52 protein-coding genes and 2 pseudogenes (1 of these 54 only partly in view) are annotated in these 56,577 nt (G+C 57.9%); 24 read left to right on the top strand and 30 right to left on the bottom strand.

Translation table 11 applies throughout. From position 1 onward, the window contains the following. Both C9383_RS02700 and mfd read right to left on the bottom strand, forming a co-directional pair. A protein-coding gene (locus C9383_RS02700) for a CsiV family protein (protein ID WP_090366155.1) crosses the window boundary here: on the bottom strand, positions 1-470 show its 5' portion. 100 nt of this gene lie to the left of the window's left edge; only the first 470 of its 570 coding nucleotides appear in the window; its start codon is at positions 468-470; its stop codon lies beyond the left edge, outside the window. A gap of 11 nt (positions 471-481) precedes the next feature. Beyond that, entirely contained in the window at positions 482-3,931 is a 3,450-nt protein-coding gene (gene mfd, locus C9383_RS02695; RefSeq protein ID WP_060753151.1) for a transcription-repair coupling factor, read from the bottom strand. A gap of 340 nt (positions 3,932-4,271) precedes the next feature. Here mfd and C9383_RS02690 point away from each other — a divergent pair, with 340 nt between their 5' ends. Then, positions 4,272-5,735, top strand: a complete 1,464-nt coding sequence (locus C9383_RS02690) for a glyceraldehyde-3-phosphate dehydrogenase (RefSeq protein WP_060753152.1) — start codon at positions 4,272-4,274, stop codon at positions 5,733-5,735. Positions 5,736-5,797: 62 nt separating this feature from the next. Here C9383_RS02690 and tcuC read toward each other — a convergent pair whose 3' ends face one another. Beyond that, entirely contained in the window at positions 5,798-7,090 is a 1,293-nt protein-coding gene (gene tcuC, locus C9383_RS02685) for an MFS transporter (RefSeq protein ID WP_090366154.1), read from the bottom strand. Positions 7,091-7,449: 359 nt separating this feature from the next. Here tcuC and sthA point away from each other — a divergent pair, with 359 nt between their 5' ends. Next, a complete protein-coding gene (gene sthA / locus C9383_RS02680) occupies positions 7,450-8,844 on the top strand; it encodes a Si-specific NAD(P)(+) transhydrogenase (protein ID WP_060753154.1) in 1,395 nt (464 codons plus the stop codon). A gap of 42 nt (positions 8,845-8,886) precedes the next feature. Here sthA and C9383_RS02675 read toward each other — a convergent pair whose 3' ends face one another. Continuing rightward, complete coding sequence (locus C9383_RS02675; RefSeq protein ID WP_060753155.1) at positions 8,887-9,609, bottom strand: glycerophosphodiester phosphodiesterase; 723 nt, start codon at positions 9,607-9,609, stop codon at positions 8,887-8,889. A gap of 43 nt (positions 9,610-9,652) precedes the next feature. Beyond that, positions 9,653-10,237 (bottom strand): PilZ domain-containing protein, encoded by a 585-nt coding sequence (locus tag C9383_RS02670; RefSeq protein ID WP_090366152.1) that lies wholly within the window; start codon positions 10,235-10,237, stop codon positions 9,653-9,655. Between the two features lie 94 nt (positions 10,238-10,331). On the opposite strand from C9383_RS02670, the gene C9383_RS02665 reads away from it, so the two are divergent. Genes C9383_RS02665 through C9383_RS02655 form a run of 3 tightly spaced genes read left to right on the top strand, consistent with a single transcriptional unit; the run spans position 10,332 to position 13,576 of the window. Then, positions 10,332-11,582, top strand: a complete 1,251-nt coding sequence (locus C9383_RS02665; protein WP_060753157.1) for a lipoprotein-releasing ABC transporter permease subunit — start codon at positions 10,332-10,334, stop codon at positions 11,580-11,582. A 7-nt stretch (positions 11,583-11,589) separates the two neighbouring features. Further along, positions 11,590-12,273, top strand: a complete 684-nt coding sequence (gene lolD / locus C9383_RS02660) for a lipoprotein-releasing ABC transporter ATP-binding protein LolD (protein ID WP_162843511.1) — start codon at positions 11,590-11,592, stop codon at positions 12,271-12,273. 58 nt (positions 12,274-12,331) lie between these two features. After that, the gene (locus C9383_RS02655) at positions 12,332-13,576 is read left to right on the top strand and encodes a lipoprotein-releasing ABC transporter permease subunit (RefSeq protein WP_090366151.1); all 1,245 of its coding nucleotides are present in this window, start codon (positions 12,332-12,334) and stop codon (positions 13,574-13,576) included. 105 nt (positions 13,577-13,681) lie between these two features. On the opposite strand, the gene C9383_RS02650 is transcribed toward C9383_RS02655, so the two are convergent. After that, positions 13,682-15,028 (bottom strand): heavy metal sensor histidine kinase, encoded by a 1,347-nt coding sequence (locus C9383_RS02650; RefSeq protein WP_090366149.1) that lies wholly within the window; start codon positions 15,026-15,028, stop codon positions 13,682-13,684. After that, positions 15,025-15,705 carry a heavy metal response regulator transcription factor gene (locus C9383_RS02645; RefSeq protein ID WP_090366148.1) on the bottom strand — a complete coding sequence of 227 codons (681 nt, stop codon included), beginning with the start codon at positions 15,703-15,705 and terminating at the stop codon, positions 15,025-15,027. Before C9383_RS02645 ends, C9383_RS02650 begins: the two co-directional genes overlap by 4 nt. A gap of 156 nt (positions 15,706-15,861) precedes the next feature. Here C9383_RS02645 and copI point away from each other — a divergent pair, with 156 nt between their 5' ends. Then, the gene (gene copI, locus C9383_RS02640) at positions 15,862-16,383 is read left to right on the top strand and encodes a copper-resistant cuproprotein CopI (protein WP_090366146.1); all 522 of its coding nucleotides are present in this window, start codon (positions 15,862-15,864) and stop codon (positions 16,381-16,383) included. Positions 16,384-16,452: 69 nt separating this feature from the next. Further along, the gene (gene queF / locus C9383_RS02635; RefSeq protein WP_090366145.1) at positions 16,453-17,283 is read left to right on the top strand and encodes an NADPH-dependent 7-cyano-7-deazaguanine reductase QueF; all 831 of its coding nucleotides are present in this window, start codon (positions 16,453-16,455) and stop codon (positions 17,281-17,283) included. Between the two features lie 74 nt (positions 17,284-17,357). Here the strand turns inward: queF and C9383_RS02630 are convergent, their stop codons facing one another. Together C9383_RS02630 and pcrP are read right to left on the bottom strand one after the other, a co-directional pair. After that, the gene (locus tag C9383_RS02630; protein ID WP_060753164.1) at positions 17,358-17,624 is read right to left on the bottom strand and encodes a DUF4404 family protein; all 267 of its coding nucleotides are present in this window, start codon (positions 17,622-17,624) and stop codon (positions 17,358-17,360) included. A gap of 110 nt (positions 17,625-17,734) precedes the next feature. Next, the gene (gene pcrP / locus C9383_RS02625) at positions 17,735-18,343 is read right to left on the bottom strand and encodes an HAD superfamily inactivated hydrolase PcrP (RefSeq protein ID WP_090366143.1); all 609 of its coding nucleotides are present in this window, start codon (positions 18,341-18,343) and stop codon (positions 17,735-17,737) included. Positions 18,344-18,590: 247 nt separating this feature from the next. Here pcrP and C9383_RS02620 point away from each other — a divergent pair, with 247 nt between their 5' ends. Beyond that, a complete protein-coding gene (locus tag C9383_RS02620; protein WP_372241670.1) occupies positions 18,591-19,229 on the top strand; it encodes an MlaA family lipoprotein in 639 nt (212 codons plus the stop codon). Between the two features lie 62 nt (positions 19,230-19,291). On the opposite strand, the gene C9383_RS02615 is transcribed toward C9383_RS02620, so the two are convergent. Then, positions 19,292-19,588: a PilZ domain-containing protein gene (locus C9383_RS02615; RefSeq protein ID WP_060753167.1), complete on the bottom strand. Its 297-nt coding sequence runs from the start codon at positions 19,586-19,588 to the stop codon at positions 19,292-19,294. A gap of 276 nt (positions 19,589-19,864) precedes the next feature. Between C9383_RS02615 and rssB the strand changes: the two genes are divergently transcribed. Beyond that, entirely contained in the window at positions 19,865-21,046 is a 1,182-nt protein-coding gene (rssB, locus tag C9383_RS02605) for a two-component system response regulator RssB (protein ID WP_060753168.1), read from the top strand. Then, positions 21,046-21,528, top strand: a complete 483-nt coding sequence (gene rssC / locus C9383_RS02600) for an anti-sigma factor antagonist RssC (protein WP_010212025.1) — start codon at positions 21,046-21,048, stop codon at positions 21,526-21,528. The genes rssB and rssC overlap by 1 nt, the downstream gene beginning before the upstream one ends. Before the next feature lie 196 nt (positions 21,529-21,724). Here rssC and tal read toward each other — a convergent pair whose 3' ends face one another. Then, on the bottom strand, positions 21,725-22,651 hold the full coding sequence (gene tal / locus C9383_RS02595; RefSeq protein ID WP_090366141.1) for a transaldolase: 927 nt from the start codon (positions 22,649-22,651) through the stop codon (positions 21,725-21,727). 410 nt (positions 22,652-23,061) lie between these two features. On the opposite strand from tal, the gene C9383_RS02590 reads away from it, so the two are divergent. After that, the gene (locus C9383_RS02590) at positions 23,062-23,802 is read left to right on the top strand and encodes a hypothetical protein (protein ID WP_090366139.1); all 741 of its coding nucleotides are present in this window, start codon (positions 23,062-23,064) and stop codon (positions 23,800-23,802) included. Positions 23,803-23,911: 109 nt separating this feature from the next. Here the strand turns inward: C9383_RS02590 and dusA are convergent, their stop codons facing one another. The 3 genes from dusA to C9383_RS02575 all read right to left on the bottom strand — a co-directional run bounded on the left by dusA (position 23,912) and on the right by C9383_RS02575 (position 25,498). Further along, complete coding sequence (gene dusA, locus C9383_RS02585) at positions 23,912-24,898, bottom strand: tRNA dihydrouridine(20/20a) synthase DusA (RefSeq protein WP_090366138.1); 987 nt, start codon at positions 24,896-24,898, stop codon at positions 23,912-23,914. Positions 24,899-24,981: 83 nt separating this feature from the next. Next, positions 24,982-25,266 carry a type II toxin-antitoxin system RelE/ParE family toxin gene (locus C9383_RS02580; protein ID WP_090366136.1) on the bottom strand — a complete coding sequence of 95 codons (285 nt, stop codon included), beginning with the start codon at positions 25,264-25,266 and terminating at the stop codon, positions 24,982-24,984. Continuing rightward, positions 25,256-25,498 (bottom strand): CopG family ribbon-helix-helix protein, encoded by a 243-nt coding sequence (locus tag C9383_RS02575; RefSeq protein WP_090372231.1) that lies wholly within the window; start codon positions 25,496-25,498, stop codon positions 25,256-25,258. Before C9383_RS02575 ends, C9383_RS02580 begins: the two co-directional genes overlap by 11 nt. Positions 25,499-25,724: 226 nt before the next feature. On the opposite strand from C9383_RS02575, the pseudogene C9383_RS02570 reads away from it, so the two are divergent. Beyond that, a pseudogene (locus C9383_RS02570) lies at positions 25,725-26,174 on the top strand (phage terminase large subunit family protein); the annotation flags it as partial. Beyond that, positions 26,174-27,214 (top strand): annotated as a pseudogene (locus C9383_RS02565) (phage portal protein). The pseudogenes C9383_RS02570 and C9383_RS02565, both read left to right, overlap by 1 nt. A gap of 57 nt (positions 27,215-27,271) precedes the next feature. Here C9383_RS02565 and C9383_RS27970 read toward each other — a convergent pair. From C9383_RS27970 to C9383_RS02550, 5 genes are all read right to left on the bottom strand, one after another. After that, positions 27,272-31,201 carry an NACHT domain-containing protein gene (locus C9383_RS27970; RefSeq protein WP_143038182.1) on the bottom strand — a complete coding sequence of 1,310 codons (3,930 nt, stop codon included), beginning with the start codon at positions 31,199-31,201 and terminating at the stop codon, positions 27,272-27,274. A 1,014-nt stretch (positions 31,202-32,215) separates the two neighbouring features. Then, positions 32,216-33,124 carry a HEPN domain-containing protein gene (locus tag C9383_RS02560; RefSeq protein WP_090366134.1) on the bottom strand — a complete coding sequence of 303 codons (909 nt, stop codon included), beginning with the start codon at positions 33,122-33,124 and terminating at the stop codon, positions 32,216-32,218. A gap of 128 nt (positions 33,125-33,252) precedes the next feature. Further along, positions 33,253-34,095, bottom strand: coding sequence for a hypothetical protein (locus tag C9383_RS02555; RefSeq protein WP_090366133.1), 843 nt, complete (start codon positions 34,093-34,095; stop codon positions 33,253-33,255). Positions 34,096-34,205: 110 nt separating this feature from the next. Beyond that, on the bottom strand, positions 34,206-34,403 hold the full coding sequence (locus C9383_RS27965) for a hypothetical protein (protein ID WP_143038181.1): 198 nt from the start codon (positions 34,401-34,403) through the stop codon (positions 34,206-34,208). Position 34,404: 1 nt separating this feature from the next. Further along, positions 34,405-34,941, bottom strand: a complete 537-nt coding sequence (locus C9383_RS02550) for an N-acetyltransferase (RefSeq protein ID WP_090366132.1) — start codon at positions 34,939-34,941, stop codon at positions 34,405-34,407. Between the two features lie 597 nt (positions 34,942-35,538). On the opposite strand from C9383_RS02550, the gene C9383_RS02545 reads away from it, so the two are divergent. After that, positions 35,539-35,904 carry a DUF6124 family protein gene (locus C9383_RS02545; protein WP_090366130.1) on the top strand — a complete coding sequence of 122 codons (366 nt, stop codon included), beginning with the start codon at positions 35,539-35,541 and terminating at the stop codon, positions 35,902-35,904. Between the two features lie 147 nt (positions 35,905-36,051). On the opposite strand, the gene C9383_RS02540 is transcribed toward C9383_RS02545, so the two are convergent. Continuing rightward, positions 36,052-37,131 (bottom strand): SDR family oxidoreductase, encoded by a 1,080-nt coding sequence (locus C9383_RS02540; RefSeq protein WP_090366129.1) that lies wholly within the window; start codon positions 37,129-37,131, stop codon positions 36,052-36,054. A gap of 74 nt (positions 37,132-37,205) precedes the next feature. On the opposite strand from C9383_RS02540, the gene C9383_RS02535 reads away from it, so the two are divergent. Further along, positions 37,206-37,610 (top strand): MerR family transcriptional regulator, encoded by a 405-nt coding sequence (locus tag C9383_RS02535; protein ID WP_090366127.1) that lies wholly within the window; start codon positions 37,206-37,208, stop codon positions 37,608-37,610. Positions 37,611-37,738: 128 nt separating this feature from the next. Next, complete coding sequence (locus tag C9383_RS02530) at positions 37,739-37,960, top strand: hypothetical protein (protein ID WP_090366126.1); 222 nt, start codon at positions 37,739-37,741, stop codon at positions 37,958-37,960. A gap of 76 nt (positions 37,961-38,036) precedes the next feature. On the opposite strand, the gene C9383_RS02525 is transcribed toward C9383_RS02530, so the two are convergent. Further along, positions 38,037-39,224 (bottom strand): MFS transporter, encoded by a 1,188-nt coding sequence (locus C9383_RS02525; protein WP_090366124.1) that lies wholly within the window; start codon positions 39,222-39,224, stop codon positions 38,037-38,039. Between the two features lie 484 nt (positions 39,225-39,708). Between C9383_RS02525 and mqo the strand changes: the two genes are divergently transcribed. Then, a complete protein-coding gene (mqo, locus tag C9383_RS02520) occupies positions 39,709-41,355 on the top strand; it encodes a malate dehydrogenase (quinone) (protein ID WP_090366123.1) in 1,647 nt (548 codons plus the stop codon). 66 nt (positions 41,356-41,421) lie between these two features. Here mqo and C9383_RS02515 read toward each other — a convergent pair whose 3' ends face one another. After that, positions 41,422-42,135, bottom strand: a complete 714-nt coding sequence (locus C9383_RS02515) for an NADPH-dependent F420 reductase (RefSeq protein WP_268876214.1) — start codon at positions 42,133-42,135, stop codon at positions 41,422-41,424. Positions 42,136-42,185: 50 nt separating this feature from the next. On the opposite strand from C9383_RS02515, the gene C9383_RS02510 reads away from it, so the two are divergent. Beyond that, positions 42,186-43,082, top strand: a complete 897-nt coding sequence (locus C9383_RS02510; RefSeq protein ID WP_090366120.1) for a LysR family transcriptional regulator — start codon at positions 42,186-42,188, stop codon at positions 43,080-43,082. 128 nt (positions 43,083-43,210) lie between these two features. Beyond that, the gene (locus tag C9383_RS02505; RefSeq protein ID WP_090366119.1) at positions 43,211-43,540 is read left to right on the top strand and encodes a YXWGXW repeat-containing protein; all 330 of its coding nucleotides are present in this window, start codon (positions 43,211-43,213) and stop codon (positions 43,538-43,540) included. Between the two features lie 7 nt (positions 43,541-43,547). On the opposite strand, the gene C9383_RS02500 is transcribed toward C9383_RS02505, so the two are convergent. The 5 genes from C9383_RS02500 to C9383_RS02480 all read right to left on the bottom strand — a co-directional run bounded on the left by C9383_RS02500 (position 43,548) and on the right by C9383_RS02480 (position 47,279). Beyond that, a complete protein-coding gene (locus tag C9383_RS02500; protein ID WP_090372229.1) occupies positions 43,548-43,892 on the bottom strand; it encodes a hypothetical protein in 345 nt (114 codons plus the stop codon). A gap of 100 nt (positions 43,893-43,992) precedes the next feature. Next, the gene (locus C9383_RS02495; protein ID WP_060753182.1) at positions 43,993-44,388 is read right to left on the bottom strand and encodes a type II toxin-antitoxin system VapC family toxin; all 396 of its coding nucleotides are present in this window, start codon (positions 44,386-44,388) and stop codon (positions 43,993-43,995) included. After that, positions 44,385-44,642 (bottom strand): AbrB/MazE/SpoVT family DNA-binding domain-containing protein, encoded by a 258-nt coding sequence (locus tag C9383_RS02490; protein WP_060753183.1) that lies wholly within the window; start codon positions 44,640-44,642, stop codon positions 44,385-44,387. Before C9383_RS02490 ends, C9383_RS02495 begins: the two co-directional genes overlap by 4 nt. A 287-nt stretch (positions 44,643-44,929) precedes the next feature. Then, entirely contained in the window at positions 44,930-46,303 is a 1,374-nt protein-coding gene (ppnN, locus tag C9383_RS02485) for a nucleotide 5'-monophosphate nucleosidase PpnN (protein WP_060753184.1), read from the bottom strand. 151 nt (positions 46,304-46,454) lie between these two features. Next, the gene (locus C9383_RS02480) at positions 46,455-47,279 is read right to left on the bottom strand and encodes an aspartyl/asparaginyl beta-hydroxylase domain-containing protein (RefSeq protein WP_060753185.1); all 825 of its coding nucleotides are present in this window, start codon (positions 47,277-47,279) and stop codon (positions 46,455-46,457) included. A gap of 263 nt (positions 47,280-47,542) precedes the next feature. Here C9383_RS02480 and fabV point away from each other — a divergent pair, with 263 nt between their 5' ends. Then, positions 47,543-48,736 (top strand): enoyl-ACP reductase FabV, encoded by a 1,194-nt coding sequence (gene fabV, locus C9383_RS02475; protein WP_090366117.1) that lies wholly within the window; start codon positions 47,543-47,545, stop codon positions 48,734-48,736. Positions 48,737-48,882: 146 nt separating this feature from the next. Next, positions 48,883-49,506 (top strand): HAD family hydrolase, encoded by a 624-nt coding sequence (locus C9383_RS02470; protein WP_060753187.1) that lies wholly within the window; start codon positions 48,883-48,885, stop codon positions 49,504-49,506. On the opposite strand, the gene C9383_RS02465 is transcribed toward C9383_RS02470, so the two are convergent. Beyond that, positions 49,503-50,408, bottom strand: coding sequence for a LysR family transcriptional regulator (locus tag C9383_RS02465; protein WP_090366116.1), 906 nt, complete (start codon positions 50,406-50,408; stop codon positions 49,503-49,505). The genes C9383_RS02470 and C9383_RS02465 overlap by 4 nt on opposite strands. Before the next feature lie 103 nt (positions 50,409-50,511). On the opposite strand from C9383_RS02465, the gene C9383_RS02460 reads away from it, so the two are divergent. Beyond that, positions 50,512-51,681 (top strand): aspartate aminotransferase family protein, encoded by a 1,170-nt coding sequence (locus C9383_RS02460; protein WP_090366114.1) that lies wholly within the window; start codon positions 50,512-50,514, stop codon positions 51,679-51,681. A 120-nt stretch (positions 51,682-51,801) separates the two neighbouring features. On the opposite strand, the gene punR is transcribed toward C9383_RS02460, so the two are convergent. Next, positions 51,802-52,716, bottom strand: a complete 915-nt coding sequence (gene punR, locus C9383_RS02455) for a DNA-binding transcriptional activator PunR (RefSeq protein ID WP_060753190.1) — start codon at positions 52,714-52,716, stop codon at positions 51,802-51,804. Positions 52,717-52,838: 122 nt separating this feature from the next. On the opposite strand from punR, the gene punC reads away from it, so the two are divergent. Next, positions 52,839-54,023: a purine nucleoside transporter PunC gene (punC, locus tag C9383_RS02450; RefSeq protein WP_090366113.1), complete on the top strand. Its 1,185-nt coding sequence runs from the start codon at positions 52,839-52,841 to the stop codon at positions 54,021-54,023. A gap of 15 nt (positions 54,024-54,038) precedes the next feature. Here punC and C9383_RS02445 read toward each other — a convergent pair whose 3' ends face one another. Then, positions 54,039-54,872 (bottom strand): nucleoside-binding protein, encoded by an 834-nt coding sequence (locus C9383_RS02445; protein WP_090366111.1) that lies wholly within the window; start codon positions 54,870-54,872, stop codon positions 54,039-54,041. Between the two features lie 158 nt (positions 54,873-55,030). Between C9383_RS02445 and C9383_RS02440 the strand changes: the two genes are divergently transcribed. Further along, complete coding sequence (locus C9383_RS02440; protein WP_090366109.1) at positions 55,031-56,533, top strand: nucleobase:cation symporter-2 family protein; 1,503 nt, start codon at positions 55,031-55,033, stop codon at positions 56,531-56,533. Positions 56,534-56,577 lie beyond the last annotated feature (44 nt).

Raw genomic sequence — 56,577 nt, 5'->3', positions numbered from 1 at the left:
TGGTTGTTCTTGGTGCGCACGTCTTTCTGGGCCAGGTGCTCGCTGGCGATCACGCTGCCATTGCTGTCGAACTGGTTGATCCAGAAGTCGGCGTCGATATCGGTGAAACGGCCCAATTGCAGGTTCAGCACGCCTTCGATAGGGAACTGGCCGAATTGTTCCTGGCCGTCGGTGATCGCGACTTTCACCGGTTGATCGCCAAGGTTCTGCTCCCAGGCTTTGTGCGCCAGCACGGTGTAGCTGTTGTCCGCATTGAGTTTGTCGACGATGTTGTTCAGGCGCGGCGGGCTGATTTTATCGTTGCCCAGGTGAACGGCACCGGCATCCCAGTTTTCCGGCGCGGCGCGGCTGTTGATCACCGGCTCCGCGTTCTGGCGTACCAGGATCATTTCCACCTGATACGGGCTGTCGGCAAAGGCCGCCGGTGCGAGTACCACCAACAGCAGGCTTAGGGTGCGGAGCAGGCGCATGGGGGCGTCCTTCAAGCGGATTTCGGAATGAGGCGCTCAAACAGCGCCTCCAGGGTATTAAAGCGTTCTTCGGCGCGTTCCATCGGGACCATGAATTTGAACAGCGTAGCCCCTTCGAACTTGTAACGGTTGGGCTGCCCCTGGATCAGCTTGATCAGCACCAAGGGGTCAACCGGCGTTTGCGCGGCAAATTCGATGCGCCCACCTTGAGGCCCGGCGTCGACCTTCTTGATCCCCAACTGCTCGGCCTGCAATTTGAGCAAGGTCAGGCGCACCAGGTTCTTGGTCGGTTCAGGCAACAGGCCGAAGCGGTCGATCATTTCCACCTGCAGGTCCTTGAGACCTTCTTCATCGGTGGCCGAGGCAATGCGCTTGTACAGGATCAATCGTGCATGCACATCCGGCAGATAATCCTCGGGGATCAGCGCCGGCAAGCGCAGGTTGATTTCCGGACCGCCACCCAAGGGTTGGTCGAGGTTCGGTTGCTCGCCCTTGCGAATGGCCTTCACGGCGCGTTCCAGCATTTCCATATACAGGGTGAAGCCCACCGCCTGGATCTGTCCGCTCTGGCCGTCGCCCAGCAATTCGCCGGCACCGCGGATTTCCAGGTCGTTGGTGGCCAGTACAAAACCGGCCCCCAGGTCCTGGGTGTTGGCGATCGCTTCCAGGCGCTTTTCGGCATCCCCGGTAATCTGCTGGCGTGGAGGCGTCAGCAGATAGGCGTAGGCCTGGTGGTGGCTGCGCCCGACGCGGCCACGCAACTGGTGCAATTGGGCCAGGCCGAACTTGTCGGCGCGCTCGATGATGATGGTGTTGGCGCTCGGCACGTCGATGCCGGTCTCGATAATGGTCGAGGCGATCAGCACGTTGAAGCGCTTGTGATAGAAGTCGCTCATCACCTGTTCGAGTTCACGTTCGCGCATCTGGCCGTGGCCGATGGCAATACGGGCTTCCGGCACCAGCTCGGCGAGGTCGGCAGCGCATTTCTCAATGGTTTTCACATCGTTGTGCAGGTAATAAACCTGCCCGCCGCGCAGCAATTCGCGCAGCAGCGCTTCCTTGACCGTGCTTTTGTTCTGCTCCATGACGAAGGTGCGCACCGACAAGCGGCGCGCCGGCGGCGTGGCGATGATCGACAGGTCGCGCATGCCCGACACCGCCATGTTCAGCGTGCGCGGGATCGGCGTGGCGGTAAGGGTCAGGATGTCGACTTCGCTGCGCAGGGCCTTGAGCTGTTCCTTCTGGCGCACCCCAAAGCGGTGTTCTTCGTCGATGATCACCAGGCCCAGGTTCTTGATCTTCACATCGTCCGACAGCAGCTTGTGGGTGCCGATCACGATGTCGATCTTGCCTTCGGCGAGATCGGCGACGGCGGCACTCACTTCCTTGGCCGACTTGAAGCGGCTCATCACTTCCACGGTCACCGGCCAGTCGGCAAAACGGTCGCGAAAGCTGTTGTAGTGCTGTTGGGCGAGCAGGGTGGTCGGCACCAGAATCGCCACTTGCTTGCCCGCGTGTACGGCAATGAACGCTGCACGCATGGCCACTTCGGTCTTGCCGAAGCCCACGTCGCCGCACACCAGGCGGTCCATCGGCTTGGGTGCGAGCATGTCGGCGCGCACGGCTTCGATGGTGGTTTGCTGGTCCGGGGTTTCTTCGAAGGCGAAGCCGGCGCTGAAGGTGGCGTAGTCGGCCTTCGGATCGGCGAACGCATAACCTTCGCGGGCGGCGCGGCGGGCGTAGATGTCGAGCAGCTCGGCGGCCACATCGCGCACCTGTTCGGCGGCTTTGCGCTTGGCTTTCTGCCAGGTCTCGGAACCCAGGCGGTGCAGCGGCGCCAAGGCGTCGTCGCTGCCGGTGTAGCGGGCGATCAGGTGCAGGTTGGCCACGGGCACGTAGAGCTTGGCGCCCTCGGCGTATTCCATGGTGAGGAATTCGGCGGCCTGGTTATCAATCTCCAGCGTCTGCAGGCCCAGATAGCGACCTACGCCATGGTCGATATGCACCACCGGTGCGCCTTCGCGCAGCTCGGTGAGGTTCTTTATGACCGCATCGTTGTTGGCGTCGGCACGTTTTTCTCGGCGGCGGCGCTGCATCACGCGTTGGCCGAACAGCGGGCTCTCGGCGATCAGCGCCAGGGCCGGGTCGTTCAACAACAAGCCCTCGTCCAACGGCGCAATGGTAATCGCCAGGCGATCTTTGCCCGCAACGAAGTCCGGCCAGTTGTCGACGGTTTTCGGGCGCAGCTTCAAGCGTTCCAGCAGCTCCAGCAGCACTTCGCGGCGGCCGGCGGATTCAGCGGTAAACAACACGCGGCCAGGGAAATCGCCGAGGAAATTCGACAGCGCTTCCAACGGCTGATTGGCCTTGGCTTCAATTGCCAGGTCCGGCAGCGTTTGCGCGGGGAAGCGCTCGCGGCCGCTGCCGGCTTCCACGTCTTGCTGGCTGGCAACCACGCGCGGCCAGCTTTTCAGGCGCGCGAAGCAGTCTTCCACCGGCAGGAACAATTCGGCGGGCGGTAATAAAGGACGGGACGGATCGACGCGACGCTCTTCATAGCGGTTACGCACATCGTTCCAGAAGTTCTCCGCCGCTTGTTCGATACCCGGTAGCGAGAACACCTGGGTGTCCTGGGGCAGGTAATCGAACAGGGTGGAGGTTTCGTCGAAGAACAGTGGCAGGTAGTACTCGATCCCGGCCGGCGTAATCCCACTGCTCAAATCCTGAAAGATCGGGCAGCGGCGGAAGTCCACGTCGAAGCGCTCGCGAAAGCGCGCCTTGAAGCGGGTCACCGCATCCTTTTGCAGGGGGAATTCCCGCGCCGGCAGCAGCTTGACCGAATCGACCTTGTCGATGGAGCGTTGGTTTTCCGGGTCGAAGGTGCGCAGGGTCTCGATTTCGTCATCGAACAGGTCGATGCGATACGGCAGTTTGCTGCCCATGGGGAACAGGTCGATCAGTGCCCCGCGCACGGCGAACTCGCCGTGTTCGTACACCGTGTCGACGCAGCGGTAGCCGCTGGCTTCCAGGCGCGTGCGCATCTGGTCCACGTCGAGTTTCTGGCCGACATCCAGCACCAGGCTGCTACCGAGCAGGAACTTGGTCGGCGCCAGGCGGTGCAGCGCCGTGGTGATCGGCACCACCAGTACACCGTGGGCCAACTCCGGCAAGCGATACAGGCTGGCGATGCGTTGGGAGATGATGTCCTGGTGCGGCGAGAACAGGTCGTAGGGCAGGGTTTCCCAGTCGGGGAAATGCAGCACCGGCAAATCGGGGGCGAAGAAGCTCAGCTCCTGCTCCAGCCGTTCGGCACTTTGGCTGTCGGCGGTGAGCAGCAGGGTAAAGCGCTTGGCTGCGCTGGCAGCCTCGGCAATGGCCAGGCTCAGGGCGGCACCGGGCAGGTTGCCCCAGTGCTGTTTACCTGCCGCGGCAGGGAGAAGCGGTAGACGCAGAACGGGCACGGAAGGTTGAGCTCCAAGCGTTGCGACAAAGTCGGTAATTGTAACGGCCCAAGGTGCCGCCTGTCAGTTGCTGACTGTGCCTAATGCGGTTTGTAGGAAATGTAGTGGCTAAGACAAACAAAGCTGCGTTTTGACTCAATATGTAGTGCCAAACGGTGCATGGTTTTCGGAGGGTTACGGACAAGTCGCCTGGGTCGCCTATCCGGCGGCCTTCTGGAAGCCGCGTATTTACTGGGCTGCAGCGGGGTGTCTGTTTTTGGCAAGCACTTTTTGTTGGCTTTGGCGCATTGCTCCGAGGGCGGTCGGGCGTCATAATGTAGCCCCTTTTTTCTGCCCCTACATGTGGAAGGTTCCCGTGACTCAGAAGCCCGACCAGTGTCTTGGTGAATGGATCGACCGTGAAGCACTCGCAGAAGCGATGATTCCGCTTATCGGTCAGCTGTACCGCAATAACAATGTGGTGAGCTCGATCTATGGCCGCAGCCTGATCAACCAGTCTGTCATTGCGATTCTCAAAGCCCACCGCTTTGCACGCCATCGCTCCGCCGACGACAGCGAACTCTCCGTCCACGAAACATTCCCGCTGCTCAAGGCCATGAGCGAGCTCAAGCTCGGCGCGGCCTCGGTAGACCTGGGCAAGTTGGCCTATAAATTCCGCAACGAAGGCAATGGCCGCAGCGCCGAGCAGTTCGTGCGTGAAGAAATGGCCGAGGTGATTGGCCAGCAAAACGCCGCTGCCCGTAAAGGCACCGACGTTGTCCTGTACGGTTTCGGTCGTATCGGCCGCCTGCTGGCGCGCATCCTGATCGAGAAAACCGGTGGTGGCGATGGCCTGCGCCTGCGTGCCATCGTTGTGCGCAAAGGCGCAGAGAACGACCTGACCAAGCGCGCAAGCCTGCTGCGTCGCGACTCGGTACACGGCCCGTTCAATGGCACCATCGTCATCGACGAAGAAAACAACACCATCACCGCCAACGGTAACCTGATCCAGGTGATCTACGCGAAGAACCCGTCCGAGGTGGATTACACCCAGTACGGTATCAAGGACGCCCTGCTGGTGGACAACACCGGCGTATGGCGTGATGCCGACGGCCTGGGCCAGCACCTGGCCTGCCCGGGTATCGATCGCGTTGTGTTGACCGCGCCTGGCAAGGGCAAGCTGAAGAACATCGTTCACGGCATCAACCACGGCGAAATCACCGCTGACGACAAGATCGTGTCCGCCGCTTCCTGCACCACCAACGCCATCGTGCCGGTGCTGAAGGCTGTGAATGACAAGTTCGGCATCGTCAATGGCCACGTCGAAACCGTTCACTCGTACACCAACGACCAGAACCTGATCGACAACTTCCACAAAGGCGATCGCCGTGGTCGTAGCGCCGCGTTGAACATGGTAATCACCGAGACCGGTGCCGCCACCGCTGCTGCCAAGGCATTGCCTGAGCTGGCCGGCAAGCTGACCGGTAACGCGATCCGCGTTCCAACGCCAAACGTGTCGATGGCCATTCTCAACCTGAACCTCGAGAAAGCCGCCACCCGTGAAGAAATGAACGAGTACCTGCGCTATATGGCGCTGCACTCCGATCTGCATAAGCAGATCGACTTCGTCAATTCGCAGGAAGTGGTATCCACCGACTTCGTTGGCTCGCGCCACGCCGGTGTGGTGGATGCCGAGGCGACCATCACCCAGGACAACCGCGTTGTCCTGTACGTGTGGTACGACAACGAGTTCGGCTACAGCTGCCAGGTGGTTCGCGTGATGGAAGACATGGCTGGGGTCAACCCGCCTGCGTTCCCGCGCTAAGCATCAGCCGTAATGAAAACGCCCCGACATGTCGGGGCGTTTTTTTGTCTGCGGTTCAGTGTTCAGCGAACGACGGCGGCCTCGGCAGTGCGCAGCGCATGCCGGTTGCCCTTGAACAGGACCAGGGTCGCAATCAACCCCAGCACGGCCGCGCCACTGAGCCAGATCCCAGGTGCCGCCTTGTTGTCCAGTACGTGGATCAGGTAGGTACAGGCCGCAGGGGTAAACCCGCCGAACGTTGCGGTCGCCAGGCTGTAGGCCAGGGAGAAACCGGTGGTACGCACGTCGACCGGCATGATCTCGGTGAGCGCCACTACCATCGCACCGTTGTACGAACCGTACAGGAACGACAGCCACAACAGCACGATCAGCAGATGGCTGAAGCTTGGATTGGCCACCAGCCAAGACAGGGCCGGATACGCCGTGAGGATCGCCAGAATCGTCGCCCCCATCAGCAGGGGTTTACGCCCGATCTTGTCGGACACAGCACCCATTACCGGCAGCCAGATAAAGTTGGAAATCCCCACGCACACGGTCACCAGCAGGGCATCGAAGTCCGACAAGTGCAACTCCGCCTTGCCGAAGGTCGGCGTGTAGGCCGTGATCAGGTAGAACGATACAGTGGTCATCACCACCAATGCCATGCCGGCGATGACGATGCCGAAGTTCTGGCCGATCGAGCGGACGATTTCCTGCAGGGTAGGGCGGTGTTTACGTGCCTGGAATTCAGGGGTTTCCTCCAGGGAGCGGCGAATCACAAAGATCACCGGCACGATCAGGCAGCCGATCAGGAACGGCACGCGCCAGCCCCAGTCACCCATTTCTTCGGGGCTGAGCCAGTGGTTCAGGCCCACGCCGAGCAGGCCGGCGAATACCACAGCGGCCTGTTGGCTGGCGGACTGCCAACTGACGAAAAAGCCCTTGCGGCCGGGTGTGGCGATTTCCGCCAGGTACACCGAAACGCCGCCCAGCTCCACGCCGGCGGAGAAGCCTTGCAGCAGGCGGCCTAGCAGTACGATCAGTGGCGCCGCGACACCCAGGGTGGCATACCCCGGCACGCAGGCAATCAGGATGGTGCCGGCGGCCATCAGCGCCAGGGTGATCACCAGGCCTTTTTTACGGCCGTGACGGTCAATGTAGGCGCCGAGGAAGATCGCACCCAGCGGGCGCATGAGGAAGCCGGCACCGAACGTCGCCAGGGACAGCATCAGGGACGCGAAGGCGCTGTCGGTGGGGAAGAAGGTCTTGGCAATGGCCGTGGCGTAGAAGCCGTAGACCATGAAGTCGAACATTTCGAGGAAGTTACCGCTGACAACGCGAAAGATCGCTTTGCCTTTGCCCGTTGACGTGGACATGTCATGCACTCATTTTGGCTATCTTATTGGTGATCCCTGGTCGCTGGTCATCCTTGCTGCAAAGTCGCTACGCGAGGCTTCACTGAACAGTTTTGTAACCATATGTGTATTAGCCATGCCAGGCAATAAAAACCGATAGTCAAGTGACTGGTTGTCGCAGTTATTGCAATTTCCTGGATCTGTCGTTAAGTCAATACTGGCCTATGACGCGACCAAGGGTTAATGTGCGCGGCGTTGAGCCTTATATAGACTGTGCCCCGGTTCACACACTTGAGCCGAATTGTCCTTCATGACCGCTGGCCGCGGCATGATTTAGCCAGGCGTCCAACCGTGCGCCTGGCCTGTTCTGAGGAGTACGCATGGCTGTCTACAACTACGACGTGGTGGTACTGGGTTCCGGCCCGGCTGGAGAAGGTGCGGCGATGAACGCTGCGAAGGCAGGGCGCAAGGTGGCGATGGTCGATAGCCGTCGCCAGGTCGGCGGTAACTGCACCCACCTGGGCACCATCCCGTCCAAGGCTTTGCGTCACTCGGTGCGCCAGATCATGCAGTTCAACACCAACCCGATGTTCCGGGCCATTGGTGAGCCGCGCTGGTTCTCGTTCCCGGACGTGTTGAAAAGTGCCGAGAAAGTCATCGCCAAGCAGGTGGCGTCGCGCACCGGTTACTACGCCCGTAACCGTGTCGACCTGTTCTTCGGCACCGGCAGTTTTGCCGACGAGCAAACCGTTGAAGTGGTGTGCTCCAATGGTGTGGTCGAGAAGTTGGTGGCCAAGCACATCATCATCGCCACCGGTTCGCGCCCGTATCGCCCGGCCGATATCGATTTCAACCACGCGCGTATCTACGATAGCGACACCATCCTCAGCCTGGGCCACACCCCGCGCAAACTGATCATCTACGGCGCCGGCGTGATCGGCTGTGAATACGCCTCGATCTTCAGCGGCCTGGGCGTGTTGGTGGAATTGGTGGACAACCGCGACCAGTTGCTGAGCTTCCTCGACTCGGAAATTTCCCAGGCGTTGAGCTACCACTTCAGCAACAACAACATCACCGTGCGCCATAACGAAGAATATGAGCGGGTCGAAGGTCTGGACAATGGTGTGATCCTGCACCTCAAGTCCGGCAAGAAGATCAAGGCCGACGCCTTGTTGTGGTGCAACGGCCGTACCGGCAACACCGACAAGCTGGGCATGGAAAACATCGGGGTCAAGGTCAACAGCCGTGGCCAGATCGAGGTGGACGAGAATTACCGCACCTGCGTGCCGAACATCTACGGCGCGGGTGACGTGATCGGCTGGCCAAGCCTGGCCAGTGCGGCGCACGACCAAGGCCGTTCGGCGGCGGGCAGCATCGTCGACAATGGCAGCTGGCGCTATGTGAACGACGTGCCGACCGGGATCTACACCATTCCGGAGATCAGCTCGATCGGCAAGAACGAGCACGAACTGACCAAGGCCAAGGTGCCTTATGAAGTGGGCAAGGCGTTCTTCAAGAGCATGGCGCGTGCGCAGATCGCCGGCGAGCCGCAAGGCATGCTGAAGATCCTGTTCCATCGCGAAACCCTGGAAGTCCTCGGCGTGCATTGCTTCGGCTACCAAGCTTCGGAGATCGTGCATATCGGCCAGGCCATCATGAACCAGCCGGGTGAGCAAAATACCCTCAAGTATTTCGTCAACACCACCTTCAACTACCCGACCATGGCCGAAGCCTATCGGGTAGCGGCCTACGACGGCCTCAACCGGCTTTTTTGAGCGGCTCCGGCCGGTGGCCTGAGCCGGCCGGGGAGACCGATTTCAGTAATTCTCGAGGGTGGCAGTGGCCAAACCGGGAAAGTCTGTAATCAGGCTATCTACGCCGAAGTCGGCGAGCCTGCGCATCAGCGCAGGTTCGTTGACTGTCCACACGGACACGTGCAGGCCCTGACGCTGGGCTTTTTCCAGGCGCTCAGGGGTGCACAACGTCCAGTTCAACGCCAGGATCTCACAGCCATAGTTCTGCGCGATTTTCAGCGGGTCGAGCCAGGCATACTCGGCAACCAGGCCGCGTGACAGGTCCGGGGTCAGTTCCAGCGCCGCCTTCAACACTTCCCGCGAGCTTGAGGTCACGGTGACCTTGTCCATCAGGCCAAAGCGTACGGCCATTTCCCGAATCGCCAGCACGGTGGTGGCGGCGCGGGTGCGTGAAGCGCTTTTGACTTCCAGTTGCCAGTGATCGAAGTCGCACTGTTCGAACAGTTCTTCCAGGCGGGGAATCGGGCACGGCTTGACCCAGCCCGGGCCGCCTTTGCGTGCGTCCATCTTCACAAGGTCGGCCGCCGAATACTCGACGACTTTGCCGCGCCGGTCGGTGGTGCGCTTGAGGGTCGGGTCGTGGATGACCATCAACTCGCCGTCCATGGACAGGTGCAGATCCAGTTCGCAACGGCGTACACCGTGCTTGAGGCACTCCTGAAAGCTGGTCAGGGTGTTTTCCGGTGCTTCGCCTTTGGCACCGCGATGGCCGTAGATCAGGGTCACAATTGCTCCTTAATGCCAGGTCTGCTGGCCGGGTAAAGATGAATCAAGTGTCTGGGGCGTTGCTCTTTTCCCGCGCCAAGCGGCGTTCCTGTGCTTGTTTCTGCAGGATGTAGCGCGCCAGCAATTGGCGTTGGGCATCGGTCATGGCTTCGAATTCGGTGCCCACGTCAAAACCACTGCCCTTGGGGTCGCAATGGGTTACCCGCGCACGCAGCAGCAGGCCAAGGGCCTGGGGCATGAGCACCAGCTTGACGGCGAGGTGAGCGCCGGTGGCCAGCGGGGTGGGGTGTTGGAAATCGATGCCCCCTTCGGAAATGATCACCGGCTGCGGTGCGCCGACCTCATCGAGCAGGCCGCGGGCCATGATCTGGCTGAGCAGGTCCAGGCGTTTGTTCTGCACGCGCAGGAACGCGGCGAGGGTGCGATCCTTCTCACTGAGCTGGCGTAACAGGTGTTGGGCTTCGAATTCACTGAGGTGCAGCTCGCTGAGCAGATTGAACAGCGGCGAATCATCCTGCAACACTTCCTTGCTCGCGGCTTCGGGGGCGGACAGGCATTTGATTTGGAGTGCGATCATGTCGTCGATACGGTAGTATTCGCGGCGCTCTTCTTCATCTAATGTCGACATGGCGAACCCCAGGTAACGGTAATGGTCAGAGTGTAAAGCTGCTTACCAGACCCCGCCACCGGGACGTCTTCTTTTCCTCCGAACAAGCCCCGACATGTTCAGACCTCTCTTCGTATTCATTGGCACGCGTTATACCCGTGCAAAGCGCCGCAATCATTTTGTGTCGTTCATTTCCTTGACCTCGATGATCGGGCTCGCCTTGGGCGTGGTCGTGATGATCGTGGTGCTGTCGGTCATGAACGGCTTCGACCATGAGATGCGCACCCGCGTGCTGGGCATGGTGCCCCACGCGACCATCGAGGCCGATTCGCCCATCAGCGACTGGCAAAGCCTGGCCGACAAGGTCAAGCAGAACCCCAAGGTAGTGGCCGTGGCGCCCTTTACCCAGATGCAGGGGTTGCTGACCAACGACGGCAAGGTGCAGAAGATCCTGCTCAATGCCATCGACCCGGCCGAGGAACGCAAGGTCTCGATCATCGATAAGTTTATGCTGCAAGGCAAACTCGATGACCTGGCGCCCGGCAGCTTCGGCATCGTGATCGGCGACAAGGCCGCGGCCAAGCTCGGTGTGGGGGTGGGCGACAAGCTGACCTTCGTCGCGCCGGAAGTCACCGTGACCCCGGCGGGCATGTTCCCGCGCATGAAGCGCTTCACCGTAGTCGGCACCTTCCACGTGGGCGCCGGCGAAATCGACGGCTACCTCGGCCTGACCAACCTCACCGACCTGGCCCGCCTGCACCGTTGGCAGCCGGATCAGGTGCAGGGGCTGCGGCTGAAGTTCAACGACCTGTTCGATGCACCGCGCGCGTCGTGGGAAATCGCCCAGCACTTGGGCGACAGTCAGTACTACGCACGCGACTGGACCCGCACCCACGGCAACCTCTACCAGGCCATTCGCATGGAAAAAGCCATGATCGGCCTGCTGTTGCTGCTGATCGTCGCCGTGGCGGCCTTCAACATCATTTCCACGCTGGTGATGGTGGTGAATGACAAGAAGGGTGACATCGCGATCCTGCGTACCCTCGGCGCCACGCCGGGGCAGATCATGGCGATCTTCATGGTGCAGGGCACCGTGATCGGCGTGGTCGGCACGTTGATCGGCACCGCTGTCGGCATTCTCGCCGCGCTGAATGTCAGCGCCGCCATCGCTGCACTGGAAAAAGTTATCGGCCACAAGTTCCTCAACGCCGACGTCTACTTCATCGACTACCTGCCGTCCCAGGTTCAGGCCCAGGACGTGTTGATGGTCGGCGGTGCCGCGTTGGTCTTGAGTTTCCTTGCCACCCTGTATCCAGCCTGGCGCGCGGCACGTACCCAGCCAGCACAGGCCTTACGTTATGAGTGAATCGGGCATGAGTGAAAAAGCAATCCTGAGCTGCCGCAACCTGGGCAAATCCTACGAGGAAGGCCCGGAGTCGGTGGTGGTGCTGTCCAACCTGCAACTGGAACTTCATCCTGGCGAGCGCGTGGCGATCGTCGGCAGTTCCGGTTCCGGCAAGAGTACCTTGCTCAACCTGTTGGGCGGCCTGGATACGCCGTCGGCGGGCAGCGTCTGGCTGGCCGGTGAAGAATTGTCGGCCCTGGGCGAGAAGGCCCGTGGCCAACTGCGCAACCGTTCACTCGGTTTTGTGTACCAGTTCCACCACCTGTTGCCGGAATTCACCGCCCTGGAAAACGTATGCATGCCGCTGCTGATCGGCAAGACCGCCATCCCGGAAGCGCGCCAGCGCGCAAAAGCGCTGTTGGAACGTGTCGGCCTGGGGCATCGCCTGGAGCACAAACCGGCCGAGCTGTCCGGCGGTGAACGCCAGCGCGTGGCGATTGCCCGTGCCCTGGTCAACAACCCCGGGCTGGTGATGCTGGATGAGCCCACCGGCAACCTCGATACCCACACGGCCCAGGGCATCAAGGACTTGATGCTGGAACTGAGCACCCAGATGCGCACCGCGTTCCTGGTGGTTACCCATGACATGAGCATGGCCCGCCAGATGGATCGCGTGTTGCACTTGCAGGAAGGTCATCTGGTCGCCATCTGACCCGTTTCAAGCCCGGCGCCGGACGTCGGGTTTTCCATTTTTTCAACGGTGCCCGCGAATGTTCAGACCGTTATCGATTTTCATCGGCACGCGCTATACCCGCGCCAAGCGCCGCAACCGTTTTGTTTCGTTTATCTCGATGACCTCGATGATCGGTCTCGCCCTGGGCGTATTGGCGATGATCGTGGTGCTGTCGGTGATGAACGGCTTCCAGCGCGAAATGAGTTCGCGCATCCTCGGCATGGTGCCCCACGCCACCATCGTAGGCGTGAACCCGATCAATGACTGGCAGCCGGTGGCTGCGGCCGCCATGAAGAACCCTGAAGTCACGGCGGCCGTGCCGTTCACGCAGATGGATGGCATGTTTTCCTACAAAGGTGCGATGCAGCCGATCGAGATCAGCGGCGTCGACCCGGCCCAGGAAGGCAAGGTATCCATCGTGGCCCAGCACATCGTGCGCGGCAAACTGGATGACCTCAAGCCAGGCGAGTTCGGTGTGGTGGTGGGCGAAATCACCGCACGGCGTTTTCGCCTGAACGTGGGTGACAAGCTCACCCTGATCGTGCCGGAAGTCAGCACTGCACCGGGGGGCATCACGCCGCGCATGCAGCGTTTGAACGTGGTCGGTATCTTCAAGGTCGGCGCCGAGCTGGATGGCTCCATGGCCTTGATCCACATGGCTGACGCGGCAGAGATACAGCATTGGCAGCCGAACCAGGTGCAAAGCGTGCGCCTGGCGGTGAAAGACCTGTACGCAGCGCCCAAGGTCTCGGCGGATATCGCCGCCAGCCTGGGCGCCGCTTACAAGGCCGATGACTGGACCCACACCCAGGGCAGCCTGTTCAGCGCGATGAAGATGGAAAAGACCATGATCGGCCTGCTGTTGCTGATGATCGTCGCCGTCGCTGCGTTCAACATCATCGCCACCCTGATCATGGTCGTGAACGACAAGGGCGCGGATATCGCGATCCTGCGCACCATCGGTGCCACGCCACGCCAGATCATGGCGATCTTCATGGTGCAGGGCACGGTCATCGGCATCGTCGGCACCTTGATCGGTGGCGTGCTCGGTGTGATCGCGGCATTGAACGTGAGTGAACTGGTGGGCTGGCTGGAGCGGGTGACCGGGCAGCATATCTTCAGCTCGGATGTGTATTTTGTCAGCAACCTGCCCTCGGAACTGCAGGGCGGCGATGTGTTGCTGATTTGCACGGCCGGGTTTGTGCTGAGCTTTTTGGCGACGTTGTACCCGGCTTATCGGGCGGCGAAGATCGAACCGGCGCATGCGCTGAGATATTCGTAGGGTTCGAGACCGCTATCGGGAGCAAGCCCCCTCCCACATTTGGATGTATTCACAATTCAAAATGTGGGAGGGGGCTTGCTCCCGATAGCGCCGGCCCATCTTGCATCAAATCCCGGCGGGCAACTCAATCACAAACCGCGTCCATCCCGCCTCGGACTCACAGAAAATCCTCCCCCCATGCGCCCGCACAATCGACTGGGTAATCGCCAGTCCCAGCCCTGCATGCTCGCTACTGCCTTCACGGCGCGCCGGGTCGGCCCGATAGAACCGGTCAAACAACCTCGGCAGCACTGCCGCTGGAATACCTTTACCGGTGTTTTCCACGCAAAGCCTCACCCCGTTCTGCAGGCGCACACGCACTTCGCCCCCCGCAGGCGTAAAGCGCAGCGCGTTATCCAGCAGGTTCGACAGTGCCCGGCGCAGCATCCCGCGATCACCCGTCGTCTGGGCCGTCCCCTCGCGAACCAGGCTGATCTGTGCGTCTTCGGCCAGCAAGGTGAAGAACTCCAGTAACGCATCCACTTCATCCGCCAACGCCAACGCTTCCCGCTTGGGTACCAGCAAACCGTGATCCGCCTTGGCCAGGTACAACATGTCATTCACCAACTGCGCCATCCATTGCAGCTCTTCCAGATTGCTGTGCAGGGCCTCCCGATAGTCCTCGAGCGGGCGCGGTTGGGTAAGGATGACCTGGGTCTGGGTCAACAGGTTGGACAGGGGCGTGCGCAGTTCATGGGCGATGTCGGCGGAGAACGCCGACAGGCGTTGGAAGGCATCATCCAGGCGGCCAAGCATGGCGTTGAAAGCCTGCGCCAGTTCGGCCAGTTCCACCGGCATTTGTTCCTGGGGCAGCCGCTGGGTCAGCGAGTGCGCGGACACACCGGCGGCCACTTCCCCCATGCGTCGCAATGGCCGTAACCCACTGCGTGCCGCCCAGGCGCCGAGCAGGGCGGTAGCCAGGGCTGATAGCCCGACGGTGAGCCAGATCAGGTGTTGCATGCGTTGCAGGAAGTGCTGGTGGTGGGTGATGTCGAGTATCAAGGTCAGTTGCGGCGAGTCGGGCTGGCCTGCTCTCAGGGGCGCGTTATACACCCGGTACTCGGTGCCGGCACTTTGCAGGCTGTGCAGGCCGGGGGCCTCGGGCAGGCTAATGCTGGGCGCGTTGTCCAGCCAGCGCTGGCCGGCGGCGCTGATGCGCAGCGTCATGTCCTGCTGGTGAAGGAGTTCGGCGCGCAGTTGTGCTTCGCGTTGGGCGAACGACTGCGGCGAGTCGACACCCTGCAAAGTCGCACGCAAGGCCAGCAGCTTGTTGTCGAGCTGTTGTTGGTCCAGCTCAAGGAAGTGCGCTTCGCTGGCACGGTTGAACAGCACGCCGGCCAGCAACGAGACCACCGCCGTGCAGGCGGCAAACAACAGTGCCAGGCGGCTGGCCAGGGATAAACGCTTGATCAATTGGCGCGTTCCTCCAGCACATAACCCATGCCGCGCACGGTGTGGATCAGTTTGTTGGCGTAGTGATCGTCGACTTTCAAGCGCAGCCGGCGGATGGCCACTTCGATGATGTTGGTATCGCTGTCGAAGTTCATGTCCCACACTTGGGAGGCGATCAAGGTCTTGGGCAGCACTTCGCCCTGGCGCCGCAGCAACAGTTCGAGCAGGGCGAATTCCTTGGCGGTCAGGTCGATACGCTGGCCGTCCCGTTCGACACGGCGGCGGATCAAGTCCAGGCGCAGGTCAGCCAGTTGCAGTGCAGTTTCCTGCGGGGTGCTGCTGCCACGGCGCAACAGGCTGCGTACGCGGGCCAGCAGTTCGGAAAACGCGAAAGGTTTGACCAGATAGTCGTCGGCCCCCAGTTCCAGGCCGTGCACGCGGTCTTCCACGGCATCGCGGGCGGTCAGGAACAACACCGGGAGCTCCAGGCCGGCGCTGCGCACCGCTTGCAGGATCTGCCAGCCGTCGCGGCCCGGCAGCATCACATCGAGGATCAGCAAGTCGTAGTCGCCGGTCAGTGCCAGGTGCTGGCCTGTGGTGCCGTCAGCCACCAGCTCGGTGGTAAACCCAGCTTCGGCCAGGCCCTGGCGCAGGTATTGGCCGGTCTTGGGTTGGTCTTCGACGATCAGCAGTTTCATGGGCAGCTCTTGGCAACGGGGCTCGACGGGCTTTATACCGTGGGCGCCGGGGGAAGGGCGCAACCTGACAAAGTTGTAATCTAGCAGTCAGGTAGCTGGCAGCGGCGTAATCTTAGAGTGCGGGTCAAGCGAGTCACACATTTTTGGAGAAGAACCATGGCGTTGCGTACCCCCCTGATCCTGGCGGGTTGCTTGTTGGCGTTGAGTTTCGATGCGACTGCCGATGCAGCCCACACCTTCGCATTTGGCCAGCCGGCGCCGGCGAGCAAAGCCACGCGCACCGTGGAAGTTGTCCTGCAGGACATTTCGTTTGCGCCCAAGTCACTGGACGTAAAAGCCGGTGAGACGGTGCGTTTTGTACTCGTCAACAAAGGCCGGTTGCTCCACGAGTTCAACCTGGGCGATGCGGCGATGCATGCCGAGCACCAGAAGGAAATGTTACAGATGCAGGCCAGCGGCATGCTCACCGCTACCGGCATGGGCAAGATGGACCACAGTGCCATGGGGCATGGTGACGGGGCCGGCATGCAGCATGATGATCCCAACAGCGTGCTGGTCGAGCCGGGTAAAACCGCCGAATTGACTTGGACGTTCAGTAAAGCCACCGGCCTGGAGTTTGCCTGCAACCTTCCCGGGCACTACCAGGCGGGTATGGTCGGCAAGCTCAACGTCGATTGATCCGCTGCCGTTTAGGCGCGGGAGCAAAGGCTGATAGACTGGCGTGGTTTATTTAGCCAGGTTTCCGCCATGCATCCCGCAGCCGAACATTCGCCGCTGGGCAAGTCCAGTGAATACATCTCCACTTACACGCCGTCGTTGCTGTTTCCGATCCCTCGTGCCGCCAAATGGGCCGAGCTTGGCCTGAGTGCCGAGACCCTGCCTTACAAGGGCGTGGATTTCTGGAACTGCTTCGAATTGTCCTGGCTGTTGCCGTCGGGCAAGCCGGTGGTGGCCATCGGTGAGTTCAGCATCCCGGCCGACTCGCCGAACATCATCGAGTCCAAGTCCTTCAAGCTGTACCTCAACTCGCTGAACCAGACCGCCTTTGCCGACATCCAGGGTCTGGAAGCGACGCTGCGCGACGACCTCAGCGCCGCCGCCGGCAAGCCGGTGACGGTACGCATCCGCAGCCTGGCCGAGATCGAGGGCGAGGGCGTGATGGCCTTGCCGGGCGTGTGTATCGACGGCTTGGATATCAGTGTCAGCAACTACGAGCATCCGCGCCCCGAATTGCTGCGTTGCGACGATTCGCGCATCGTCGAAGAGAGCGTGCACAGCCACTTGCTCAAATCCAATTGCCCGGTCACCAGCCAGCCCGATTGGGGCAGCGTAGTGGTGGAGTACCGGGGTTCGGCGCTGGATCACGCCAGCCTGCTGGAATACATCGTGAGCTTTCGCCAGCACTCGGACTTCCATGAGCAGTGTGTGGAACGCATCTTCCTGGACCTGCAGCGCCTGCTCAAGCCGGAGAAGTTGACGGTGTATGCGCGGTATGTGCGCCGTGGCGGGTTGGATATCAACCCGTATCGCAGCACCGAGAATGTGACGTTCCAGAACGTGCGCCTGGCTCGTCAGTAGCCTGTACCCAGGTTCAAGTGTGAGAGGGGAGTTTGCCCCTCTCACATTGGATCTGCGCTTGGCTGACGGGGAGATCAGATCCCGATGTTGCCCAAGGTGATCACGATATTGCGCAGTGTCCCGGCAATGCCTGGATGATCCAGTTCAAAACCCTCCAACGCCCGGTTTACATCGTCAGCAATGCTGGGGGTCTGAGTCGCCGGTTCCAATTCAAGCTGCACTTCGAACCGGGCAATCAGCTCTTCCAGTGCTTCACGCTTTTCCAGCGACAGCGGCGGTTCCTGTTCCAGTTGCCCGCGCAGGATTTCGACCTGTTCTTCCAGTTTTTTGCGATCAGGCATGACTTTTTTCCTTTTATCGATAGGCACTGGCATAGACCGCGGCACGCCGAGAAAGGTCTACGGGCTGACCTGTAGATTAATCCACCGGCGCCGACTGTGCATGATCTCGATCAGGGCTTTTCGCCTTTGAGCCGGCGCCGGCCGATGTCTGCCAGGCAAGTGCCGAGTTCGCCCAGGTGATCGATCACCGAGTGCACGCCCAGCCCATACAGCGCCACCGTGGCTTTGGCGCGCTTGTGCTCGCGCTGTTGCTCGGTAAGAGCCTGCCATGGCTCGGGCGCCAAGCCGCAGAGTGAGCCACAGGAGGCCAAGCCGATGGTCCACAGCCCGGCATTGAGCCCCGACTGCAGCAGGCGTGGTTCACCGCTGACCAGCACGCAGCCGTCCAGGCGTTCGATGTTGAGTTCCATCAAGGCTTGCCAGCACGCATGCGGCGCAGGCCAGCGGATGGAGGAGGGAGGTGTTGCTTTCAGCCAATTGGGCAATCCGGCAGCCAGTGGTTGGGTCACTGCCGGGGGCAGCTCATCCAGCCAGGCGCAAGGCACGCCCTGATCCTTGAGGCTGCGCAGGATCTTCAGGGCGCCCGGGGTGGCTTGTGAGTCGAGAGAGTGCGAATCGGAGCGTGCCTGGGAACCGAAATCCACCAGGCAGCCACTCAGGCCGAACAGGACGGCAGTCAAGGCGGGGGCGCTGGCGACGGCAATTTCGGCGTGAGGCATTTCGACATCCCTGAAATAGCTGTGACGCTAGCGAGACGCGATGACAAGCAGATGACACTGACAGGAGATTGTAGGAATTTTGTTCGTTTTCCATATGACATTTCCTACTAGCTGCCTAAATTGATACTTCCGTCATATACTGACGATCTTCTTCAGGGCATAGCGCCCATGACAGACTATTCAAGGAGCCAAAGCTATGCGCTGGAGCCAATATTTCGCTCAGCTATCTGTGTGTGCCACTATTTTAATGGCCCCATTCGCCGCCCAGGCTGCGTCCGAAGACGATCCATGGGAAAGCGTCAACCGCCCAATCTTCACCTTCAACGACACCGTTGATACCTACGCACTCAAGCCATTGGCCCAGGGTTATCAGTTTGTCACCCCGCAGTTTGTGCAGACGGGCGTCCATAACTTCTTCCGCAACATCGGCGACGTGGGCAACTTTGCCAACGACGTGTTGCAGCTCAAACCGCATGCGGCCGGCGTCGACACCGCGCGCCTGCTGGTGAACACCACATTCGGCGTGCTGGGCTTTATTGATGTCGGCACCAAAATGGGGCTGCACCGCAACGACGAAGACTTCGGCCAGACCCTCGGCTACTGGGGCGTGGGCAGCGGCCCTTACGTGATGCTGCCGTTGCTGGGCCCGAGCACCTTGCGTGATGCGCCGTCCAAGTACGTGGACACCTACACCCAACCGTATCGCTACATGAACGATATCGGCTGGCGCAACAGCACCTTCGGCCTGAACGTGGTTGATACCCGTGCCAGCTTGCTCGACAGCGAGAAGTTGATCACCGGCGATAAATACACCTTCATCCGTAACGCTTACCTGCAGAACCGCGAGTTCAAGGTCAAGGATGGCAAGGTCGTCGACGACTTTTAAGTCGTGACATTTTGAAATGGAAAAAGGCGATCCTCAGTGGTCGCCTTTTTTGTGGGCGGTATTCAGCGCATTTTCAAGATTCTGAGGCCCAAATGCTGCTCCTCCCCCATGGCCTTGGTCCATACCACCTCGGTGTCCGCCTCCAGGCCCTTGAGGGCCGCGTGCTCTGAATCGATGCGCACGGTCAGTTGGTCACCCACGTTGAACTGGCGAGGGGCCTGCACCTGCATACCAGAGCTGGAAAGGTCCAGGCATACCCCGGCAATCTCCTGCCCGGCGTGGATCAACGACACATCGGCATCCACCCGCATGCGGATGAAATCGCGTTTTTCGGCGTAGTCGCGCTCGTGTTCGCTCATGGGTTCCATCCTTACTTTGTGTTGTGGTGTTGGCTGTTCTTATAACTCCCGGTGATTTGCGGTGTAAAGACGCCCGGCGACCATCGGCATGAGCTTGAAACCCCTGACGGATGGGAGTACCGTCTGCGCCTTAGAAGGGCACCTCTGCATTACAGTTGTGCGTGGGCTAGTTGCCTATGCTTTGTAGGACAGAGAGGCTAGAAAGCGAATCCAGTACGTGAGCCCGGCCATTGTCGAGCCACCTACGCCAACCTAATTCTGGCGCCGTTTGCCCACATGCAAAAAACCAGTGCCACGCTGCTGATAATCGATGACGACGAAGTAGTGCGCGCGAGCCTCGCGGCCTATTTGGAAGACAGTGGCTTCAGCGTCCTGCAGGCCGGTAACGGCCAACAGGGTCTCCAGGTGTTCGAGCGCGACAAGCCCGACCTCGTGATCTGCGACCTGCGCATGCCCCAGATGGGTGGCCTTGAGCTGATCCGCCAGGTGACCGAGCTTGCGCCGCAGACGCCGGTGATTGTCGTGTCCGGTGCCGGCGTGATGAACGATGCCGTGGAGGCCTTGCGCCTGGGCGCCGCCGATTACCTGATCAAGCCCCTGGAAGACCTCGCCGTGCTGGAGCACTCGGTGCGCCGCGCGCTGGACCGTGCACGCCTGCTGGTCGAGAACCAGCGCTACCGCGAAAAGCTCGAAACCGCCAACCGCGAGCTCGAGGCCAGCCTCAACCTGCTTCAGGAAGACCAGAACGCCGGTCGCCAGGTGCAGATGAACATGCTGCCGGTCAGCCCGTGGACCATCGACGAATTCAAGTTCGCCCACCAGATCATCCCGTCGCTGTACCTGTCGGGTGATTTTGTCGACTACTTCCGTGTGGATGAGCGACGTGTGGCGTTCTACCTGGCCGACGTTTCCGGTCATGGCGCTTCATCGGCGTTTGTCACCGTGTTGTTGAAGTTCATGACCACGCGGTTGTTGTTTGAATCCAAGCGCAATGGCACCTTGCCGGAGTTCACCCCCTCCGAGGTGCTGGGCCACATCAACCGAGGCCTGATCAGCTGCAAGCTGGGCAAGCACGTGACGATGGTCGGCGGCGTGATTGATGAAGAAACCGGTCTTCTGACCTACAGTATTGGCGGTCACCTGCCGATGCCTGTTTTATACACTCCCGACAGTGTGCGTTACCTGGAAGGGCGTGGTCTGCCCGTAGGCTTGTTCAACGAAGCCACCTACGAAGACCACATCCTGGAACTGCCGCCGACCTTCAGTCTCACGCTGATGTCCGACGGTATCCTGGACCTGCTTCCAGAGCCTACACTCAAGGAGAAAGAAGCCGCCTTGCCCCAAAAGGTCAAGTCGGCGGGCGGCAGCCTGGATGGCCTGCGGCAAGTGTTTGGATTGGCCACGCTAGGGGAGATGCCGGATGATATCGCCCTATTGGTGTTGAGCAGGAATCTTTGATGAGTACCGGAAGAATCCAATTCGCCGAGCAAGACGGGACATTCGTCCTGAAATTTGTCGGTGAAGTGCGCCTGACCTTGTGTTCGGCGCTGGATGCGACGATTGAGCGGATCTTCACAGCGCTGAACTTCTCGGCGATCGTGATCGATCTGACCGAAACCCGCAGCATCGATAGCACCACCCTGGGCCTGCTGGCCAAGTTGTCCATTCTGTCTCGGCAGAAGGTCGGCCTGTTGCCGACTGTGGTCACCACCCACGAAGACATCACCCGTCTGCTGCAGTCCATGGGCTTCGACCAGGTGTTCAACATCGTTGACCGCCCGATCCCATGCCCTGAGTGCCTGACCGACCTGCCTTCGCAAGACCAGTCCGAAGAAATCGTACGGGTCAAGGTGCTCGAAGCACACAAGATCCTGATGGGCTTGAACGAGTCCAACCGCGAAGCCTTCCACGACCTCGTCAACGCCCTCGAACGTCACTGATCGCCAGTTGAAACCCTATCCAAGTGTGGGAGGGAGCTTGCTCCCGATTGCAGTGTGTCAGTCACTGAATTCATAACTGACCCACCGCCATCGGGAGCAAGCCCCCTCCCACAGTTGGACTGAGGTCGGTTTGAGATTGGCGAACAAAAAAAGGGCGGCACCCTTACAGGTGCCGCCCTTTTTGCTGCCGTCTGTCTTACAGCTTGGCCGACAACAACGCTTCCAGCTTCTCCTGGTCGCGAGCAAACTGGCGAATACCTTCCGCCAGCTTCTCAGTCGCCATCGCGTCTTCGTTGGATGCCCAGCGGAACGCCTTTTCGTCCATATGGATACGCGCCTCACCGGCATGCCCCGGCGACAGCTTGCGCTCAAGCTTGCCGGTATCGGCCGCCAGCTTCTCCAGCAGGTCCGGGCTGATGGTCAGGCGATCACACCCCGCCAACTCCTCGATCTGGCTCAGGTTGCGGAAGCTCGCACCCATCACTACCGTCTTGTAGCCATTGGCCTTGTAGTAGTTGTAGATGCGCGTCACCGACTGCACGCCCGGATCATCGGCACCGGTGTAGTCGTTGCCGTTGGCCTTCTTGTACCAGTCGTAGATACGGCCCACGAACGGTGAAATCAGGAACACCCCGGCTTCGGCACAGGCCACGGCCTGGGCGAAGGAGAACAGCAGGGTCAGGTTGGTCTGGATGCCTTCTTTTTCCAGCTTTTCCGCCGCGCGGATGCCTTCCCAGGTGGAGGCGATCTTGATCAGTACACGGTCACTACCAACACCGGCTTTTTCATACAGGTCGATCAGGCGGTGCGCACGCTTGAGAATGGCGTCTTCGTCGAACGACAGGCGGGCATCCACCTCGGTGGAAATACGGCCCGGCACGACTTTGAGGATCTCTTGACCCACTGCCACCGCAAAACGGTCGCTGGCCAGGCCCACATCGCCATTACAGCCCTGCACGCATGCGTCCAGCAGCTTGGCATAGCCTGGAATCGATGCGGCCTTGAGCAGCAGGGAAGGGTTGGTGGTGGCGTCTTGTGGCTTGAGCTTGGCGAGTGCCGAAAAATCGCCGGTATCGGCAACGACAGTAGTGAATTGCTTGAGTTGTTCCAGCTTGGAAGTCATGGGCGTGCTCTGTCCTATGGGTCTGATGACATTACCCGAGCACCGGCAGGCGCTCAAGGGCGCAAACGCGTTCGAGCGTTTGCGAGGGCGATAACCTGAAAACAGCCGTTTGAATCCTCGGCTCTGCTGCTCAATAGGAGGGCAAAATCGAGGGGAGGTTCAACTGGATTTTATGTGAGTCGCTCCCTTGTCATTAAGCTATTGCTATGGGGAATATGCATGTTTTGAAGTTGTGAAAACTTTATTTTTATTGACTTTGATTTTTGCTGTTTCTACCTGTGCTATACCTGACTGGCAAACGCCAAACTAGGCCGATAAAAACTCTTGCGACATCACCGTCAGCGGCGAAGTGCGTGTGCCTGTTCATTAAACCTGTTTGTTAGTTAGTTGCGAAACAAAGGAGAGATGTAATGAAACGGAATATATCAACGCTATTCGCTGCCATGGGTTTTATATGTTCCACCGCAGCATTTGCCGAGGTAACGGTGCAGCAGGCACTCAGTGCCGGTTGTTACGATACTCAGGAAATGCGCGCAATCATCGACACCGCCAAGGCCGGTAAACCGATAGGGAGCCGCACCCTTGAAAAGGAAAATGAACTGACCTCGACCTACGGAGGCAAGATCACCGATTCCAGAGTGACGGCGCCTGCCACCTGGGTGTATCGCGCGTATGAAAACGCAGACACCAACAACTGGCATGTCCAGAAGCTTAAGGAGGGTGTGATCTACGCCAAAGCCCAGAATGACTTGGACAAGTTTGTTAAACGCGGGGGGGACCCCAAAGAGTATTGGGCAATTGACGGACCGGACCTGCACCAGCCGGGTTTTAGCAGTGCCACCTATACGACAATGCGACTGCTCGCACTGCAATCGAGCGACACCCCGCAAAGCCAGTTTGTAAGTTTTGCACTGGACTACGCCACCACCGGAACCTTTGGAGAAGCGGTGTATGCACTCCAAGTCAATCCAGACTCGCCCATTCTAGGGCTGGTTAACTGCAAAACCGCAGGCGGTGAAGTTCAAGTCCAAATTCTGGGCGGTACAACATTCAATACGCTATACCGAAAACTTAGAACGGAGAGTGATTGGAAGCGATATGACCGCAATACCGGAAAATGGATCACTGTACCCAACGGAACAGTGCCATAAAAGTTTAACGCTATAGCAAGGGCCGGCAGCTGAAGCCGAGCCCTTGCACAGTGTGGGAGGGGGCTTGCTCCTGATAGCGCAACTCAACCACCCAATCCCGAACTGACGCTCACCGCCCTTCCAGCAACTCCCCAGCCTGATCCAACAAAGCCAACGGGTCAGCCGCCTTATGAATATCCACCGACAACAACTGCCTGAACTTGCGCGCCCCCGGGAACCCGGTGCCCAACCCCAACACATGCCGCGTAATATGATGCATCGTCCCGCCAGTGGCCAAATGCTCAGCAATATAAGGCCGCAACTGCGCCAGCGCCTCGGCCCGGCTGATCACCGGCGCTTCACTGCCAAACAACTGCTGATCCACCTCGGCCAACAAATACGGATTGTGATAGGCCTCGCGCCCCAGCATCACCCCATCAAACGTCTGCAGGTGCTCCCGGCACTGCTCCAGTGTCTTGATGCCGCCGTTGAGATTGATCTCCAACTCCGGGAAGTCCCGCTTCAACTGCGCCGCCACGTCATAGCGCAACGGCGGAATGTCGCGGTTCTCCTTGGGCGACAATCCTTCCAGAATCGCAATGCGCGCATGCACCGTAAAACTGGTGCAGCCTGCGTCCCTCACCGTCCCGACGAAATCACACAACTGGGCATAACTGTCGCGCCCATTGATCCCGATACGATGCTTCACCGTCACCGGAATCGACACCGCATCGCGCATCGCCTTGACACACTCGGCCACCAACGCCGGATGCGCCATCAGGATCGCGCCAATCATGTTGTTCTGAACGCGGTCGCTAGGGCAGCCGACGTTCAAATTCACCTCATCGTAACCGGCCGCCTCAGCCATGCGCGCACACGCCGCCAAGTCGGCCGGGACGCTGCCGCCCAACTGGAGGGCAAGCGGATGCTCGGCTTCGTCGTGACGCAGGAAGCGCTCGTGATCGCCGTGGAGGATCGCCCCGGTGGTGACCATCTCGGTGTAGAGCAGGGCGTGCTTGGAGAGCAGGCGCAGGAAGTAACGACAGTGTCGGTCGGTCCAATCCATCATCGGGGCGACGGAGAAGCGGCGGGAGAGGGGGGCGGTTTGTAGTGGCATGGGGGGTCTGAGTCAGCGAGGCGAATGGGGCGCAGTTTATCAGGGATGGGTCTTGGGTGCCGGGAAGGCGAGTTTTGCGTGCACTACCATTTCGAACGAGGACGTTGCCGTGTGTGGAATACGCCCAGAATCTGAAGTCGATCACCCCGCACTCGATACGGGATCAGATAAGACCAGTTGGGCACTGCCCATTCTCGGGTGTGTTTAACCCGACCTTCGCGTCCCATGGAGGGAAACTGAGCCAGTTTGTCGACGCTGGCGAAAATAGCGTCGGAGAAGTCGTCAGCGGCTTTTGGATTTTCGAGAGCAATGTAGTTTGCCTCGTCTTCCAGATTTTTGAGTGCTTTTTCAAGCCACTCAACCCGCATTCCGGCTCCAACGCCTAGCGCGCATCGCGGCCACTTGGTCATCGGTGGCGAATTTGCCTTCGTCGGCGTCTTTTACCGCCAGCTCGATCTGAGCGGTCAGCGTTTTTTCGTGCTCGATGTAGTCGCGAAGAACGTCCATCGCCAGGTAGGTCGCAGTCTGGCCGTTGGTTTTGGCCAGGTCGGCGAGAGAGTTGGACAGGTCTTCCGGCAGATTTAGGGATATCCCAGTCATGGCGGTCTCGATGATGGACGATTGTGGGGGCATCTTACACCTTGGAGCGCGGGCTTGAATCAGCAGGCCGTCGCGAGGTGTATCTGGAAGTGATCCGTTGCTTTTCTTCATATATTCTGGAAGCTGAGTATTGTTGTGGGGCCATGGCACTTTTCCTACCGTTTTGAAAAAGACGAGGAACTCTAGGTTTTCACTGTATTGGATATCGTGGTCTGACCCCGATATCCGGGTGCTGGAACGTCACCAATTCCGTGGGATGGACTTCGCGGCGCAGGCCAGCGTGATTAAAGCCGTCTGCGACCGCTACTGGGTGACGTACATCGGAATCGACGTCACTGGCCTGGGCAGTGGCGTGGCGCAGCTGGTGCGCCAATTTTTTCCCAACGTCACCACGTTCAGCTATTCGCCAGAGGTCAAGACCCGACTGGTGCTGAAGGCTTACGACGTGATCCACCGGGGCCGGCTGGAGTTCGACGCCGGCTGGACCGACATGGCGCAATCGTTGATGGCGATCCGCAAGACCATCACCGCAGGCGGTCGCCAATTCACGTACACCGCCGGCCGCAACGACAACACCGGCCACGCCGACCTGGCGTGGGCGCTCTTTCACGCATTCCACAACGAACCGCTGGAGGGGCAGACCTCTGCCAATACCGGGCGGATGGAGATTTTTTGATGTCGAACCGCCGCAGAAACAACAAGCACCAGGCCCAGGCTCCCGCAGTGGTAACGCAGGAATTTATCCCGCGCGGTGACAGCAAGATGGAGGCGTTCAGCTTCGGCGACCCGTCACCCGTGCTGAGCGGTCGGGAGGTGTTCGACTATCTGGAGTGCTGGTTTAACGGGCGTTGGTACGAGCCGCCGCTGTCGCTGGATGGCCTGGCACGGTCGGTGGGTTCCAGCGTGCATCTGCACTCGGGGTTGATGTCCAAGCGCAATTTGCTGAGTAAGACCTTTATCCCGCACCGGCTGTTGTCGCGTGCGGCGTTCGAACAGTTTTCTCTGGATTTTCTTTGACTGGGCAACGGTTATCTGGAAGGGCGGCGTTCGATGCTCGGCCCGGTACGCGAGCTGGTACCGCCATTGGCAAAGTACATGCGCCAAGGCAAGGACGGCCGGCAGTTCATGGTCCAGGGCTGGAAGGAGGAGCATGAATTTGAACCGGGTACCGTTTTTCATCTGCGGGAAGCAGATCTGCACCAGGAGGTGTACGGCCTACCCGAGTGGATCAGCGCCTTGCAGTCGGCGCTGCTGAATGAGTCGGCCACGCTTTTCCGCCGCAAGTACTACGAGAACGGCAGTCATGCCGGGTTCATTCTCTACATGACCGACGCCGCGCAGAACGAAGCGGACGTCGACTCCCTACGCAAGGCGCTGAAGGATTCCAAGGGGCCAGGCAACTTTCGCAACCTTTTCGTGTATTCACCGAACGGCAAAAAAGACGGGCTGCAAATCATCCCGGTCAGCGAAGTGACGGCCAAGGACGAGTTCAATTCGATCAAAAACCAGACACGCGACGATGTACTGGCTAGCTTGCGCATTCCGCCGCAGCTAATGGGCATCGTGCCGCAAAACGCGGGTGGGTTTGGGTCGATCAGGGAAGCGGCGCAGATCTACGCGGCCAATGAACTGGAGCCAATTCAGGCGCGTATGGCGCAGGTGAATGAATGGCTCGGAGAAGAAGTTATTCGTTTTAGATCATATAACATAAGCTAAATATTACTTAAGTTTAATGATTGGGGGTGTTCAGAATATACTGCTCACCCCTCGTTTTTAACCCAGGCTTAGTTGGTTTCTACTTAAGTGGTAGCGCTGGTGCTCCTGCAAGTCATTAATTATTAATTCGCGGATTTTCGAATTTCCATAAAAATGGCTCTTGTAGATTGAGTACAAAAACAGTTCTGTTGCTGAGTTTGCTTTAGGTGAATGAGAGAACGATTCTAATAATGAAGATAGAGTGCTTTCAAAGTCGCTTAGAGGAGGAAAGATCTCGAGCAAATAACTTGCGAATTCGATTGCTTCTGTTGACGTATACTCACCTTGACTGAGTTGGATTGAAATAATATTAATGTTGGTTTCTTGTGAGTTGGATTTCGAGATTTGAAGGTTGAGTTTTTTAGTGTCGCAACTAACTCCGGAGGCACAAAGTCTGGATAAAAGCTTAATGCTTTCGGTGTCATGTGAGTTTCGTAAGAGACGCGCCTCGAGATGATCTGATTCAATGGGTTCTATTATGAATGAACTAGTTCGTCTAATATTGTTAATATGACGGATGAGATTTTCTATGGCGTCCTCGTTCCAGTAGGTATCCGGTAGGCGCGCAAGAAGTGATAGATCAAACCAACCCTTGTTAGCAAGTTCTAAAAGAGGGACTAAGTTATCGAGCAATTTTCCAGATGCTTTGACACCCTCAGGTGTATGTACTGCCAGAATGTAAAATATCGATGAAGCAATTATGGATTTGCATATCTCATTTGAGGTGTCACCAATAAGATCGATGAGTTCGGAAGTTATGTCATGATCAGTGGTCCTAGACCTAAGAGAAGGATGTGCAACTACTGAAGGATATCCTTCAGTGAGTGTTTTCATATCAAAAGGCAATCCGCTCTGTGGCGTTAAGTTTAAGGCTTCAACTGTTAGCGATGTCTTGCCCCATCGTTCTTCGGCCGTCCGCCAATCATTTGAGTCTCCTAATTTACCTGATTTTGCCGCCTCGTAGACCGACTTAATCTGCTCGCTGCTGTTAGATCGTTCCAAACATGCGCTAACCTGCCATGGAACCATCCAAAACCAGTCGCCCACACATGTTTTACCATGATTTTCGTATAGATCAATATAGTTTTTTATTATGTCACATAGCTTTTCTTTGTCGGGAGTTTCACAAAAAACGACCACACTATGAAGCCATTTCCAACTATCGTGAGCAACGAAAGAATCTAACTGCCGAATAGGGGAGGAAAGTTCAGCAGTCGAGATAGCTAATTTAAATGAAGGGTCAATATTCTCTATGGATGATTCCACTCGAGTACGCTCACTAGTTCGCATGAGAATATCGTCAAGCCAATTAGGTGCTTGTTGTCTTTGCAGATTTTTTTGTCTGCCGCCAAATCCTGGGATTCTGTGCATTTCCACCTCATTGGCGGGTGTCATTGCAATTGATTCATACCATTTGTTTACAAGCCAATCCGTTGATGAGTGATCAATAGAATCTTCGGCTATTTGAAGAGAAATTTTTCCAGGTTGTGGCCAATATCCTATAGATAATTCTTCTGCCCATTGTATTTTCTGGTCACATAAAGAGAGTAGAAGTTGCCAGGCTCCGCGGAAAGAGACGGATGTAGGGGTACGTATTGCTTGTTCAATATTATCTTTATATATGTCTTTAAGGTTGTGATTGTATACGCCCGCCAAGCGGAGGAGCGAATCTGATGGCGGTAATTCGATTAATCGAATCGCTAGGCGAGCAAATTGTTTTTGCTGGGTTGGCTGATTAGTTACTGCCCCGTCTTCCAATATATCAAGTGCCAGTTGGCTGCCCGTAAGTATTGCTTTTTCTATGTCTTCCTCCGGCGAGTCGTCAATGCCTTCATTTAATTTTGAGCAGAGCGAAAAAATATTATCGCGCAAGTGTTGCTTCTCATGGAAACATCTGCCGGACGCAAAAAGGAAAACGTTTCTCCAGTGTGAGGCGTGCGCGATAGATTGAAGTCTTGCACATACATCTATATCGCTGCCGTTCATCAGCGACTGTGCTGCCATGAATTCTTGAAGAGATCTTATTTCGAATCCTATTCGATTTTCTTGCGGCGCAACCAAAAACACGAGCCGCTCAAGAGCAGCGTTAATAATGCTACTTTTAAGCATATCTCCTTCGATATTGTCATGGCCTTCCTTGTCCAAACGACTTTTTATAATGGATGAGAATTCCTGTTCGGTTAGAAGTGCATCAGTTCCACCGGCTTGCTCTGATTTTATTTGTAGGTTGACGCCAACTTTTTGATGTATGAAGTCAATGTTTGCTTGATATGTATTGAGAAGTTTTGCTGCGGGAATATCTCGTTCTTTTTCTCGTCTATTAATTACTTGATAGTATTCGTTAAATAGACGCCATCGCTCTTTTGGAGGCTCGCCAAGTGTCTCGACGAGTAGTGCCATGATTGTGACTTGCAGTGGACTTTGCATTAGTCTCACTGTAGATTTTTCCTGCGTGGCACGCTTCATTCGCTCACTTAGAATCGCTGTTTTATCAGCATCCTCTCCCCAGCGGCGATCAATCAGGCGTTTGGCGTAGTGGAGCGCTTCTTCTTCATCCAATGGAGATAAATTTAAATGCTGATAGTACTTTTCTGAAAAGTCATTGTTGTAGCCTTGAGGGCGGCTTGTTGTAATTAATAGTAAGTCTGCATTGCACCCGTGGGCGTCAATGATAAAGTCTTGGATGCTATTCAGAACTTCTGTCCTGTTAGAAGATGCTGGAACTTCATCCAGACCGTCAAGAGCTATTACCCAGGGATAATTTGAAAGCCATTTTTTTAGGTCAGAAGGTTTAAGCTTTTGTTCACTTCGATCTTCTATTCGACTGAGAATGTAGTTAAATAAGGAAGTTGATTTTCCGTTCGCTAGTGCAGTGGCGAATCTATTTAGTTCAATTCGGATTGGAAAGCGAGGTATGTTTGGAGTTTCAACCGATTCTTGCTCGCATTGTTGAAGTATAAGATTGTAAGCGTCTAATATTTCAGGACTTAGCGCAGTTAGAGGGAACTGCTGCAGGAAAGCCGCTCTATGTAACTGGCAGAAGAATTGAGTTAACGTACTTTTCCCTTGTCCGGGACCGCCTATAAATACAAAGCGTCCAAGCGATTCTTTATTAGGTGATAAATCTAGAACGTGTGATGAAATTTCATTAGAGTATGGGTCCAGCTTGCTACTAGAAGATTTTAATAGTTTATTGATAGCGCTACTTTTTTTATTGGGGTTTTGAGATGAAAAAGATTGGTTGTGTCTAGTATTTAACGAGGAGTCTGTCACTGGAAGATCTACGAAAACACAAGCTAAAGGGATTCTGTCTTTTGCGTTGTGTCCTGCTTGTCCTAAGTTAACGTACTGTTCTGCCCTTAACTCTTTCTGTATGTAATTAAACATTACATTCTTAAAGTCTATTTGCTCCGGTTCCATTTGCGCTAGTACTGCAGCAAGAACATCTCCAGATGTGATCCAGGCGGTGTAGGCTTTTCGTACGCTAGAATGTATATCTAACAAAGCGCAAATTTGGTCTTTATCCCAAATTCGGTAATCTTTTAAACCTATATTTTTTTGGTATTTTTTTACTAAATCTGCAAGCTTGTCTTTCCCTCCTTTCTCAGAGACCGGAGTTAGTACTACGTTTGTTACAAAAATATAGTATTCAGGCTTTCTTATTTTAGAGTTTTCTGAAATTTTCTTTAAATCTTTTTCAAACTCTGTGAGCGCCCAGTCGCCGTCTTTATCACCGATGCGCTGCCTAAACTTAGCTTGGATGATTCCATATCCCGTCCACGGCGAGCTGGAGTCTGGGAAACTGCTCATCCCCTCGAAGGTCGCCTCCCTACCACCATCAGGTCCATCGCCAAATACGTTAACTCCCGGACCAATTGACGCCAGAGCTAGCGATTGAATCATTTGTTCGAATGAGCGATGGGAAAGTCTTGAAAAATCATAATCCATTATTTTTTCCTTAATTGAGTCTGCGAAGAATCTGTGGCTTTGACAGCTGGGAGTTTTCGGATGGTTTTCGAGAGCTTTACTGACATCTGTTCCAGTTTTCCAAGCTCACAACACAGGCATAGGTGCTGGCGAATTGGCATCCTAGATGAAAAAAGTCTGCTTGACGAATAGGATCTAAAGGACTCCTTGCTAGGTGTTCCGCGCGGCATTTTCTATAGCGATAACGCCGTCGTGCTCCTTGCGCGCGCCGTCGTCCCCCCACCTCGCCTGCGGGCTAAATGGGTCGATTTTTCTGCACACCTGCAGACCACTCTCGGCGGCTCAGGCTGGGCGCTTGCTTGTCATTTAGGAGGGGGCAAGAACCTGCGGAACCCTGCGAGGGTGGATGTTTGCGCAACGCCTATAAGCACGCACAGACGGTTGAATTCTGTAGGTGCCTCGGGGAAAGGGTTAGTTTTTTTTGAAGGGGGGGTGATTGGGTTCGGAGGCCCGTATTTGTTGGGCTTGAAACCTAACTTTGATGGGTTAGGTTGGGTTAGGTTGACGGTTAGTAATTCGTAACTATCTGTTTTTAAAGGAATTAATATATTGCATATTTAACAATAATAAAGGTTAGGAAATAACCAGACCTAACCAAAAGCTAACCTTGTCGACCACTCTCAAACCTACAGCGGGAAAGGTTTGCAAGACACTCACCAAAAAACTAACCCTCCTAACCTCTTTCCCGTGGGTCAACATGAAAACGCGAGACATGCATAGGGCGGGGTACTTTTGAAGCGGCGTTCAGCATTGCACAGTACTCGCGACCTTTACGTTCACGCGCCCGCATTCTCATGCATATAGATTCGGATGTGGTTTCTTGTGTGGGGAAATACCAGGCGCTGCGCGAGATCACATCAGGGGGCCTGGTGATGGACGCTTGGTTTCGGAAGGCGGGTAAAAAGGCCTCCGCACCTAGCCAAATTTGGAAGCCTTCTTTTAAGCAACTGGTGTTGGACCCAGTGACCGTAACTCTTAGCTCAACAGAAGAACTTCGAATTCATCCGTCGAGGGTTGGTGACACTGCTCAGTCATTCGGCAAAGTAAACGAGACAAAAGGCAACGAACCTCAATTATATGTTCGACCAGCATTTCATCCGTTGTTACTCCGCCATGTACAGCTTTTGAGCGGTAATCATAAAGTTTTTTGATGCGTCGATAGAGGCTCACTCTAGCCGTCCCTCGATCCTCTAGGTATGCAGCAGCCAACAAAGCAAGCCGGAAACGGAGCTCAGAGCTAACTCCGAATAGAGCTTCAAAGCCAGACCAAAGGGCGGCAGCTGACATCCTCAAATTTGCATGATGGTGGTGCGTAGTCATGGCATCCACAGCAAGCCTGAAGGCTGGTTGTTCCAGCAAATTGATCCAGCTCATTAATTGAGTACTCACCCAGTCTAAAGCTTCGACTGACAATGCTGCCTGACTATCCAACCTGCGAGCCGCAGGCACGTCTTCAAGCAGCTTGACCTTGCATACATCGGCTTCCACAGCAGCTATGACATCCCAGGATATGTCCGCTACAGCTGGCACCAATATGTCAACTTGGGAACGGGTGCGAAGGGCTGAGATGATCCACCAGCCTAAGTTCATATTCTGTTGATTGAACATCTCTCCATGACACGCTATGGCAAGTTCATGAGTTACCGAGCGCATGTGGCGTGCTACTGAGCTGAGGAGTGATTTGCAGTTTAACCCCCGCGCAAGTTCTATTTCGCCTGGGGGGCATTCCACTCTCCTCAAAGTTGCAGTGCTGGAAAAATCATAGTTGGAACGTTCAACAGACAGGCCTGAAATTGCGAAGCAAAGTTCCCGAGTGTCGCCCAGCATATCCAGCCTCTCCTTAGCCGCATCATGCCGTTTACGAAAGTGCTCAAGTACATCCATTTAATCTTCTCCGAACTACTATTCGAGATAGTGGCGTCTTAGAAATTTAAGATACAAGTCGTTCAGGGTGGTGATTAATGAAAATTTTATTTCTGAAATATTGAATATAGAAATTTTTCCAGTGAGGATTAGTCGTTCTGAGCTTTTGAATTGTTTGATGAAACCTGCAGTTTGCTCTCAATCATTTTTAATATTTTGTTTAAGTCCATTGGGTTTTTTATTCCATCTCGAGCGTCTATTCGGCCGCGAACAGCTACGATATACCAGTATGTGGCGACACGATAACGCTCAAACATTTCAAATGTAACATTGATGGTTTCGCCCTTCTTAAAGTCAAGCCAGGGGCAAGCTTCTAATATCCTTCGGTCCGCTTTCCCGCTTTTATGCACGATAATATTACGGATCTGGCTTAGCTCATAAAGCGTTTTTCTAACGTCCTCTTGAATTTCGCCTCCCAAGCCCACCGGAGCCAGCAGCGCCTCAAACTTTCCAGCTCCCAACTTCAAAGGTGCATCAACTAACTGCTTAAGTGTTTCTGCAAGAAACTCAGCTTGCTCGTCGGGTGAGGCGGAGCGAAACTCTATGAGAGGACCTTTAAGTTTAGCCAAAATTGAGTGATCGAAAAATTTCGAAGGGGTTAGCAATGAGTGAACAACCAACTCATCTACCATGGCTTCGCTAAGCGCCCAAAGACGGACCGCGCAAAGACTATATAAATACGGCAACCCATTCTTAGTTTGACTTTCTGCGAACTCTGATATTTTTGTCGCGTGCTCCTTTGCAGCATCTAATTGAGACTCAGATTCGTAATCTGGTTTTTCGTTGAGCACTTCTGCAATTCTGCGCCGTAAATCAATTGTTTCTACAGATCGAGTTGCTTGGTTTAAAGCATTTCGGCATACGCCAGCGAATAGCTCTAGCTCTTGAAGCTCTTCACCTTTTTTGTGAATTATATGAGTGAGATTTATCATTTCGCCTCCATGCTATTTTTGGATAGGTAATTCGTTTGTGATGTACTAGTTATCATCGGGCACAAAAAACCGCCAATTAAGGCGGCTTTTTTGGGGGGGGAACCAAAGGGTTATAGGCGACCTGCCATCACACCAATAGGCTCAATCTGTCTACCACGCTTGGCGGCGGCCATAAAACGACGCTGATTCGCAGAAACCGAACCGCCTAGGCGCTGGGCTTCCGCAGCGTACTCGGCAACCAACATTGGTTTTGCTGTCTGCTTTTTCATCGCATGCATCCCTGAAGGGTGATGGTTCAATGAGGTCATGTTATTCGCCCTCTACAGAAATGACAAGGCGCCGCTCATCGTCGAACTCGAAGCCGTTCTCGCGGTACCAAGGGATCGCGCCTGAAGCTGGGTCCTGAACCTCAATCCATTTCAACTTCGACATTCGTGCGAACGCGTCGATCGCGGTTAGAGCGATGGGGAGCACATAGCCCTTCAGGGGATGGCTAGAGTCTGGCTTTCCCTCCAGGAGGATAAGCTTGATAGTCAGCTTACTATCCCGTGGGTTTGCATATGCCATCCCACAGAGCTCTACGTCATACCACAGCGCCAAGTCGATCCCCTTGGGCCATTTCTGCTTCCAATGGGATACGTCCTCCCAAGAAAGCAAAGCGCCTTCCTCGCCCCAATTGTAGCTTGCCGCAACTGCCGCGTGGTTGATGGGCTCTAGTCGGACACGGGAAACATCAAGATCAGGTGGATCCAGCGAGGCCTGCTCCTCGGCTAACAGCTCGAGGGCTTGTCTGTAAGCTTCTCCCCGATACACCTGGTATTTCAGGTGGTTGTTACGTGGTGCCATCGATAGTCCTTAGATTTCTTAGCTATTGCACCCTCACTATCACGGTGGGCGGCCTCACTATAACAGTGGCTGCGAAAACCACCACATCGCAGCAACCGTTGAGGGCTTCTCGCCGTAAGATGTGACTAATGTGAAAAGCCTTTCCAATTGCGCCATGTTGTTTGAGGAGGGGCGGTGGTACAAAAGTGGTACGGAGAAATTGATACTCCTCTGTATGCCTTTGTTTTAGGTAGGCTTGCATTTAGTAGTTCCAATCCATCATCGGAGCGGCTGAGTGATCAGGGGGACAGTCCAAAATAGTGTACGAAGTTTCCCACGCTTTTCTCAGCTTGCCCCTCAGACCACCCCTAGCTAACCTCCTCAAGCCGCTGCCAATCCAGCGGCCGGATGTGGAAGTCCGACCAAGCTGAAGGCGCTCAATCGCCCATAAACACCTACCGGCGTTTTTTTACGTCTGTATGATTGCTTATGGCGGCTGTGCGCGGGGCACTTCGGTGCGCCGGGTCCTTTAGCCCTGGTCTTCCACACCTGCGTACAGCTGCCACCCTCATGTGGAAGTGAGATTGGCAGTTCCTGACATTCTAAAGGAGCTTCGCCATGTACAAGGTCACGCCTAATCCGCCGTATGCTTCAAACGCTGCACCCAATGACGCCAAGCTTCATGCAGCGGCTCAACGAGCGATTCATCATTATTTGCCGGCTTCCGACGACGCAACCCCCGCCGACCTACCACCCGGCAACCTATTCCTCGTCAGCCCCAAAATCGACACCGAAACCCTCCTGGTCAACGCCTCCGAAAACCTGGAATCCGCCAACCAAATGGCCGCCACCCTGGCCTTCGACCTCGAAGACCCCCACCGCGCCATCGTCCTGGGCATCCAGCAACTTATCGACCTGAGCGCGTTACTCGTTGACCGAGCCCAGGAGCAAGTTGCCCCTGCCGCCAGCAAAGCTAACGCCTGACAATTCTTCCCGCCGCCTTACCGCAAGGCGGCAGCCCGAACCCGTGTTGCCCCTTCGTTATTTCTTGTGTCTTTTAGGTCTACGGCTCTTCAAGAAAGAACCCTTGAGCCTCAACTGAAAACACGATCTCCGGATGCCCGCAACAAGTCAGCCAGGCTTGCCCATGGCTACGCCCTGTGCCTTGACGAACACCGCCGTACGCCGCAAAGCCTCACCTACATCCGGTTTGGCGATCCCATGCCTTTTGGCAAACTGCTCCACCGCCTCTGTATCAAAACGCGTGGTCTGAATGAAGTCCAAAGCCTCCACACTGGTATTCAAAAAACGCGCGACGGGAGGAATCTTCAGTAGCCATTTCAGCAATCGCAGCGGAATGTGATGTCTGGGAGGCTTCAAGCTGATCGCTTGCGCCACCTGCGCCAAAAGTTCGCGCAAGTTGGGCGTCTGGGCATCCAGTGCCAGCAGTTCCTGGCCTTTCATGGCCGGGTCAAAAGCGCTGGCCGCCACCAACTCGACCAGATAATCCACGGTGACCAGCGGCAGCCAGTGTTCGGCGGTGCCGGGCACGGCAGTCAGCTTTCCTTGCATAAGGCTTCGTATCAGCTCCATCAGTGGCTGACCTTCGAGGATATGGCCGGTGTGGCTGTGGCCACACACCGTGGCGGGATGGACGACGGTCACGTCTGCGCCCTTGGCTGACATCAGCGCCAGGGTGGCAAAGTGTGCCTCCAGCTTGCTTCCCTCGTAGGCGCCGACGCGCCGGTAGAGGGCGGGCCAATGGGTCAGCTCGGGGTGATGAGGATCAATGCCTATGCGTTGCAGGTGTTCATGGTTTTTCAGCATGAAGCCGCCGATCATCACAAACCGGCTTTTTTGCTCCGCCGCCAATAGCGCCACGCGCTTGGCGCCTTCCACATTCACCGCACGTGAATGCTCCAACGAGAGCCCCCAGGCAAAGTGGGCGCCCAGGTGAAATACCACGCTGGCTTGCCTCAGCCTTTCGCGGTCGGCAAGGCTCAGCCCGAGGTTGTCCTGCTCCAGGTCGCCAGCCACGGCAAATACCCGGGACGCGTTCCCTCCCAACTGGTCGACTTGTTCGCGCAGTGCGGCAAGGCGCTCTGGCCGGCGCATCAGCACCTGTACGGTGTGACCTTTTGCACTCAGGTGCGCCACCAGATGTTGGCCGATGAAGCCGGTTCCCCCTGTGACGAAGCACTCCACGCTCATTTCTATGTTCCTTGGGTCAGGTGAGAAATCAAGCGTAAACTGTCGACCCAACTCTACAGTCAAGTGTTGTTTTCATGAAAATAGGCGAACTTGAGGCGCGCAGCGGCGCCAGCCGCCATACGCTGCGTTACTACGAACAGATCGGCTTGATCTCAACGCAACGGCGAACCAACAATTATCGTATTTATACCGAGCAAACCCTGCAGGACCTGGACTTTATCCAGCGTGCGCAAAGCATGGGGTTTTCCCTCGGGGAAATAGGCGAGATTCTGGATGCGCGGCGCAACCAGCTGATCGATTGTGCTGACGGCGCCAAGTTGATTGAAAAGAAGATGGCGCAGATCCAGCAGAAAATCGCCAACCTCCAAAGCATTTATCAGTATCTGGACCAAGAGCGCGCGAACCTCGAGGCCAGTGCGGCCAGGCAGCTTGAACTTCAGCGACTGAGCAACACTTCCCCTGCAACGGTTGGCGTCTAGATAGCGAAGGCGGCAACCTGAACCCCTGCTGTCGCGCAGTGAAATTTCATCATTCCCCGTGCCTTTGAAGTCTACGATCCTCTTCAAGAGAGGACCCACGCGCCTCCAGCCCACAGGGAACTGAAAACATGATCTCGAACCTCGTCAAAATCGTGATGGTTACAGGCACGTTGCTGTTGAGCGCGTGTTCGTCCGGGTCGTCCGGCGTGAGCAGCGACCCGTGCTTCTCGGGCGGATGCCAGGCGTTTGGTGACCACAGCCCGAGCAAAGCCGCCAAGATGAATTTTGGCGGCAGTGGGCTGGGGAGCAGTTATGGGGAGTATGGGTCGGGGTTGTTGCATGATGATTGAGGAGGGCGGGGTCAGCCGTTAGTGCGTTGACTGGCCCACTGCTCTCGGGAGCAAGCCCCCTCCCACCGTTGGCGTTTCAGTGGCCGCCTTTCATGCGGCGGGCGATGAGGTAGAGGCCCAGGCCGACCAGCGCGGTCGCCGCGCCGATGTAGCCGGTGCTCGTCCAGCCATAACCCGCCGTGATTGCCATGCCGCCGAACCACGGCCCCAGTGCGTTCGCCAGGTTGAACGCGGCATGATTCGACGCCGCCGCCAGGCTCGGGGCTTCGTGGGCGATGTCCATCAGGCGGATCTGCAGTGGTGCCGCCAAGGCCACCATGGTGCCGACCAATCCCATGCTCAGCAGCACGCTCCACAGCGACGCCGCCGCGAAGGGGAAGAACAGCAACACGGCCATCGACCACACCAATATCAAGCCCACCGCACGAAACTGCAGGCGATCAAACAGCTTGCCGCCGGCAATGTTGCCGATGATCCCGCCCACGCCAAACGCTGCCAGCCCGAACGGAATCCACTGTGGCGACACTCGGGTCACTTCGAGCATGGTCGGGGCGAGGTAGCTGAATACGCAGAACATCCCGGCAAACCCGATGGCGCCAATCGACAGCGCCATCCACACCTGCGGTTTGGTGAACGCGCGCATCTCCTTGCGCGGGTCGCTGCGTTGTTCATCGTGGCGGTGCGGCACGAATTGCCAGACCAGTGCGATGGTGCACAAGGCAATCACGCTGACCAGCCCGAACGCCGAGCGCCAACCCAGGTGCTGGCCGAGGAAGGTGGCGATGGGGTTGCCCAGCAGCATGGCCAGGGTCAGGCCCATCATCACGCGGGCGACCGCGCCGGCGCGTTTATCGTTGGGCACCATGCTGGAGGCGACCACGGCGGCAATCCCGAAGTAGGCGCCGTGGGGCAGGCCGCTGATAAAGCGGAAGGCCACCAGCGAGCCGAAGGTCGGGGTGAAGGCGGTGGCGAGGTTGCCCAGGGCATACAGGCCCATCAGTAACAGCAACATGTGTTTGCGCAGCAACTTGGCGCCGAGAATCGCCAGCAGTGGGGCGCCGACCATGACGCCAAGGGCGTAGGCGCTGATGGCGTGGCCGACTTGCGGTTCACTCAAATTCAAATTGTGGGCGATATCGGGCATCAAGCCCATGATGGCGAATTCGCCGGTGCCGATCGCGAAAGCGCCCACGGCCATGGCCGCTTCCATTTTGGCGGCGCTACGCGCGGGCAGCACATGCCCGGGTGTTTGCTGGATAGTCATGGGTAACTCTAGTGTGGATGGAACGCACGAAGGAGAGCCGTCGATGCTACGCAAGCGGCGGCGAAACTGTCTAGAACAGCCTTTTGCGTAAACGTTCCAACCCTGTGACTCCACGTCGCGCCTGCCAGGCTTGACACGCGCGCGCCAAAACCGGCGATTTAGAGCTGTCAATTGGCCAAACGACGCATAAACACTGTTCAGCGTGATATTCTGCGCGCCGTCTTGGTCTAGTCTTGCCCTGGTGCGTACACCCGTATACGTCCCGGCGGTTGGCTGTCGCCCAGGTAGCTGAAGCCAATAATGATAAGAAGTCAGCGCAGAAGGGACATAACAGTGAGGCCGATCCAATCGGCCTTGTGTGCCCACCCTGCGGTCCTCATGTGATTGTGCGAACCCCGCGTTACGTTGCCTGACGTAGCGTGATCGAGGGTTGCCCAGGATCAGGGGCGGCGGGGCGGATGGCGTTTTATCATAGGTGCTACAGATGTTTAAGAAAGTAAACACTGCCCTGCTGGGGCTGGCTTTGTCGATGGGGATCACGTCCGTTCAAGCGGAAGAGGCAAAGAAAGTCGATGTGCTGCTGATCGGCGGCGGCATCATGAGTGCGACCCTGGGTGTCTGGCTCAACGAGCTGGAGCCGGGCTGGTCGATGGAGATGGTCGAGCGTCTTGATGGCGTGGCCGAAGAAAGCTCCAACGGCTGGAACAACGCCGGTACCGGTCACTCGGCCCTGGCTGAGCTGAACTACACCCCGGAAAACAAGGACGGCGTTGTTGAGATCCCGAAAGCGATCGAGATCAACGAAGCGTTCCAGATTTCCCGTCAGTTCTGGTCCTGGCAGGTCCAGCAGGGCGTGCTGAAGAACCCACGTTCGTTCATCAACTCCACACCGCACATGAGCTTTGTGTGGGGCGATGACAACATCAAGTTCCTCAAGAAGCGCTACGAAGCCCTGAAGGCGAGCCCGTTGTTCGCCGGCATGCAGTACTCCGAAGACCCGGCGCAGATCGCCAAATGGGTTCCGCTGATGATGGAAGGGCGTGACCCGAACCAGAAAATCGCGGCCACCTGGTCTCCGATCGGTACCGACATGAACTTCGGCGAGATCACCCGCCAGTTCGTTGCCCACCTGCAAACCACGCCGAAGTTCGACCTGAAACTGTCGAGCGAAGTGCAGGACATCACCAAGAACGCCGACGGTTCGTGGCGTGTGAGCTACAAAAACCTGAAAGACGGCACCAAGACTGAAACCGACGCCAAGTTCGTGTTCATCGGCGCCGGTGGCGGCGCACTGCACCTGCTGCAGAAGTCGGGTATTCCTGAAGCCAAGGAATACGCAGGTTTCCCAGTGGGTGGCTCGTTCCTGGTGACCGATAACCCAGCCGTGGCCGAGCAGCACCTGGCCAAGGCTTACGGTAAAGCCTCGGTAGGTTCGCCGCCGATGTCGGTTCCGCACCTGGACACCCGCGTGCTGGATGGCAAGCGCGTGATCCTGTTTGGCCCATTTGCAACCTTCTCGACCAAGTTCCTCAAGGAAGGCTCGTACCTGGACCTGCTGACCAGCACCACCACCCACAACATCTGGCCAATGACCAAAGTCGGTATTCGTGAATACCCACTGGTCGAGTACCTTGCCGGCCAACTGATGCTGTCGGACGACGACCGCTTCAAGGCACTGCAAGAGTACTTCCCGAACGCCAAGAAAGAAGACTGGCGCCTGTGGCAAGCCGGCCAGCGCGTGCAGATCATCAAGCGTGACGAAGAGCAGGGCGGCGTCCTGAAACTCGGTACCGAAGTGGTCAGCTCCGAAGACAACACCATCGCCGGCCTGTTGGGTGCATCGCCAGGCGCGTCCACCGCGGCTCCGATCATGCTGACCGTGCTGCAGAAAGTGTTCAAGGACAAGGTGGCGACCCCTGAGTGGCAGGCCAAGCTGCATCAGATCGTACCGAGCTACGGTACCAAGCTGAATGACAGCCCTGAGGCGGTTGCCAAGGAATGGGCCTACACGGCTGGCGTCCTGCAACTGACCCCTCCGCCAGCCATCCCGCAACTGGCCGCACCAAAGGCCACCGAGGCTGCCAAGCCTGCGGCTGAGCCGAGCAAGCCTGCATCCGACCTGGCGCTGTAAGCCAAGCCTGATGTAAACAGCCCGCTGAACCGGTGACGGTCAGCGGGCTTTTTTGTGCACGGGCGTTTACCGGCGGGTGCGTTCGACGGCAGGCAGTTCAACGGTACGTTCGGCCTTGGCCAGCGCGGCTTCCAGGCCCGCCTGATCCAGCGGGATGCAGTACGCGGGTTTACCCCGTTCAAAGCGCCAACTGTCATCCAGCCCGCCGGCATCCACGGCATCGAAGCCGAGTTCGTCGAGCAAGCTGATCACCTGAGCCTTGGCGGCCGCATCGTCCGCAGCCACCGGCAGGGCACGCCGGTCCGACGCACCGTGGGGGCGAGCGTCCTGGGTCAGGTCGGGGGCAAATATCGCGTTGAACACCTTCACCACCTGCGCGTGCGGCAGGTGCTCGGCGAGCAGCCGGCTGGTGGTGGTTTCAAAGCGGTCCAGCGCCGGGATATGCCCGTCACGGTTCGGGTAGTAGTTATTGGCGTCCATCACCACCTTGCCCTCCAGCCATTGTGCCGGGACGCTGCGGTAGTGCTCCAGGGGGATGGCCACCAGCACCACATCACCAAATCGGGCGGCATCCTCCGCGCTGCCCACCTGCACGCCCGGAATACCGCTGGGCACGCTGCTCATGGTTTGCGGGCCGCGGGAGTTGCTCAACATCACCTCATGCCCGGCGGCCAGGGCCAACTCGGCCACGGCCCGTCCGATAAAGCCTGCGCCTATTACGCCAATCTTCATGTCCTTGCTCCTGTGAACGGGGGAGCGGTTATGATGATTGGCAACCAAATGTCGATAAATGAGCGTTTTGGTGTCGATGTTGTTACTGGGAGTAGGCAATGATGGACCGTCTTTCAAGCATGCACGCCTTTGTCATGGCCGCCGAGTCGGGCTCCTATGCACGTGCCGCCGAGCGTTTGAATATGTCGCCGCAAATGGTCGCCAAGCATGTCACCGCGCTGGAACAGCGCCTGGGGGCGCGCCTGCTTAACCGCACCACACGCCGGCAAAGCTTGACGGAACTGGGGAGTGCGTACTACGAGCGTTGCAAGCACATCCTCACCGAAGCCGACGCCGCCGACTCGCTCGCGCAGATCATGAACGACACGCCGCGTGGCAAGCTGAGGATCACCGCCCCGGTAACGTTTGGCTCCTATAGCCTGATGCCACTGATCACGGCGTTCCTGCGTGATCACCCGGAGGTGGAAATCGACCTGCACCTGACAGACCGTTTCGTCGACCTGGTGGAGGAAGGTTATGAGGTTGCCTTTCGCATCGGCCCGCTGGCCACCACCAGCCTTACGGCGAGGCCTTTGGCACCTTATCGCTTGGTGGTCTGCGCGGCACCGGCTTACCTCGCGGCACGCGGTACACCGCTGATACCGGCAGACCTTGAGCAGCATGAATGCCTGGGTTACGCCTACTGGTCGCGCCCGGCAGATCGCAAATGGCTGTTTCACCAAGGTGCGGCCACTCACGAGGTGGCGGTTTCCAGCCGCTTGCGGATCAATGAAAGCCGGGCCTTGATGTCGGCTGCGCTGGATGGTTTTGGTATTGTCCTGGGCCCCGAGGATTTCTTGCGTACGGCGCTGGCCAGAGGCGAGTTGGTGCGTGTATTGCCGGCCTTCGACGCACCGAGTCGCCCGATGCACCTGGTCTACACCGCAAACCGGCAGCGCACGGCCAAGCTACGGCGTTTTGTCGAAGCCGTGGTGCAACGTTTTGGCGCGCCTTAAGGCGCCCGCCGTTCAGCCCGCCGACAGACACTACCTGTTAAAAAGAACTCAGAGCCAAGCAGGAGCGAGGCTGCAGGAAGGGGGAATTTTCAGCGTGTTTGTGGGGCGATAACGCCCGAGGATTTTTTATGTTGCTACGTTATGCGGCATTGGCGGCAGTCGTCGTCGCGGCGTCCGGGTGTGTGCAAGAGCGTGTGGTGCATGAGCGCGGGCCGGTACAACGTGAGTATGTCGAGGTCGTTGCGCCGCAACCGCCGCCAGTTCAAGTGATCGAGGTCGAGCCGCCGGCACGTTACGGCTATGTCTGGTCGCGCGGTTACTGGCGTTGGCAGGGCGGGCGTTACGTGGCGGTGCATGGCCACTGGGAGCCGGTTCGCGAAGGCTACCGCTATGTGCATCCGCACTGGGTGCAACGTAGTGACGGCTACCACTGGCAGGGTGGCGGCTGGGTTCGCTAAGCCTTGGCTAGCTCGGCTTCTGGGTGCCTAGAAGCCGAACCTCACGCAGCAATGCGGCGCCGAGTTGCTCGGTGCCCAGCTCCCGATAGCCCACGGCCTTGATGTCGCCGTTTTCTTCGGCCTGGATGATGATCACCGGCGTTTCCTTGCCGGTGGCCTCGTCGATGTGCAAGGCGTACTGCGGGATATCCAGTTTGATCGGCGTACCCGCCGCCTTGCCTTTCACGTTGATCAGGAAGGCCGCACAGCCCGTATCGACATCTACGCTGGTGGCAGAGCGGCCGCTGACGAAACAGCTTTGCGGCAGATCGGGCCAGGTGATGCTGTCGGCAATGGCCAGTGCTGGGGCCATGCTCAAGATTGCGAAAAGCAGCTTGCGCACGTGAGTGTTTCTCTTGATCAGGTCTGACTGCGGTTTTACCAAAGCCTGGGCGCTACCGCAACGCGATGGCTCAGTTCAGGCGTTTCATCCCGGTGGCCTTGGCTGCATCCAGATCAAATGTAGCGGTGTATTCACACCCTGCCGAATGGGCGCAGCGCTCGATCAGGCAGTCGGCAAAATCGGCCTTGCTCGCGATGAATCGCCGCAGTGCCTGCCAAACGATTTCCGCCTGTTCGATGATCAATTCGCGGGTGCGCAACAGCGTCTCCAGAACCGTCACCAATTCACTTTTGGTGCATTGGTAGCAGCTTTGTAAAACCCACACCAATTCCACTACTGACACCAGGCCGACAAAGCCTGGCGAAAGCGTGGTGAGCGATTCGATCAACTCGCACGCCTTGGGGGATTGCGCGGGGTCATCCTGGGTGACGTAGCGCACCAGCACATTGGTATCCAGGCCGATCATCCGGCTTTTGCTCCTTGCGTGGCGATGGCGCGGTTCATTTCTTCGATCGAGACCGCCTTGGCAGGTTTGCGGACCAGACCCTTGAGGTCGTGTACGGTTTTGCTGGCGGCAATGATGGAAAACCGGCCGTCTTCCATTTCGACGAACTCTACGCGGTCTCCGGTTTCCAGGCCCAGGGCTGTTCTGACCTGGACCGGAATGGTGATTTGCCCTTTTGAGGTCAGTGTGGCGGTTGCCATATTGAATATCTCCATCGTTATGCTCCTTACCTTAGGGTAAGGAATTATGGAGGACAAGATCCGTTGGTCCATAGGTGCTCTGCTGGTGTGAGTTGATCGGGACAGTTAAAAAACCATAGCCCGATTTATTCGGTCGATATGCCCGAAAACGCCTGCAAAGAGATACAGCATATGACCGACCGCCTTTTCCCACGCGGGCATTGCGCCCTGGACCACGGCCGGGGTGGCCGAACTGGCGCACCCCGGCCCGCGGGTGGAAATCAAGGGTGTGGCGATGCTGCGCGGATTACTCAGCCAGCTTTTTATTGAACCACGCGATAACACGGCACATACGCCGCGCCACCCGGTAGTTTCATGCGGTGTTGGGCTACGAATGCCTTCAACAGCTCATCCAGCGGTTTCATGATGGCCGGGTCACCATGGATCTCGTAAGGGCCGTTCTGTTCGATCAGGCGGATGCCTTTGTCCTTGACGTTGCCGGCCACGATCCCGGAAAACGCGCGGCGCAGGTTGGCGGCCAGTTCATGCGGCGGCAGCGCGTGGCTTAGTTGCAGGCTGGCCATGTTGGCGTGGGTCGGGTCGAACGGGCGCTGGAAGCCTTCGTCGATCTTCAGCAGCCAGTTGAAGTGGAACGCGTCGTTGCGTTCGCGGCGGAACTGCTTCACAGCCTTGAGGCCGGCGGTCATCTGCCGTGCCACTTCGGCTGGGTTGTCGATGATGATCTGGTAGTGCTTCTGCGCCGCCTCGCCGAGGGTGGCACCGACGAACGCGTGCAATTGTTCCAGGTAGGGCGCGGCGTGTTTCGGCCCGGTGAGGATCACCGGGAAGGGCAGGTCCTGGTTGTCCGGGTGCATCAGGATGCCCAGCAGGTACAGGAACTCTTCGGCCGTACCGGCGCCGCCCGGGAAGATGATGATGCCGTGGCCGACGCGCACGAAGGCTTCCAGGCGTTTTTCGATGTCCGGCAGGATCACCAGCTCGTTGACGATCGGGTTCGGCGCTTCGGCGGCGATGATGCCGGGCTCGGTCAAGCCCAGGTAACGGCCGTTGATGATGCGTTGCTTGGCGTGGGAAATGGTCGCGCCTTTCATCGGGCCTTTCATTACGCCCGGGCCGCAGCCGGTGCACACGTCAAGGCTGCGCAGGCCCAGTTCGTGTCCGACTTTCTTGGTGTATTTGTATTCTTCGGTGTTGATGGAGTGGCCGCCCCAGCACACCACGATCTTCGGTTCGACCCCGGCGCGCAGCGTACGGGCGTTGCGTAGCAGGTGGAACACGTAGTCGGTGATGCCTTGGGAGTTGCTCAGGTCGATGCGCTGGCTGTCCAGCTCGTTCTCGGTGTAGATGATGTCACGCAGGGCGCTGAACAGCATCTCACGGGTGCTCGCGATCATTTCGCCATCAACGAACGCGTCGGCCGGGGCATTCAGCAGCTCCAGGCGCACGCCGCGATCCTGCTGGTGGATGCGCACTTCAAAGTCTTTGTAGGCGTCGAGGATGGTCTTGGCGTTGTCGATATGCGCGCCGGTGTTGAGGATGGCCAGGGCGCATTGGCGGAACAGGGTGTAGATGCTGCCGGTGCCGGCTTCACTCAGTTGTTGCACTTCACGTTGGGACAGGGTTTCGAGGCTGCCCTTGGGGCTGACGGAGGCATTGATGACTTGACGTTGGGGCATTCTGATTCCTTGAAAGCACAGCCATCGCCTGCCACGGGAGCGGCGATGGCCTGAGAATGGTGGGCGCCCGAATTCGGTCGCACTGGACGGTTATTCTGGCCGCCTCACAGGCTGGGCGCAAACACCGTCCGGCACCATCATGCCGCAGAACTTACTGAATCAGCTTCCAGTTTTTGTAGAAAACCCGACGCAGGGTGAAGACCAGGCCGGCAAAGCCCGAGATCACGGCGTTGAGCACGCCCGGCAGCGGGGTCGGCCGCACGATGTCGATGAACAGGCAGTAGCGTTTTGCATCGTTTTTGTTGAAGGACGCATGCATCAGCGTGTCATCGAAAATAAACAGCGGGTCGTCGTGCCAGTAGTGCTTGTGCTTGCCCACCTGGATGTAGACGCCTTCATGGTGCGGTGCCGGTGCCATGTTGTAGAGCACGCGGAACATCATGCGCAGGGGGCCGAAGTGGAAGGAGGTCGAGCGGTTCTCGTTGAATACCGAGACGCCGATGGTCTTCACAAATGGCAGTTTCTTGCGCAACTGCGGGATATCCAGGGTGGTTTCGATCGGTCGGCCGTACCATTGGAAGAACAACATGCCGCGTTTCTTCTCGGCCATGCGCTCATCCAGGTAGCTGATGATTTCATCCTTGTTGGCCATGGCGTCATCGATCACCTGTTGCAGGTCCTCACGCCAGGCCGGCGGCAGGTCGCGCATGGTGTAGACGTGGCGGTTGCGGCTGCTCAACAGGTCGAACAAGGTGTTGAACGGAGCCAATATCCATGTATTGCGGCCGTTGCCGATGAAATACTTCTTGATGGTGTCGCGATCATACAGGCCGTTGCGCAGGAAATCGTACAGGCCGCAGAACACCACCAGCAGCAGAAACACCAGGCTGGTGCGCGGGAAACAGTAGATAAACAGCAGAACGCCAAGCACCCAGGCAACTGATACCAGCTTTTTGCGAACAGCACTTTTACTCATGAAACATGGCTCCGGACCCGAAACAAAACGAAACAATCCGTCATGATAGGACTTTATAGCGGCGCCTGGCGGTTTAAATATTGCGAATTTGTGAAGCCCCGGTACATTTTTTTACAAGTGCGCTGGCCTTTATGCATTGAATTTTGAGAACAGAAGATTTGCGTCTATCGTGACGCTTCGGTTTTTCGGACGTCATAGACCGGTACGATTGAAGTTGAATGGCCACCATTGGCCTTCGGCACCTTGGAAGAGGCAGAATTTTTATGATCATCAAACCGCGGGTTCGTGGCTTTATCTGTGTGACCGCTCATCCTGTTGGCTGTGAAGCGAACGTCAAAGAGCAGATCGACTACGTAACCCAGCACGGCGCCATTGAAGGCGGCCCCAAAAAGGTGCTGGTCCTCGGCTCCTCCACCGGTTACGGCCTGGCCGCGCGTATCAGTGCTGCGTTTGGTTGCGGCGCCGACACCCTGGGCGTGTTTTTTGAGAAAGAAGGCGAAGAAGGCAAGCTGAGCTCCGCCGGCTGGTACAACAGCGCCGCGTTCGAGAAGTTTGCCGTCGAAAAAGGCCTGTACGCCAAAAGCATCAACGGCGACGCGTTCTCCGACGAGATCAAGCGCCTGACCATCGAAACCATCAAGAAAGACCTGGGCAAGATCGACCTGGTGGTCTACAGCCTGGCCGCGCCACGCCGTACCGACCCGCAAGGCGTGGTGCACAACTCCACCCTCAAGCCAATCGGCAAGGCAGTGACCCTGCGCGGGATCAACACCGACAAAGGCGTTGTCGTCGACACCACCCTTGAGCCTGCCACTCAGGAAGAAATCGACGGCACCGTGAAAGTCATGGGCGGCGAAGACTGGCAGCTGTGGATCGACGCCCTGCGTGACGCCGATGTGCTGGCCGAAGGCGCCAAGACCACGGCCTTCACTTACCTCGGTGAGAAGCTGACCCAGGACATCTACTGGAACGGCTCTATCGGCGAAGCCAAGAAAGACCTGGACAAAAAAGTCCTGACCCTGCGTGACAACCTCGCTGCGCTGAAGGGCGACGCCCGTGTGTCGGTACTCAAAGCCGTGGTCACCCAGGCCAGCTCGGCCATCCCGATCATGCCGCTGTACCTGTCGCTGCTGTTCAAAGTGATGAAAGAGCAGGGCACTCATGAAGGGTGCATCGAGCAGGTCTATGGCCTGTTCAAGGACAGCCTGTACGGCAAAGAGCCTAAGCTGGACGCCGACGGCCGCCTGCGTGCCGACCTGGCTGAGCTGGAACCGAAAGTCCAGGACGCCGTGGCGGCCCTGTGGAACCAGGTCACTGATGAAAACGTCAACGAGATCAGCGATTTTGCCGGCTACAAGGCGGAATTCCTGCGCTTGTTCGGCTTTGAAATCGACGGCGTGGATTACGAAGCCGACGTGAACCCGACTGTGAAGATCAATGGCCTGATTCAAGCCTGAGACGCAGCCTGAAAGTGGGAGGGGGCGTACCCCTCCCGCTTTTCCTTGTCTGAAATTGGAAGTTTCCTACCTTCCCTCGCGCTCCCACCCTTGCTCACAATCTGCCAGACTCCTACGGCTATCAAGCCACGCTAACGGAGGATCTGATGACGATTCGTGCAGTCGTTTTTGATTTTGGCGGTGTCCTGTTCGACTGGAGCCCGCTGCATCTGTACCGCAAGCTGATTGCCGACGATCAAGAACGGCAATGGTTTCTCGACAACATCTGCACCCAAGCCTGGAACACCGAGCAAGACGCCGGTCGTACCCTGGCGGAGGGCACCCGCAGCCTGATCAGCCAATACCCTCAACATGAACCCCTGATCCAGGCCTACTACGATCGCTGGCACGAGATGTTGCGCGGCCCGCTGCCGGAAGGCGTGGCGATTCTCGAAGCGCTGCATGCAGCCGGCATGCCGTTGTTCGGGCTTACCAACTGGTCCGCCGAAACCTTCCCGTATGCGCGCGCCAACTACCCGTTCCTGCAACGTTTTCGCGACATCGTGGTGTCAGGCGAGTTGAAGCAGATCAAGCCGGATGCGGCGATCTATCACGCCAGCCTGGACCAGGTGCGTGCGCATCTGCCGGATATCCAGCCAGGCGAAGTGGTGTTTATCGATGATGTCGCCGGCAATGCCCAAGCGGCTGTTGCACTCGGCTGGCAGGGTATTCACCACGTGTCGGCCGAGCGCACGGCTGCGCGTCTGCGTGAGTTGGGTGTGGCGTTCTAGCGCGCCCACTTTTCCATGACGAAGTCGACGAACGCGCGCAGTTTGGGCAAACGATAGCGATCTTGGCGGTAAAGCAGGTGCATGGGGCGGCAGGGCAGTTGATAGTCGGTCAACAGAGCCACCAGTTTTCCGGCCTGCAGGTCGGGTTGTACGAGGGCATCAGGCAGCATCACGATGCCCATGCCCTGGACCGCCGCCTGGTGCAGGCCTTGGGAGCTGTTGATCGTCAGCGAGCCGGACACGGCAACTTCCACTTCGCCTTCCTGGCCGGTCATGCGCCATAGCTTGTCGGCATTGCGCCAGTCGTCGGTCGAGGGGTAGGCGAATGCCAGGCAATCGTGCTGTCGCAGGTCCTCGGGCACCTGCGGCGTACCGCGTCGCGCCAGGTAAATGGGTGAGGCACAGAGGGTCAGGGTGTAGTCGCGCATGGGCCTGGCGATCAGGCTTGAGGGTTCCAGCTCGCCCAGGCGAATCGCCACGTCGAAGCCGCTGTCGACCAAGTCCATCCGTTGATTGTTCAAGACCACGTACAGGTTGATCAGCGGGTAGCGTTGGGAAAACTCGCTCAAGGCCGGCGACAGTCGTTCGGTGCCGAACACCGGGGGGGCGGTGATGCGCAAGGTGCCTTTGGGGACGTCGCTATGGGCTTGTTCCGCCCACTGCTCCGAGTCAGCCACCAGCCCGAGCACTTCCAGGCAACGCTGGTAGTACTGCCCGCCGAACTCCGTAAGGCTCTGTTTGCGCGTGGTGCGTTTGAGCAGGCTGACCCCCAGCCTTTGTTCCAGGGCACGCAAGTGGTTGCCGACCATGGTGGTCGACATGCCGCAGGCGTGGGCGGCGGCGGTCATGCTGCCGGCCTCCACCACCTTCACATACACCGACATTGCCTGGAACAGATCCATTATAAAGCCCTGATTTAAAGTCCTTGCACGATTGCACAGTTTATCCAGCATGAGTGGCTAACGATACTGCATCCATCACAACGATGCACTGGAGCCTGCCACCATGACCGCCGCCTGCCTGATGGACACTTACCAACCCTTGGCCCTGAGTTTCACACGTGGCCTGGGCACGCGCCTGTGGGACCAGCAGGGCCGTGAATACCTGGATGCGGTGGCCGGTGTGGCGGTGACCAATGTCGGGCACTCCCACCCGAAACTGGTGACGGCCATCCGTGAACAAGCCGGTTTGTTGCTGCACACCTCCAACCTCTACAGCATCGACTGGCAACAACAGCTGGCTCGGCGCCTGGCCGAGTTGTCCGGCCTGGACCGTGCATTCTTCAACAACTCCGGCGCCGAAGCCAACGAGACGGCGCTGAAGCTGGCGCGGCTGCATGGCTGGAAAAAGGGCATAGAGCAGCCGTTGGTGGTGGTGATGGAAAACGCCTTTCATGGGCGTACCCTCGGCACCATGGCGGCCAGCGATGGGCCGTCGGTGCGCTTGGGTTTCCAGCGCTTGCCGGGGGATTTTCTCAAAGTGGGCTTTGGCGACATGGCGGCCCTGGAAGCGCTTACTCAACAGTTCGGCCCACGTATCTCGGCCGTGTTGCTGGAGCCGATCCAGGGCGAAAGCGGCGTAATGCCTGCCCCGCGCGGCTACCTGAAAGCCCTGCGTGAGCACTGCACGCGCCACGGCTGGCTGATGATGCTCGATGAAATCCAGACCGGCATCGGCCGTACTGGCACCTGGTTTGCCTTCCAGCATGAAGGCATTACCCCGGACGTGATGACCCTGGCCAAAGGCCTGGGCAACGGCGTGCCCATCGGTGCCTGCCTGGCGCGTGCCGCCGTGGCTCAGTTGTTCACCCCGGGCAGCCATGGCAGTACCTTTGGGGGGAACCCGTTGGCCTGCCGTGTGGGCTGCACCGTGCTGGATATTATTGAAGAGCAAGGCTTGCTGCAGAATGCCGCGCAACAGGGCGAACGCTTGTTGGCGCGGCTGCGGGTGGAGTTGAGCGAGCATCCGCAGGTGCTGGCCATTCGTGGGCAGGGCTTGATGATCGGCATCGAGCTGGCCCGCCCTTATCGCGACCTGGCCCAGCGCGCCGCCCAGGAACATGGGCTGTTGATCAACGTGACGCGGGGCAAGATTATCCGTCTGTTGCCGCCATTGACCCTGGAGGGCAAGGAGGTCGATATGATCGTGCGGGCGATCAGCCGCCTGTTGGCTTGAAATACCATCGGCCTGTGGGAGGGGGCTTGCTCCCGATAGCGGTGGGTCATTCAGCTTGTGTGTCGACTGAAGCACTGCTATCGGGAGCAAGCCCCCTCCCACAGGGGACCGTCGCCCTCTTCAAAGGTCGTGCCCGTTGAGCCACTCCTGGTTCAGGGTCTCGGTATCGCCCAGGTACTCCAGCAGCCACGCCATGGCCGGCGACAGTTTGTTCTGGGCCCAGGCCACGCACGATGGGCTGGCCGGGAACGGTCGGTGCAATTGCAGCGCGACCAGCTCGCCGCGTTCGATCCACGGCAATACCTGATGCGCCGGCGCCATGCCGACGCACAGGCCGTCACGCAGGCAATCGAGCGCCGAGGCCCAGTTGGGGACCACCAGGCGCCGTTGGTTATCCAGGGTCCAGGTGTCGCGCTTGGGCAGGTTGCGCGAAGTGTCGGTCATGCACAACGAGGCGAACGGGCGCAATTGATCGTCACTGAGCAAGCCCTCAACCGCCGCCAACGGGTGCCTGGCGCTGGCCACGCACAACCAGTTCAACAAGCCCATGTCGCGAAAGGTGAAGTGGCTGGCCACCGGCACCGCACTGGTGGCGCCGATCACAATGTCGGTGCGTTCATCGGCCAGGGCGTCCCACACGCCGTTATACACTTCGTACTCCAACAGCAATTCCACTTCGGGAAACTGCCGGTAGAAGTCCAACACCAACTGACGGCAGCGCTGGGGTTTGACAATGGAGTCCACGGCGACTTTCAACTGGCCGCTCCAGCCATTCGCCACTTGCTGGCACAAACGCCGCGTGCCGAGCATTTTTTTCATCACACCGCGAGCTTCGTCGATGAACAGCCGACCGGCCGGGGTCAGTTCGACATCGCGATGGCGTCGCACAAACAGCGGCACCGCCAGCCACTCTTCAATCTGACGTACCGTATAGCTGATGGCCGACGGTACGCGGTGCAATTCCTGGGCAGCGGCGCTGAAGCTGCCATGGCGTGCCACGGCATCGACGACATCCAGCGAGTATTCGGACCACATAGGAATTGCCTTCAAAAATATTGATATAAGTATCCAATTATTATCGCTTCACAGCAAAACTGTCAGCTTCATAATGGGTGCCGGTCAACAAATAGTTTGATGGCAAGTTCTTAAAGGTTTCGATGAAAAATTCGTTGGGTTTTACTGGGTATCTGGCGGGGCTGAGCATGCTCGGTTATCTCGCCATGGACATGTACTTGCCGGCATTCGGCGCAATGGGCGAGCAGTTGCAGATTGGTGCGGGGGCCGTGGGCGCCAGCTTGAGTATTTTCCTCGCCGGTTTTGCCGTGGGGCAATTGCTGTGGGGACCGTTGTCTGACCGCCTGGGGCGCAAGCCCATCCTGCTCACGGGCCTTGGCCTGTTTGTGTTGGGATGCCTGGGCATGTTCTGGGTCGAGACCGCGCCGCAGTTGCTGGCATTACGCTTTATCCAGGCGATTGGCGTGTGTTCCGCCGCCGTGAGTTGGCAGGCCCTGGTGATCGACCGCTATCCGGCTGACCAAGCTCACCGTGTGTTCGCCAGCATCATGCCGCTGATGTCGCTGTCGCCGGCCCTGGCGCCGTTGTTGGGGGCCGTGGTGCTGAATCACTTTGGCTGGCAGGCGATCTTCGGGGTCTTGCTGGGGGTGTCGCTGTTGTTGCTGCTGCCGACGCTGTTCCTGCGCAAGATGCCGACACGTCAGACAGGGCAGGGTGAGCCTTCACGCCTTGGCTACGGCCACCTGCTGACCTCCCGTGTGTTCACCGGCAACGTGATGATCTTCGCCGCGTGTTCCGCCAGTTTCTTCGCCTGGCTGACCGCTTCCCCCTTCATCCTTGGCGGCATGGGCTATAGCCCGAATGACATTGGCCTGAGCTATGTGCTGCCGACCTTGGCGTTTCTGATCGGTGGCTACAGCTGCCGCAGTGCACTGCAGCGTTACCAGGGCAAAACCCTGCTGCCCTGGTTGCTGCTGGCCTATTGCATCAGCATGGCGGCGTTGTACCTGGTTGCTACGTTGACGGTGCCGACCCTCACCACGCTGTTGATTCCGTTCTGCCTGATGGCGCTGGTCAACGGTGCCAGTTACCCCATCGTGGTGGCGAATGCGCTGATGCCGTTTGCGGAAAATTCCGGCAAGGCGGCAGCCCTGCAAAACACCCTGCAATTGGGGCTGTGCTTTCTCAGCAGCCTGCTGGTCTCGTCGATGCTTGAACAGCCGCTGCTGATTACCGTGATCGTGATGCTGGCGACCGCACCGCTGGCGGTGTTGGGTTACTGGCTGGCGCGGCGCAAGACGGATGATTCGGAATTGGCCAGTGCTTGAGCTGGGTTCCTTCCGTTAGAACGTCACTTCCATATTCAGCGTCGGCGTGGATGTGCGGCTACCCCGGCCGCCGTCTACGCCGAATTTGTTGTACCAGTACTCGTAGCCCACCCCGAGATACAGGTTTGGCTTGACGCTTTTGCCTGGCCGCACCGCCACCATCAGTGCCGTGCGCATCAAGGCTTCCGGGGCGGTGTCGCGGCCGTGGTAGTCCTTGCCTTTTTCCCCGACGTAATTGATGAAACCCTGGAATTTGGCCGCGTGGCTGGCGACTTCAAACGGGCGCATCCACGCAAGGTTGAGCATGTAGGTATCGTCGAAGGTGTGATTGGACTCTTTCGCGCCGGGGATGCCGGTGTGGTTCCTTTCCTTGTAGTACATCAGGCTCAGGTCCAGCACGCCGACGGTGTTGAATTTCAAGGTCGGGCCGATCACCAGCGCGCGCTTCCTGGCCGAGGCGAAGTTGTTGTTGCGGTTGGCGTCAAAGCCCAGGGTCAATGCGTAGTCCTTGACCAACCCGGTGCCGAGCGGCACGTCGAATACCCGTGAAGCGTACAACTGGTGGCGGTAGACGGCATACACCTCACTGCCACCCTGGTCGGTACCCTTGCGTGGGTCGCGGCTGTCGGAAAGGAACACATCGAGATTCAGGTAGTTGCTGCCGTACTGGTAGCCGCTGGCGTGGGTGAAGCTGTAGATGCGCTTGCTGAAATCATCGGGGTTGTTCGGGTTGGTGAAGTGTTCACCGTAGCGAAATCCCACGCTGTTGTTCATCCATTCCAACGCCACGGCCTCCCCGCCGCCGAGGAGGGTGAGGGCAACGGTGGCGCCTTGCAGTGTTTTTTTCATTGTTATAGGTCCTGTGGCGTTCAGGCTCGTGACGGCCGGATTATTTTTGTAACGCCGTTGGAGGGTATCTTGTTCGATTGATTGTATACAACTCTATGGACATCCAGTCCTAACATTGCATACAGTGCTCGCACAACAAAAACAGAGAACCCCTCACCATGACTATCCCGAAGGCGTCATCGCAGCGGCCGGAAGATGAAAATCTCGGCGTCGCTGCTAACATGGCTTACGGCCTGCAGCACGTGCTCACCATGTACGGCGGCATTGTCGCGGTACCGTTGATCGTCGGTCAGGCAGCCGGGTTATCCCCGGCAGATATCGGTCTGCTGATCGCGGCATCCTTGTTTGCCGGTGGTCTGGCGACCTTGTTGCAAACCCTTGGCCTGCCGTTTTTCGGTTGTCAGCTGCCGCTGGTGCAGGGTGTGTCGTTCGCTGGCGTGGCGACGATGGTGGCGATTGTCGGCAGTGATGGCGCCGGTGGCGTGCCGGCGATTCTCGGGGCGGTGATGGCCGCGTCGTTTATCGGGTTGTTGATCACTCCAGTGTTCTCAAGGATCACCAAGTTTTTCCCGCCGCTGGTGACGGGCATTGTCATCACCACCATCGGCCTGACCCTGATGCCCGTTGCGGCGCGGTGGGCCATGGGCGGCAGTAGCCGTGCAGCCGATTTCGGCAGCATGGCGAATATCGGCCTGGCCGCGCTGACCCTGGTTCTGGTGCTGCTGCTGAGCAAGATCGGCAGTGCGACCATTTCGCGCCTGTCGATCCTGCTGGCGATGGTCATCGGCACCGTCATCGCGGTATTGCTTGGCATGGCGGATTTTTCCGGGGTGACCCAGGGGCCGATGTTCGGTTTCCCGGCACCTTTCCATTTCGGCGTACCGACTTTCCATGTGGCCGCGATCATCTCCATGTGCATTGTGGTCATGGTGACGTTGGTGGAGACCTCGGCGGATATCCTCGCCGTGGGCGAGATCATCGATACCAAAGTCGATTCCAAGCGTCTCGGTAATGGCCTGCGGGCTGACATGCTGTCGAGCATGTTCGCGCCGATTTTCGGCTCTTTCACGCAGAGCGCGTTCGCACAGAATGTCGGGCTGGTGGCGGTGACCGGTGTGAAAAGTCGTTTTGTGGTGGCCACGGGCGGGGTATTCCTGGTGGTACTCGGCTTGCTGCCCTTCATGGGGCGGGTAATCGCAGCCGTGCCGACCTCGGTACTCGGTGGCGCTGGTATCGTGCTGTTCGGCACCGTGGCGGCCAGTGGTATTCGCACCTTGTCCAAGGTCGACTATCGCAACAACATGAACCTGATCATCGTCGCCACTTCGATCGGCTTCGGCATGATCCCCATCGCCGCGCCGAGTTTCTACGATCACTTTCCTGCCTGGTTCGCGACGATTTTCCATTCGGGGATCAGTTCGTCAGCGATCATGGCGATTTTGTTGAACCTGGCGTTCAACCACTTCACCGCCGGTAACTCGGACCAGCAATCGGTGTTCGTGGCGGGGACGGAGCGCAGTCTGTGCTTCCACGATGTGGCGGCGTTGCGCGATGGGGATTACTTCAGTGGCGGCAAGTTGTTTGACGCTGAAGGGAAGGAGATTCCGTTGGTGCCCGATGCCGCCAGGAAAACATCCAGACCTGAGACTAGCGAAGTCTAAAATGTGGGAGCGGGCTTGCTCGCGAATGCGGAGTGTCAGTCAGC

Origin of the sequence: Pseudomonas palleroniana (genome assembly GCF_003031675.1) — a bacterium.
Classification (GTDB): domain Bacteria; phylum Pseudomonadota; class Gammaproteobacteria; order Pseudomonadales; family Pseudomonadaceae; genus Aquipseudomonas; species Aquipseudomonas palleroniana.
The sequence above is the reverse complement of the archived record's forward strand: the minus strand, read 5'-3'. Positions and strand labels throughout refer to the sequence as shown.

Excerpts from the sequence above, each read along its gene's own strand:
- C9383_RS02690 (WP_060753152.1), top strand. The coding sequence starts at position 4,272 with ATGTGGAAGGTTCCCGTGACTCAGAAGCCCGACCAGTGTCTTGGTGAA.
- tcuC (WP_090366154.1), bottom strand. The coding sequence starts at position 7,090 with ATGTCCACGTCAACGGGCAAAGGCAAAGCGATCTTTCGCGTTGTCAGC.
- sthA (WP_060753154.1), top strand. The coding sequence starts at position 7,450 with ATGGCTGTCTACAACTACGACGTGGTGGTACTGGGTTCCGGCCCGGCT.
- C9383_RS02670 (WP_090366152.1), bottom strand. The coding sequence starts at position 10,237 with ATGTCGACATTAGATGAAGAAGAGCGCCGCGAATACTACCGTATCGAC.
- C9383_RS02665 (WP_060753157.1), top strand. The coding sequence starts at position 10,332 with ATGTTCAGACCTCTCTTCGTATTCATTGGCACGCGTTATACCCGTGCA.
- lolD (WP_162843511.1), top strand. The coding sequence starts at position 11,590 with ATGAGTGAAAAAGCAATCCTGAGCTGCCGCAACCTGGGCAAATCCTAC.
- C9383_RS02655 (WP_090366151.1), top strand. The coding sequence starts at position 12,332 with ATGTTCAGACCGTTATCGATTTTCATCGGCACGCGCTATACCCGCGCC.
- C9383_RS02645 (WP_090366148.1), bottom strand. The coding sequence starts at position 15,705 with ATGAAACTGCTGATCGTCGAAGACCAACCCAAGACCGGCCAATACCTG.
- copI (WP_090366146.1), top strand. The coding sequence starts at position 15,862 with ATGGCGTTGCGTACCCCCCTGATCCTGGCGGGTTGCTTGTTGGCGTTG.
- queF (WP_090366145.1), top strand. The coding sequence starts at position 16,453 with ATGCATCCCGCAGCCGAACATTCGCCGCTGGGCAAGTCCAGTGAATAC.
- C9383_RS02630 (WP_060753164.1), bottom strand. The coding sequence starts at position 17,624 with ATGCCTGATCGCAAAAAACTGGAAGAACAGGTCGAAATCCTGCGCGGG.
- pcrP (WP_090366143.1), bottom strand. The coding sequence starts at position 18,343 with ATGCCTCACGCCGAAATTGCCGTCGCCAGCGCCCCCGCCTTGACTGCC.
- C9383_RS02620 (WP_372241670.1), top strand. The coding sequence starts at position 18,591 with ATGGCCCCATTCGCCGCCCAGGCTGCGTCCGAAGACGATCCATGGGAA.
- C9383_RS02615 (WP_060753167.1), bottom strand. The coding sequence starts at position 19,588 with ATGAGCGAACACGAGCGCGACTACGCCGAAAAACGCGATTTCATCCGC.
- rssB (WP_060753168.1), top strand. The coding sequence starts at position 19,865 with ATGCAAAAAACCAGTGCCACGCTGCTGATAATCGATGACGACGAAGTA.
- rssC (WP_010212025.1), top strand. The coding sequence starts at position 21,046 with ATGAGTACCGGAAGAATCCAATTCGCCGAGCAAGACGGGACATTCGTC.
- tal (WP_090366141.1), bottom strand. The coding sequence starts at position 22,651 with ATGACTTCCAAGCTGGAACAACTCAAGCAATTCACTACTGTCGTTGCC.
- C9383_RS02590 (WP_090366139.1), top strand. The coding sequence starts at position 23,062 with ATGAAACGGAATATATCAACGCTATTCGCTGCCATGGGTTTTATATGT.
- dusA (WP_090366138.1), bottom strand. The coding sequence starts at position 24,898 with ATGCCACTACAAACCGCCCCCCTCTCCCGCCGCTTCTCCGTCGCCCCG.
- C9383_RS02580 (WP_090366136.1), bottom strand. The coding sequence starts at position 25,266 with ATGCGGGTTGAGTGGCTTGAAAAAGCACTCAAAAATCTGGAAGACGAG.
- C9383_RS02575 (WP_090372231.1), bottom strand. The coding sequence starts at position 25,498 with ATGACTGGGATATCCCTAAATCTGCCGGAAGACCTGTCCAACTCTCTC.
- C9383_RS27970 (WP_143038182.1), bottom strand. The coding sequence starts at position 31,201 with ATGGATTATGATTTTTCAAGACTTTCCCATCGCTCATTCGAACAAATG.
- C9383_RS02560 (WP_090366134.1), bottom strand. The coding sequence starts at position 33,124 with ATGGATGTACTTGAGCACTTTCGTAAACGGCATGATGCGGCTAAGGAG.
- C9383_RS02555 (WP_090366133.1), bottom strand. The coding sequence starts at position 34,095 with ATGATAAATCTCACTCATATAATTCACAAAAAAGGTGAAGAGCTTCAA.
- C9383_RS27965 (WP_143038181.1), bottom strand. The coding sequence starts at position 34,403 with ATGACCTCATTGAACCATCACCCTTCAGGGATGCATGCGATGAAAAAG.
- C9383_RS02550 (WP_090366132.1), bottom strand. The coding sequence starts at position 34,941 with ATGGCACCACGTAACAACCACCTGAAATACCAGGTGTATCGGGGAGAA.
- C9383_RS02545 (WP_090366130.1), top strand. The coding sequence starts at position 35,539 with ATGTACAAGGTCACGCCTAATCCGCCGTATGCTTCAAACGCTGCACCC.
- C9383_RS02540 (WP_090366129.1), bottom strand. The coding sequence starts at position 37,131 with ATGAGCGTGGAGTGCTTCGTCACAGGGGGAACCGGCTTCATCGGCCAA.
- C9383_RS02535 (WP_090366127.1), top strand. The coding sequence starts at position 37,206 with ATGAAAATAGGCGAACTTGAGGCGCGCAGCGGCGCCAGCCGCCATACG.
- C9383_RS02530 (WP_090366126.1), top strand. The coding sequence starts at position 37,739 with ATGATCTCGAACCTCGTCAAAATCGTGATGGTTACAGGCACGTTGCTG.
- C9383_RS02525 (WP_090366124.1), bottom strand. The coding sequence starts at position 39,224 with ATGACTATCCAGCAAACACCCGGGCATGTGCTGCCCGCGCGTAGCGCC.
- mqo (WP_090366123.1), top strand. The coding sequence starts at position 39,709 with ATGTTTAAGAAAGTAAACACTGCCCTGCTGGGGCTGGCTTTGTCGATG.
- C9383_RS02510 (WP_090366120.1), top strand. The coding sequence starts at position 42,186 with ATGATGGACCGTCTTTCAAGCATGCACGCCTTTGTCATGGCCGCCGAG.
- C9383_RS02505 (WP_090366119.1), top strand. The coding sequence starts at position 43,211 with ATGTTGCTACGTTATGCGGCATTGGCGGCAGTCGTCGTCGCGGCGTCC.
- C9383_RS02500 (WP_090372229.1), bottom strand. The coding sequence starts at position 43,892 with ATGGCCCCAGCACTGGCCATTGCCGACAGCATCACCTGGCCCGATCTG.
- C9383_RS02495 (WP_060753182.1), bottom strand. The coding sequence starts at position 44,388 with ATGATCGGCCTGGATACCAATGTGCTGGTGCGCTACGTCACCCAGGAT.
- C9383_RS02490 (WP_060753183.1), bottom strand. The coding sequence starts at position 44,642 with ATGGAGATATTCAATATGGCAACCGCCACACTGACCTCAAAAGGGCAA.
- ppnN (WP_060753184.1), bottom strand. The coding sequence starts at position 46,303 with ATGCCCCAACGTCAAGTCATCAATGCCTCCGTCAGCCCCAAGGGCAGC.
- C9383_RS02480 (WP_060753185.1), bottom strand. The coding sequence starts at position 47,279 with ATGAGTAAAAGTGCTGTTCGCAAAAAGCTGGTATCAGTTGCCTGGGTG.
- fabV (WP_090366117.1), top strand. The coding sequence starts at position 47,543 with ATGATCATCAAACCGCGGGTTCGTGGCTTTATCTGTGTGACCGCTCAT.
- C9383_RS02470 (WP_060753187.1), top strand. The coding sequence starts at position 48,883 with ATGACGATTCGTGCAGTCGTTTTTGATTTTGGCGGTGTCCTGTTCGAC.
- C9383_RS02465 (WP_090366116.1), bottom strand. The coding sequence starts at position 50,408 with ATGGATCTGTTCCAGGCAATGTCGGTGTATGTGAAGGTGGTGGAGGCC.
- C9383_RS02460 (WP_090366114.1), top strand. The coding sequence starts at position 50,512 with ATGACCGCCGCCTGCCTGATGGACACTTACCAACCCTTGGCCCTGAGT.
- punR (WP_060753190.1), bottom strand. The coding sequence starts at position 52,716 with ATGTGGTCCGAATACTCGCTGGATGTCGTCGATGCCGTGGCACGCCAT.
- punC (WP_090366113.1), top strand. The coding sequence starts at position 52,839 with ATGAAAAATTCGTTGGGTTTTACTGGGTATCTGGCGGGGCTGAGCATG.
- C9383_RS02445 (WP_090366111.1), bottom strand. The coding sequence starts at position 54,872 with ATGAAAAAAACACTGCAAGGCGCCACCGTTGCCCTCACCCTCCTCGGC.
- C9383_RS02440 (WP_090366109.1), top strand. The coding sequence starts at position 55,031 with ATGACTATCCCGAAGGCGTCATCGCAGCGGCCGGAAGATGAAAATCTC.